45 protein-coding genes are annotated in these 57,671 nt (G+C 47.7%); 21 read left to right on the top strand and 24 right to left on the bottom strand.

Going from position 1 to position 57,671, the window contains the following annotated elements:
- The first annotated feature begins 153 nt into the window (after positions 1-153).
- Both FCL45_RS14095 and FCL45_RS14100 read left to right on the top strand, forming a co-directional pair.
- Complete coding sequence (locus FCL45_RS14095) at positions 154-555, top strand: YkgJ family cysteine cluster protein (protein ID WP_136795848.1); 402 nt, start codon at positions 154-156, stop codon at positions 553-555.
- A 54-nt stretch (positions 556-609) separates the two neighbouring features.
- Positions 610-1,068 (top strand): 23S rRNA (pseudouridine(1915)-N(3))-methyltransferase RlmH, encoded by a 459-nt coding sequence (locus FCL45_RS14100; protein ID WP_136795847.1) that lies wholly within the window; start codon positions 610-612, stop codon positions 1,066-1,068.
- 4 nt (positions 1,069-1,072) lie between these two features.
- On the opposite strand, the gene FCL45_RS14105 is transcribed toward FCL45_RS14100, so the two are convergent.
- Positions 1,073-1,891: a class I SAM-dependent methyltransferase gene (locus FCL45_RS14105; RefSeq protein WP_136795846.1), complete on the bottom strand. Its 819-nt coding sequence runs from the start codon at positions 1,889-1,891 to the stop codon at positions 1,073-1,075.
- A 108-nt stretch (positions 1,892-1,999) separates the two neighbouring features.
- On the opposite strand from FCL45_RS14105, the gene kdsB reads away from it, so the two are divergent.
- The 4 genes from kdsB (at position 2,000) to FCL45_RS14125 (ending at position 7,481) form a co-directional block, all read left to right on the top strand.
- Entirely contained in the window at positions 2,000-2,761 is a 762-nt protein-coding gene (kdsB, locus tag FCL45_RS14110) for a 3-deoxy-manno-octulosonate cytidylyltransferase (protein WP_136795845.1), read from the top strand.
- Positions 2,762-2,869: 108 nt separating this feature from the next.
- Positions 2,870-5,230 (top strand): gluconeogenesis factor YvcK family protein, encoded by a 2,361-nt coding sequence (locus FCL45_RS14115; RefSeq protein ID WP_136795844.1) that lies wholly within the window; start codon positions 2,870-2,872, stop codon positions 5,228-5,230.
- Between the two features lie 238 nt (positions 5,231-5,468).
- Positions 5,469-5,690, top strand: coding sequence for a response regulator (locus FCL45_RS14120; protein WP_136795843.1), 222 nt, complete (start codon positions 5,469-5,471; stop codon positions 5,688-5,690).
- Between the two features lie 45 nt (positions 5,691-5,735).
- Positions 5,736-7,481 (top strand): ATP-binding protein, encoded by a 1,746-nt coding sequence (locus FCL45_RS14125; protein ID WP_167495656.1) that lies wholly within the window; start codon positions 5,736-5,738, stop codon positions 7,479-7,481.
- A gap of 233 nt (positions 7,482-7,714) precedes the next feature.
- Here FCL45_RS14125 and hrpA read toward each other — a convergent pair whose 3' ends face one another.
- Positions 7,715-11,488, bottom strand: a complete 3,774-nt coding sequence (gene hrpA / locus FCL45_RS14130; RefSeq protein ID WP_136795841.1) for an ATP-dependent RNA helicase HrpA — start codon at positions 11,486-11,488, stop codon at positions 7,715-7,717.
- Between the two features lie 216 nt (positions 11,489-11,704).
- Here hrpA and priA point away from each other — a divergent pair, with 216 nt between their 5' ends.
- Positions 11,705-14,311: a replication restart helicase PriA gene (gene priA / locus FCL45_RS14135; RefSeq protein WP_136795840.1), complete on the top strand. Its 2,607-nt coding sequence runs from the start codon at positions 11,705-11,707 to the stop codon at positions 14,309-14,311.
- 4 nt (positions 14,312-14,315) lie between these two features.
- On the opposite strand, the gene FCL45_RS14140 is transcribed toward priA, so the two are convergent.
- Positions 14,316-15,365 carry a KamA family radical SAM protein gene (locus FCL45_RS14140; protein ID WP_136795839.1) on the bottom strand — a complete coding sequence of 350 codons (1,050 nt, stop codon included), beginning with the start codon at positions 15,363-15,365 and terminating at the stop codon, positions 14,316-14,318.
- A gap of 72 nt (positions 15,366-15,437) precedes the next feature.
- On the opposite strand from FCL45_RS14140, the gene maeA reads away from it, so the two are divergent.
- A complete protein-coding gene (gene maeA / locus FCL45_RS14145; RefSeq protein WP_136795838.1) occupies positions 15,438-17,177 on the top strand; it encodes an oxaloacetate-decarboxylating malate dehydrogenase in 1,740 nt (579 codons plus the stop codon).
- Positions 17,178-17,350: 173 nt separating this feature from the next.
- Here the strand turns inward: maeA and FCL45_RS14150 are convergent, their stop codons facing one another.
- Positions 17,351-17,551, bottom strand: a complete 201-nt coding sequence (locus FCL45_RS14150) for a cold-shock protein (protein ID WP_136795837.1) — start codon at positions 17,549-17,551, stop codon at positions 17,351-17,353.
- A 535-nt stretch (positions 17,552-18,086) separates the two neighbouring features.
- Between FCL45_RS14150 and FCL45_RS14155 the strand changes: the two genes are divergently transcribed.
- The 4 genes from FCL45_RS14155 to FCL45_RS14170 are packed head-to-tail and all read left to right on the top strand — an operon-like array spanning position 18,087 to position 23,009.
- Positions 18,087-18,959, top strand: coding sequence for an alpha/beta fold hydrolase (locus FCL45_RS14155; RefSeq protein ID WP_136795836.1), 873 nt, complete (start codon positions 18,087-18,089; stop codon positions 18,957-18,959).
- A 6-nt stretch (positions 18,960-18,965) separates the two neighbouring features.
- Positions 18,966-20,597 (top strand): fatty acid CoA ligase family protein, encoded by a 1,632-nt coding sequence (locus FCL45_RS14160; protein ID WP_136795835.1) that lies wholly within the window; start codon positions 18,966-18,968, stop codon positions 20,595-20,597.
- Positions 20,594-21,616, top strand: a complete 1,023-nt coding sequence (locus tag FCL45_RS14165) for an NAD-dependent epimerase/dehydratase family protein (protein WP_136795834.1) — start codon at positions 20,594-20,596, stop codon at positions 21,614-21,616. The genes FCL45_RS14160 and FCL45_RS14165 overlap by 4 nt, the downstream gene beginning before the upstream one ends.
- Positions 21,597-23,009 carry a beta-barrel assembly-enhancing protease gene (locus FCL45_RS14170; RefSeq protein ID WP_136795833.1) on the top strand — a complete coding sequence of 471 codons (1,413 nt, stop codon included), beginning with the start codon at positions 21,597-21,599 and terminating at the stop codon, positions 23,007-23,009. The genes FCL45_RS14165 and FCL45_RS14170 overlap by 20 nt, the downstream gene beginning before the upstream one ends.
- A gap of 97 nt (positions 23,010-23,106) precedes the next feature.
- On the opposite strand, the gene FCL45_RS14175 is transcribed toward FCL45_RS14170, so the two are convergent.
- The 12 genes from FCL45_RS14175 to FCL45_RS14230 form a co-directional block, all read right to left on the bottom strand.
- On the bottom strand, positions 23,107-23,844 hold the full coding sequence (locus FCL45_RS14175) for a TlyA family RNA methyltransferase (protein ID WP_136795832.1): 738 nt from the start codon (positions 23,842-23,844) through the stop codon (positions 23,107-23,109).
- A gap of 164 nt (positions 23,845-24,008) precedes the next feature.
- Positions 24,009-25,052 carry a tetratricopeptide repeat protein gene (locus FCL45_RS14180; protein ID WP_176360050.1) on the bottom strand — a complete coding sequence of 348 codons (1,044 nt, stop codon included), beginning with the start codon at positions 25,050-25,052 and terminating at the stop codon, positions 24,009-24,011.
- Between the two features lie 34 nt (positions 25,053-25,086).
- Positions 25,087-26,388 (bottom strand): Tol-Pal system beta propeller repeat protein TolB, encoded by a 1,302-nt coding sequence (tolB, locus tag FCL45_RS14185; RefSeq protein ID WP_136795830.1) that lies wholly within the window; start codon positions 26,386-26,388, stop codon positions 25,087-25,089.
- 30 nt (positions 26,389-26,418) lie between these two features.
- Positions 26,419-27,240: an energy transducer TonB gene (locus tag FCL45_RS14190; RefSeq protein ID WP_136795829.1), complete on the bottom strand. Its 822-nt coding sequence runs from the start codon at positions 27,238-27,240 to the stop codon at positions 26,419-26,421.
- Between the two features lie 94 nt (positions 27,241-27,334).
- Entirely contained in the window at positions 27,335-27,754 is a 420-nt protein-coding gene (gene tolR / locus FCL45_RS14195; RefSeq protein WP_136795828.1) for a protein TolR, read from the bottom strand.
- Between the two features lie 17 nt (positions 27,755-27,771).
- Entirely contained in the window at positions 27,772-28,479 is a 708-nt protein-coding gene (gene tolQ / locus FCL45_RS14200; RefSeq protein WP_136795827.1) for a protein TolQ, read from the bottom strand.
- A 219-nt stretch (positions 28,480-28,698) separates the two neighbouring features.
- A complete protein-coding gene (locus FCL45_RS14205) occupies positions 28,699-29,148 on the bottom strand; it encodes a 3-hydroxyacyl-ACP dehydratase FabZ family protein (protein ID WP_136795826.1) in 450 nt (149 codons plus the stop codon).
- On the bottom strand, positions 29,148-29,888 hold the full coding sequence (locus tag FCL45_RS14210; protein ID WP_136795825.1) for an SDR family oxidoreductase: 741 nt from the start codon (positions 29,886-29,888) through the stop codon (positions 29,148-29,150). Before FCL45_RS14210 ends, FCL45_RS14205 begins: the two co-directional genes overlap by 1 nt.
- A gap of 29 nt (positions 29,889-29,917) precedes the next feature.
- The gene (locus FCL45_RS14215; RefSeq protein WP_136795824.1) at positions 29,918-31,324 is read right to left on the bottom strand and encodes a phytoene desaturase family protein; all 1,407 of its coding nucleotides are present in this window, start codon (positions 31,322-31,324) and stop codon (positions 29,918-29,920) included.
- 50 nt (positions 31,325-31,374) lie between these two features.
- Positions 31,375-32,760, bottom strand: coding sequence for a phytoene desaturase family protein (locus FCL45_RS14220; protein WP_136795823.1), 1,386 nt, complete (start codon positions 32,758-32,760; stop codon positions 31,375-31,377).
- Between the two features lie 3 nt (positions 32,761-32,763).
- Complete coding sequence (locus tag FCL45_RS14225) at positions 32,764-33,015, bottom strand: acyl carrier protein (RefSeq protein ID WP_136795822.1); 252 nt, start codon at positions 33,013-33,015, stop codon at positions 32,764-32,766.
- Positions 33,016-33,172: 157 nt separating this feature from the next.
- Positions 33,173-34,417, bottom strand: coding sequence for a beta-ketoacyl-[acyl-carrier-protein] synthase family protein (locus tag FCL45_RS14230; protein WP_136796010.1), 1,245 nt, complete (start codon positions 34,415-34,417; stop codon positions 33,173-33,175).
- A 625-nt stretch (positions 34,418-35,042) separates the two neighbouring features.
- Here FCL45_RS14230 and FCL45_RS14235 point away from each other — a divergent pair.
- From FCL45_RS14235 to FCL45_RS14245, 3 genes are read left to right on the top strand one after another with little or no spacing between them, the layout of a single operon-like run.
- Positions 35,043-37,385: a cyclic nucleotide-binding domain-containing protein gene (locus tag FCL45_RS14235; protein ID WP_136795821.1), complete on the top strand. Its 2,343-nt coding sequence runs from the start codon at positions 35,043-35,045 to the stop codon at positions 37,383-37,385.
- Between the two features lie 17 nt (positions 37,386-37,402).
- A complete protein-coding gene (locus FCL45_RS14240; protein WP_136795820.1) occupies positions 37,403-38,410 on the top strand; it encodes a tRNA dihydrouridine synthase in 1,008 nt (335 codons plus the stop codon).
- Between the two features lie 10 nt (positions 38,411-38,420).
- A complete protein-coding gene (locus tag FCL45_RS14245; protein ID WP_136795819.1) occupies positions 38,421-38,750 on the top strand; it encodes a phasin family protein in 330 nt (109 codons plus the stop codon).
- Positions 38,751-38,770: 20 nt separating this feature from the next.
- Here FCL45_RS14245 and murJ read toward each other — a convergent pair whose 3' ends face one another.
- Positions 38,771-40,372 carry a murein biosynthesis integral membrane protein MurJ gene (gene murJ, locus FCL45_RS14250; RefSeq protein ID WP_228721339.1) on the bottom strand — a complete coding sequence of 534 codons (1,602 nt, stop codon included), beginning with the start codon at positions 40,370-40,372 and terminating at the stop codon, positions 38,771-38,773.
- A gap of 289 nt (positions 40,373-40,661) precedes the next feature.
- On the opposite strand from murJ, the gene fusA reads away from it, so the two are divergent.
- Positions 40,662-42,719 (top strand): elongation factor G, encoded by a 2,058-nt coding sequence (fusA, locus tag FCL45_RS14255; protein WP_136795817.1) that lies wholly within the window; start codon positions 40,662-40,664, stop codon positions 42,717-42,719.
- 13 nt (positions 42,720-42,732) lie between these two features.
- Positions 42,733-43,251 carry a MogA/MoaB family molybdenum cofactor biosynthesis protein gene (locus FCL45_RS14260; RefSeq protein WP_136795816.1) on the top strand — a complete coding sequence of 173 codons (519 nt, stop codon included), beginning with the start codon at positions 42,733-42,735 and terminating at the stop codon, positions 43,249-43,251.
- A 132-nt stretch (positions 43,252-43,383) separates the two neighbouring features.
- Here FCL45_RS14260 and purM read toward each other — a convergent pair whose 3' ends face one another.
- Positions 43,384-44,436, bottom strand: a complete 1,053-nt coding sequence (purM, locus tag FCL45_RS14265) for a phosphoribosylformylglycinamidine cyclo-ligase (RefSeq protein WP_136795815.1) — start codon at positions 44,434-44,436, stop codon at positions 43,384-43,386.
- Positions 44,437-44,631: 195 nt separating this feature from the next.
- Here purM and FCL45_RS14270 point away from each other — a divergent pair, with 195 nt between their 5' ends.
- Positions 44,632-44,832, top strand: coding sequence for a DUF2065 domain-containing protein (locus tag FCL45_RS14270; protein ID WP_167495653.1), 201 nt, complete (start codon positions 44,632-44,634; stop codon positions 44,830-44,832).
- Positions 44,833-44,878: 46 nt separating this feature from the next.
- Here the strand turns inward: FCL45_RS14270 and FCL45_RS14275 are convergent, their stop codons facing one another.
- Positions 44,879-46,099 (bottom strand): tetratricopeptide repeat protein, encoded by a 1,221-nt coding sequence (locus FCL45_RS14275; RefSeq protein ID WP_136795813.1) that lies wholly within the window; start codon positions 46,097-46,099, stop codon positions 44,879-44,881.
- A gap of 170 nt (positions 46,100-46,269) precedes the next feature.
- Between FCL45_RS14275 and mgtE the strand changes: the two genes are divergently transcribed.
- Entirely contained in the window at positions 46,270-47,652 is a 1,383-nt protein-coding gene (gene mgtE, locus FCL45_RS14280) for a magnesium transporter (protein ID WP_136795812.1), read from the top strand.
- Positions 47,653-47,704: 52 nt separating this feature from the next.
- On the top strand, positions 47,705-48,817 hold the full coding sequence (locus FCL45_RS14285; RefSeq protein WP_136795811.1) for a S1C family serine protease: 1,113 nt from the start codon (positions 47,705-47,707) through the stop codon (positions 48,815-48,817).
- 148 nt (positions 48,818-48,965) lie between these two features.
- Here the strand turns inward: FCL45_RS14285 and FCL45_RS14290 are convergent, their stop codons facing one another.
- A complete protein-coding gene (locus tag FCL45_RS14290; RefSeq protein ID WP_136795810.1) occupies positions 48,966-50,021 on the bottom strand; it encodes a hemolysin family protein in 1,056 nt (351 codons plus the stop codon).
- 184 nt (positions 50,022-50,205) lie between these two features.
- On the opposite strand from FCL45_RS14290, the gene FCL45_RS14295 reads away from it, so the two are divergent.
- Positions 50,206-51,729: a leucyl aminopeptidase gene (locus FCL45_RS14295; protein ID WP_136795809.1), complete on the top strand. Its 1,524-nt coding sequence runs from the start codon at positions 50,206-50,208 to the stop codon at positions 51,727-51,729.
- 130 nt (positions 51,730-51,859) lie between these two features.
- On the opposite strand, the gene dusB is transcribed toward FCL45_RS14295, so the two are convergent.
- The 4 genes from dusB to dnaB all read right to left on the bottom strand — a co-directional run bounded on the left by dusB (position 51,860) and on the right by dnaB (position 57,549).
- On the bottom strand, positions 51,860-52,795 hold the full coding sequence (gene dusB, locus FCL45_RS14300; protein ID WP_136795808.1) for a tRNA dihydrouridine synthase DusB: 936 nt from the start codon (positions 52,793-52,795) through the stop codon (positions 51,860-51,862).
- 152 nt (positions 52,796-52,947) lie between these two features.
- Positions 52,948-53,481, bottom strand: a complete 534-nt coding sequence (gene lptE, locus FCL45_RS14305) for an LPS assembly lipoprotein LptE (RefSeq protein WP_228721509.1) — start codon at positions 53,479-53,481, stop codon at positions 52,948-52,950.
- Between the two features lie 113 nt (positions 53,482-53,594).
- The gene (gene leuS, locus FCL45_RS14310) at positions 53,595-56,087 is read right to left on the bottom strand and encodes a leucine--tRNA ligase (protein ID WP_136795806.1); all 2,493 of its coding nucleotides are present in this window, start codon (positions 56,085-56,087) and stop codon (positions 53,595-53,597) included.
- Positions 56,088-56,166: 79 nt separating this feature from the next.
- On the bottom strand, positions 56,167-57,549 hold the full coding sequence (dnaB, locus tag FCL45_RS14315; RefSeq protein WP_136796009.1) for a replicative DNA helicase: 1,383 nt from the start codon (positions 57,547-57,549) through the stop codon (positions 56,167-56,169).
- Positions 57,550-57,671 lie beyond the last annotated feature (122 nt).

The following is a 57,671-nucleotide window of genomic DNA, read 5'->3' on the forward strand; positions in this document are numbered from 1 at the left end:
GGGAGCGCCTCTTTTTTTGAGGCTGGTATCATCTGGAATTGTTATATATGCAACTCTCAGAAATATGATTTTACGGTGTAAAATTTCATTTTCGATCATATTGTGATCATTTATACATTTTATAATTAAGGTGTTGCAGGATTTGGAGTAGATATGTCTGATATCGAACAACTGTTCTCGTGTGCTCGCTGTGGTTATTGCTGTCAGGGAGAGACAACTGTATCCCTTGATGAGGACGATCAGCGGATAATGTGCGAAGCGCTTGGCATGGAAAGAGACGAAGTAGCAGAAAAGTATTGGAGAATTACCGCTAATGTTGTGCAGATGAAAATCGTTGATGGCCACTGTATTTTTTACGATGAGGGATGCTCTGTACATGCAGGGAGGCCCTGGCGGTGTCGGGAGTGGCCTCTGCATCCATCTATTCTTAGCGATGTTAACAATTTCAGCACCATATCAGATTCCTGTCCTGGAATCAGGAAAGACACAAGCTATGAAGAGTTTTGCGGCGCATTGAAAAAGTTGATGGCTACCAGAAAAAAGATAAGCTGTTAACTGGCTTACAAGCCATGAGCTATATACAGGCACACTTTCGCAAGGAAGAATGTGATGAAACATGAAGTAATTTTTCTGGGCAAGACCAAAGACTCTTTTATTTCAGAGGGAATAAAAGAGTATACTTCCCGCCTCAAGCATTACACCCAGTTTGTCACCAGGGTTATTAAAGAAAAAAAAGCAGGCGGCAAGGCGGATATCACCCAGGAGGGAAGGAAACTGCTGGAGGCAATTCCTGCCGGGTGGCTTGTTGTCGCTCTTGACTCACGGGGCAAACAATACACATCAGAGCAGTTTGCGGGAACCATCAGCGGTTGGGAACAACGTGGGGTCAAGGGTGCTTGCTATCTGATCGGCGGGCCTACCGGGATTTCCGGGGAGGTGATCAGCAGGGCTGATCTCTGTCTTTCACTGTCTGAGATGACCTTTACCCACGATATGGTGAGAATGCTGTTGGTTGAGCAGATTTACCGTGCTTACACCATAAAAGCAGGCGAAAAGTATCATAAATAGTGGTTCATGTCCTTTTGAGATGCGCGGTAAGGTAGACATCGAACCTGCTATTCTTCATTTGTATTTCATGACTTGGCTCTAGTGGGTTTTCGCAGGAACCATCAAGGCGGGGGGCGCCTTTAGGACGTTTGACGACAACCCTGTTGCCTGCAACCTCTAAGGCCACTTTGAGTAGTTCAGGGCCGTCTTCGTCATCGCCCACTAGATCACGGATGACCCGCATCTCTTTTTTGTTCAGAGCAGATTTGGCGGAATGCGGGTACATAGGATCAAGGTAGACAGTGTGTATCTGGTTATCCATTTTTTTCAAATTATTAATGGAATTGCCGGAAAGCAGGGTGATTCTCCGGGTAACAATTTCATGAGTTCGTTCATTGTTTGCCGCGCGTTCCAGGCCATCTTCCAGCAGGGCATGCAGAATAGGTGATCGTTCACTCAGTATTACCTTGCAACCCAGCGAAGCAAGCACGAAGCCATCAATGCCCAAGCCTGCTGTGGCATCAAAGACATCTGGTCTGAATCCTGATTTTACCCCGACAGCACGTGCCAGGGGTTGTTTAATCGTAGTGTTTCTCTGGTGTCGGTAGCCTGTGCTGCCTTGGACAAAGTCGACGAATATGGGGGCGAATGTTTCGGATTTTTTGTTAGCCGGATTGGCCCTGAGTTCCAAGCGCTGATCTGTAAATGTCAGGATATATTGAGTTTCACAACGATCGGGCTTAATGTACGGTATGTTGAACTTTTTTGCGGCATCCAGAGCTTTTTGTAGTATTGTCTCAGAAAGTGCGGTAGATGAAATTGAAAGATGTGAAGAGGTTGTCATGCTGTAGCAAAAATGTGGTTGTGGTTCCGGTATGATGTGACGTCGTTCAAAGTCGAAAGAGTCAGTACTACCCGTTTAAAATAATAGCAAACATTACCGAGTTCAAAAATGCAAAAAGAAAAGATAGAAGTTGTTGCGATCATACCTGCCAGGTATGAGTCGAATAGATTTAGAGGCAAGCCGCTGGCAAAGATTGATGGCAAGCCAATGATTCAGCATGTGGTTGAGCGGGCCAAACAGGTTAGCCTGCTGTCGAGAGTCGTTGTGGCAACGGACGATCAGCGTATCGGTGATTGTGTAGAATCTTTTGGTGGCGAATATGTACTCACCAGAAATGATCATGTTTCAGGCTCTGATCGTCTGGCTGAAGCGGCGGAGCTTGTAGGTATCTCGGAGCATGACGTCGTAGTAAATATTCAGGGAGATCAGCCTTTGTTTCCACCAGAAGTCGTGGAACAGGTAGCAATGCCCCTGCTGGAAGACCCGGCACTGCCCATGTCCACCTTGATATACAAGATCATCAGGGAAGAGGAAATTAACGACCCTAACCATGTGAAAACGGTTTTTGATAGAGATAGCTACGCGCTCTACTTTTCACGATCTCCAATCCCGTTTCAGCGTAACCCAGAAGATAACATCTCTCCGACATATTACAAACATTTAGGCTTTTATGCCTACCGTAAAGGTTTCCTGCTCACATTTGTGGCCTTGCCGGAGGGAGAGTGGGAGCGTTTTGAAAAACTGGAGCAGCTTCGGGCTCTTGAATATGGGTACAAGATCAAGGTTGTACTCACCGAACACGACTCAATAGAAGTCGATACCCCGGAAGATCTTATTCGAGTTGAGGAATTTTTGAAACAGCAGCGTTGATTGGCTTTTTCAAAGGGCATACTGACTCAGAGCCGGCAGTAATCGGATGTGTGCTCAAGACCTGATGATGTTGATTGGTGCCTGGTGAATATTTGGAGTGGTTGGGGAATGACAGTGAGAAAAGACGACAAGGTAGCAGATAGCCTGGAAAAAATATTGGCTAAGAAAGTCTCGCCGCTTGATCTACTTTCACACAAGAACCTGCGTGAGAAGTTCATCGATCTGGTCCTGAATGGTGAACCGATACATCAGGATCCTGAAATCACACGACTATACAGCGGTCTTGTCGAGGCATTGAATTCTCATCGAATCGATGGGGCGAAGGTGGTCGTTTTTGGTGGCGGTACCGGTCTTTCAAATATTATTGGGGGTGACAGTCGCCTGGAGGGCTGGGCAAGGTCACCTTTCAACGGTCTGAAAGAGATTTTTCCAAGAACACGTTCTGTGGTGTGTGTAACCGACGATGGTGGTTCCACGGGTGAGATAATGAAGGATCTCCCCCTCATAGCAATCGGCGATATCCGTCATGTATTGCTCTCATCCATTCAGCTTTCCGCTTTGCAACGAACGTATCAGGTCTCAGTGCCAAACGCTTTGCTGATAATTGAAGAGCTTACCAAACTCTTCAATTATCGTTTTTCCACGAAACCGGATAGTGCTGAGCAACTTTTCAGCTGGACGGGTGCTGACCTCGAACGGATGCCAGGAAGATTGTCTGAAGTCTTGCTTGACCTTATAAGTCAGGTATTTACAGACGATCAATTGGAGCCGGTATTAAACCGGCCAAATTGCCTTGGCAACCTGATTGTGGTGTCGGCTATATATCGCCATCTGCCCGATGGTGTCGACAAAGAGCTACTTATTTCAGACCCTGGGTTGTTTCATGAACCGATCTATAAAGGGTTGGAATATCTGGCACTCAGCCTGGGTGTGGGCATAAAAGCTGTTCTTCCCTGTACAACCACCCCATGCCAGCTGCGTCTTGTCTACACCAATGGTGTGCAGACTACAGGTGAGTCCAAGGCGGGAGGTTCGCGCCGGGGAGTTCCTGTAGAATCGGCCCATGTGGATTTCTGTACAGAGCCCAGGGTTTATCAGGAGATAATTGATTATATCGATGATGCAGATATCATTGTCATGGCACCAGGAAGTCTTTACAGTTCCATTATTCCTGTTTTTAAAGTGCCGGGGCTTGCTGATGCCGTTCGTCGGAACGGCAAGGCCTTAAAAATTCTGGTATCAAATCTCTGGGTGCAGGCTGGTGAAACCGATTTGAGTATGAGTGACCCTGAGCGAAAGTTCAGGGTATCCGATATGATCAAGGCCTATGAGCGGAATATCCCCGGCGGAATTCAGGGCTTGTTTCATGAAGTACTTTGTCTTTCCTTGAAAGATGTGCCCGCTTCAGTAATCCAAAGTTATGCGGTGGAAGGTAAGATTCCAATTTACCTTGACCGTGAGGTGGTACGTAACCAGGGGTTCGTACCGGTCGAATGTGGTATATATTCCCGTCAGGCACTTGTTGAAAGAGGAGTGTTGCAACACGACCCTGCGATGCTGGCAACAGCTGTACGGGTGCTTTACGCCGGCAAGGAATGTTTTGCTGAAAGTAAGCATAGTGATTTCAGTGAGAAAGGCAGTGGCGTTGAGAACCCTGTTGGCGATACCTTCTTGCAGGCAGGGCGAGCCGTCGACTACCCGTGTCGAAATTTCCAGATTCCAAGTGTTCGTTATCAGAAGGTGATTGAACGCATACACCAGCTCGAAATAGGGTGTAATGCCGGATGTACATCTGACTGCTGTAGGGGAGTATCGTATATTCGGGATGTTTTTGAAGATTTGATCTGGAGGCACCATGACATACCTCTTGATCATCTTCAATACATCAATGGAGTAGCCTGTATTGGGCTGGAACTCTGGCCAAGAAACCAGCAATGGGATAATATCTTTGCTTTTTATGACCCTGTTGACCGGATGATCAAGATCCGCAAAGACCAGTTGTGCCATAAGGCTAAACTGGAAACAGGTATATTGATCGCCATTGGTGAATCTTTATTAGGAGATTATGCCCTTAAAAAACAGGTTGAGGAGGTTGCCTTAAATGAGCGGATAGTGGGGAAGGTATATAACCTTGAGTTGCGCGACGAGCAAGAGCGAAATTGTTATTTAAATACTCGCGAACTTGATGATTATCTTCATCTGGCCCGGATGTTCAGAGGTGGCTCCTATCTTGAATATACTCGTTTGCTCAATGGCAATGAGGGTTTTACTCCGCCTGGTTTGCTTATGGGGCTTTCATATGTCTGGTATCTGGAAAACCGGCTGTCCCCACAGATTGAGTACAAGATGACGGTCATGAAGATCCCCCAGACCGACTTGATTCCAGAACAAAAGAAAGTTGCCCGGAGGAGGTATAAGCTCATCAAATTCTTCCGTGATGTAGTCTTTAAGCAGGTTGGGGATCTCTAAGCTTCCTCTGCTATCCTTTATTCAATTCCTCCTCCCAAACCCCATACTCCTCACGCCTCGTGTCGTGCAGCTGAGCTTGAGGGGTGATCAGATCTGTCATTTCATTCCGCTAAATTCAATTACCACTGAAAAAAGACATGAAATTTTTATAAGCATTTGTATGGTATAGCGTAAATTCCTCGCAGAATTGCGTGCAGTTCTGCTCCTCTTTCTGACTAATGCTTAAGACGGTTTCAGTATGTCCTTATCCGTATTGGTAGTTGAGAATAACCCTGTTATTCAACGTGCCGTTTCAGCAATTCTGGAGCAGGAAGGTTGTCTGGTTCAGACAGCAGAAAATGGCCTTGATGCCTTGAATAAGCTCAAGGAAGATACTCCCGATCTACTTTTTACTGACCTGGTAATGCCCTATGTGAGTGGGGAACAACTGTGCAGGATTGTCAAAACCAATCCCAGTTAATCAGATATTTACATTGTCATTGTCACCGCTATGGTTGCCGGAGACATGCATACCATACTGGATTTTGATTATTACGATCTGTGCATTGAAAAAGGGCATCTCGGTGAGATTCGAACGCACATTCGCTCGGCTCTTTTGGTGTATAGGAATGATGGTCACGTCAGTCGGAAAGAAAATACATTGATTTCGGGTGTTGGAGATATTGAGGGCCTTACTGCTGAGGTTGCCGGCGAACTGTTTTCGGAGAGGCGACACTTGAACAGTATACTTGAAAACCTCAGTGAAGGTGTCATTGGGATGAACCGGGAAGGTGTGGTCGTCTCCATGAACAATGCTGCCCAGAAGATTCTTGATCATAGTGCTGAGGAGATGATTGGATCACCCCTCGTTGCAACCGGCTGGGGATCCCATCAGGCTGAGGTTGAGTACTGGCTGCAGGAGCGGACCGATAGCGCTGAACAAGAGCAGCTTGATATTTTAGGAGAAGCCCCTCTTTTTTTCAGTGAGAAAATTGTTACTGCCTCTTTTGTTGCAGTCTATGAGCAGGGCGGGAGGTTTAATCTATGTATTTTGCGAGACATTACCCGGCAGTTCAGGGCTGAAGAGGAGAACAGAACCCGCGATACTGCGATAAAGCTCATCACTAAAATGGATGCAATGAGTTGTATGGCAGGCGGTATCGCACATGATTTCAATAACCTGCTGACGGTTATATGCGGCAATCTCGATATGCTCACCCAGGCAGGCAAACGGTCTGACGGGGAGCAGTTAAGCCGGGCGATGCTGGAGCATGCCAGGACAGCAGCATATATGGCGGTTGAACTTACCCGTAAGATTTCCAGCTCTTCTCCATTTGGAATAGTCTCAAGAGATAGCGTCGACCTCGATGATATCGTCTCTAGCGTTTTGGAGGACTTTGCCAAAGAGCATAAAGTACCTTATAAGCGTACGCCTGGCACTGAAACATCGATGGTTCAGATAGATTCGAGCCAGGTCAAAACAGCACTTGCCAATATTCTTCAAAACGCGATGGAGGCAGACCCTGCCGGTGAGATCGAAGTTCACACTAAGTTGGCTGAGTATGAGGAGCCACTTCTAATGGCTGGCCAATATGTTCCTGCCGGGTGCTACTGCTGTGTCACAGTTCAGGATAGAGGGGAAGGGATAGATCAGGACCAGCTGTTGAATATTTTTGATCCATATTATTCGACGAAAGCACGTGGGGCTTCCAGAGGCGTTGGCCTGGGCCTTACTGTGGTATATGCCACATTCCGGAACCATGGAGGCTATGTTGTGGTAGATTCTGAACCTGGCAAGGGAACAGCCGTATCATGCTTTCTGCCGTGTTACCAAACGGGGACGACTGAAAAAAAGAATACAAATGAAAGCGCTGACCAACAGCGTAAAACAGCATCACCCCCAAAAGTTCTGCTCATAGAAAAAGACAATCAGTTGCAGCAGATTGGTAAAGCCATGCTCGATTATCTCAATCATGATGTTGAGATAGTCGATGGTTTGAGTGAAGGCCTTGCCTACCTGAGAGCGGAAAGGGAACAGGGAGGTGAAACTACCCAGTTTGTTATTCTTGACCCAGCCAGTGAACTCCTTGAGCATCAGGAAATATGCTCAGCTTTAAAAGAGCAGAACAGCGAGCTGAAAATCATCGTTACCGGCAGATCTATTTTTGATTCGGTGGTCGAGGATTGCCGTCAATACGGATACTCCAATGCCTTACCCAAACCGTTTACTGTGGACAGTCTCAGACATGTTCTGGTCACGGCAGGGAAGTAAGGCAAATGAGCGAAGAGGAACTGAATAAAGTATCTTGGTTCAATGGCGCCATCTCATACGGGAAAATCCCGGCAGGAAGAGCATTATGCCTATTGCCAGCTGATTCCTGCTTAGCATATCAACTCGACCATACACAGCACAACACCTAAGAGTACTTTTTTTATCTCCCGGATATACGTTCGGTCCAGGTGGCTTTTAAAAAGAGTTTTACGCTATCCAGCCATGGTGCTTTTCTAACATTTCGACAGTACAGCCTGCTGGAGTTGCTTCAGCTTCTTGGCTGATACCGGTGTCCTGCTTTTTATTTCAGGTGAAAACAGAGTTATCCGGTATTCTTCGATCATCTGGCGGTATTGATTGAGGAGTTCTCTTGCCTCTTCGCTGAGTTCTTCTTCTCGTTTGTTCAGTTGTCTGAGGCTTTCCAGATGGGGTTTGAGCTGTTTTTCCTTCTCTGCATCCTTGGTCGGGTTGTTGTAGAATCGTTCCACCCGAATTGCATAACTCTGCAGTTGCCTTTGGGTAAGATCCAGCCCGGCGAGGGAGGATGTGAGGAAGAAATCGCCGGGGACTATATCATTAAGCAAATCTATAAACTTTTGCTGCGCATTCTTGGTAAACAAAAGTTTACGACTATCAAGGCGAACATAGTGGGCGAGTTTTTCGCTTACTTCTCTTCGCAACCTCAACACCGCTACCGCTGATTCGGCAATAGCTTGTCCCTGCCGATACAGACCTAGTTTTTTCTGCTCGGCCACCTGCTGCTCAAAGAGAGCCTTATCTGGAATCGTTCCGTTAATAGCCGGGAAAAGTGCTCTGAAGATAAAGCGTAAGAGTTGGTCAACAGCGGTCTTCTTATCAAGCCCTGTCGCTATCAGAAATTTACCGGTGGGGCCGGAAAGCATGGAATTGCAATATTTTTTAAGAGACTTGAAACCGTCGGAAAACTGAAGCTTGAACAGGAACTCCACACCTTCCAGGTTTTTGCTGTACGCTGTAGCACGGTCTTTCTCAAAAGTGACGCCAACACCGCCTTTATCGATATACGGAACAAGCGCAGGAAAAATAAAGCCGGCAATAACTCCATCCGGTGTTTTGAGAGGAATGGACTCCGGCAGACCGTCAAAGTCCCACTCACGGGTGAGGCGGTCTCGCCAGGTATCCATGAGCTGCTGTTGGGCAGGAACAAGTTTTTCAGATGCACTGGTGGAATTAGAGGTGCTCTCCACCTCTTTGAGCAGTTTCCCGAGATCCCTGCCCGAGCATATATCCCTGCCGTCCAGATCAAAAAGCGTAAACCTGGCACGAAGATGGCCTGGAAGTTCAGTTGGCCAGTCCGATCGTTTTATGGATATGCGGTACATTTTGAAAATAGAGGACTCGAGTGCGTGGTAGAGTGAGCCTTGCGAGCTGTTAATATCGTCAAGGATTCTGTCGACAGCTACGTTTACAGGCACAAGATGTTTGCGTAAGCTTTTGGGAAGACCTTTGAGCAGCAGCTGCACCTTCTCTTTGAGCATCCCGGGCACCAACCATTCAAAAATAGCAGGGGAGACGTTGGCGCCGAGTGAAAGGGGAATGCGGACAGTCATGCCGTCATCGTCCCTGCCGGGAGAAAAATTATATTCTACCTGTAATTCAAGCGAGCCGACATTGATGGCAGTGGGATAATTGGCGAGCTGGTTGTCATCAGGCCTGCTATTGACGATGTCTTCGTCAGACATCTGCAGTAATTTTTGCCCCTTCCTCTTGAGGAATTTGTTCAGCGTCGCCCGGTCACAGACGAAGTCAGGCAGGCGCTCGTCATAAAAAGAGAAAAGAGCGGTGTCGTCAAGCAGGATGGCTGTTGTCCTCAGCCTGTCCTCAGCCTCTTTCCATTTGGTGATGAGTTGCTGGTTATGGTTCAGGAATGGGTAGTTGCCTTTGATCTCTCCTTCTATGAGCGCAGCCTGGATAAATATCTGACGTGCTTCGGGAATGTTCTTAGCGGCTCTTTTAGGGAAATTGACTGTGCGGCCGGCAACTATAATCAGCCCGAAGAGCGACACTCTTTCATCTGCGATTACCTGCCCGCTCTTTTTATTCCACCGTGGTGAAGACCAGGAATATTTGACCAGATGAGAACCAAGAGATTCAAGCCATTCAGGCTCAATAGTAGCAACTGTGAGACCGTAGAGTCTGTTTGTCTCAAGGAAGGAAGCAGCGATAATCCATTGACCGGCAGTGAGGAACTGGTGGGATCCGGGAAAAATCATTAACTCCCTGTTGCCTGCGCCCTGATATATTTTACCCTGTTTTTTCACCGCGATATTTCGTAAAAAACCAGAAGATAAAGCCCGGTGGATCTGCTGGTAACTTGCATCAATGGAATTGTCGCTGAACTCCTTTTGTCGATCAAGAATTCTGCCTAACTGCTCCTGGAGGTCCAGCCATTCACGCATGCGTTGAAATGACAGGTAGTTTGCCTTGCAATATTTTTTGAGTTTCGACCATGAACGTGTGTCTCCCTGATCATCATGGAAGTCGTTCCAGATATTCAAAAGAGTCATGAAATCAGAGTGCTTGTGGGCAAATCGCTGGTGTGCTGCGTCGGCTTCTTTTTCTTTTTCGGCCGGTCGCATTCTCGGGTCCTGAATAGCCAGGGCTGAGGCTATAACTTTTACTTCTGAAAGACAATTTTCACTGTTTGCTTCAAGGAGAATGCGGGAAATACATGGATCTATTGGCAGGTGGGCCATAATCTTGCCGGATTCGGTAAGTGCTCCTGCATTGGAAATTGCTCCAAGTTCCTGCAAAAGCTTATAACCGTCGCGGATGGTGTTGCGATGGGGCGGTTCGATAAAAGGGAAATCTTCAGGTTTTCCCAGTTTCAGCGACACCATCTGCAGGATTACCTCAGCAAGGTTGGCCCGCTTGATCTCTGGCAAAGTGAACTCTTCCCGCCCAAGGTAGTCCTCCTCTGTGTAAAGGCGGATACACAATCCGGGGCCAACCCGGCCGCAACGTCCTTTCCTTTGATCGCAACTGGCTCGGGATATCCTGTGTATAGGCAGGCTGGTGGTTTTTGCCCGGGCATTGTAGTAGGACATCCTGGCAAGACCGGAATCGACAACATATTTGATACCGGGGACGGTAATTGAGGTCTCGGCGACATTGGTTGCGATTACTATCTTGGGCGCTGAATGATGTTGAAATATGCGTCGCTGATCAGAAGACTGCAATCTACCGAACATTGGCAGAATTACTGCGCCAGTGGCTTGTTTCGCAACCAGATTGCAACAGGCCCGGATATCCTTTTCAGTCGGCAGAAATGCCAGGATATCACCAGGAGGTTCATTCTTGTAGAGCTGGATAATGGCTTCAGCGCAATGCTCAACGTAGCTGGCATCAATGTTACCCTCATCCGCTGCCTCGTCGTCGACACTGCCGGCAGGCTGATACCGGACCTCCACCGGGTAGGTGCGTCCGCTGACGTTGACCACCGGGGCATTTCCAAAATGTTTACTGAAGGCCTCAGTGTCTATGGTGGCCGAGGTGATAATCAGCTTGAGGTCAGGCCGCTTAGGCAGAATTCGTTTCAGGTAGCCGAGCAGAAAATCGATATTCAGGCTTCGCTCATGTGCTTCATCAAGAACAATTACCCCGTATTGCTTGAGCAACGGATCATTTCTGGATTCAGCCAGCAACACGCCATCTGTCATGAACTTGATTCTGGTATTTTTGTCGGTGTGATCATGAAAACGGATCTTATAGCCGACAATATTACCAAGTCCGGCCAATTCTTCAGTGACTCTTTCTGAAACCGAAGATGCGGCAATTCTGCGAGGCTGGGTGCAGCCGATGAGCGAATTAGAATCTGGGTAGAGCTCAAGGCAGATTTTTGGAATCTGCGTGGTTTTGCCTGAGCCAGTATCACCTGCGACGATGACGATCTGGTTGTCGGCAATGGCCTGACGTATTTCATTCCTCTTACCTGAAACAGGCAAGTCGTGTGGGTAATTGATGTTCATTAATAGCTGGATGCTGAAAAAGAATTATGGTATTGCTCCCCTTGACCGGGCTCATGATTCATAACATACGTTAGACATTTTCGTTAGCGAAAAAAGCGGGGAATTGTCAGTCTTTTGCCAGGGGAGGAAGAGCCCTTATACAGGTATCCTGTCTACAGTTAATGTCACCACCTGCCTGTCTGCAGGTATCTCGTCTTTACCGTTTATAAAATCACTATGGACCTTCTGGAAATCGCCGTCGCGGCACCGCTTGAAAATACCCTTACATACAGGCTGCCGCCAAACCTGCTGAATACTGAACTCTGCCAGGAACCTCTGGTTGGCAGGAGGGTGTTGGTTCCTCTTGGCAGGCGAAAGGTGACCGGATATGTGCTGGCAACCGGCATGGAAGACTCCAAAGAATTCAAGATCAAGAATATTTCTGAAATTCTTGATACGGCCCCACTTTTTCCGGAAAATCTGATCCCGCTTTTTCGCTGGATATCCGAATATTACCATTATCCGATCGGTGAAGTTATCAAGTCTGCGCTGCCAGGGGGGCTGACACCAAAATCTGCCCGCCAGCTTCAGGCCGGTTCGGCCAGCGGGGAAAAACTACAGGATATTCTGCGTGGTATCGCCCTTGGAACAGGCGAGGGTAAGGATCACAGAGATGTGGAATCCTATCTGTTGAAATTGAGTCAGAACGGCAAACTGACATCAGCAGAGACCAAAGAAATTTTTAAGTCGAAGAAGGTAAAGAAATACATAGACTCACTTGTTGCTGATGGCGTTTTGGAGATGCATGAGTCCGTGAGTGGGGGCACGTCAAAGGAAAAGCACGAGATTTGCTATTCCCTGTCGGCAGAACCAGCCGGCCTGGAAGGCTTGCCTGGTTCCGGAAAAGATGCAATTTCAATTTATCGGGCCAGACTTAACAGGCAAAACAATTTGAGCCTGGGGGTCGCAGAAGCAAAAACAATGTATTACCTGGAACTGTTACGGGGGAATTCTGAAAAGGGAGCGGTGCCAAGAAAAGAATTGCTGGCATCCTACTCCGGTGCAGGTAAGCAGCTTCAATCGTTGATAGCCTCAGGAATGGTGGTCGAGGAGCGGCGCCGTGTTTTCAGAAGTCCGCTGGGGGAGCAGCTCGAATTTTTCCCAGCCCCTGAGGTATTGACAGAGGAACAGCAGGCAGCTCTTGCTGAGATCGTACCCGCAGTTGAAAAGGGTGGTTATTCGCCTTTTCTGCTGCATGGGGTAACCGGTTCCGGCAAGACCGAGGTCTATCTTCAGGCAACTGCCGTAACTCTCAGTCTGGGCAAAAGTGTACTGGTCATTGTTCCGGAGATTGCCCTTGCAACACAGCTTGAGACCCATTTTATCTCACGATTCGGAGAAAACGTCGTTCTGCTTCATTCAGGCCTCACAGCCGGAGAAAAGTTTGACCAATGGAGTCTTGTTGTCTCGGGTGAGGCCAGGATCGTTATCGGCGCAAGATCTGCCATCTTTGCGCCTTTCAAGGATCTCGGTTTGATTGTGGTAGATGAGGAGCATGACGGCGGCCTCAAGCAGGATGATAAGTTACGTTACAATGGCCGTGATCTGGCGGTGGTCCGGGCAAGGCAGCAGCAGTGTACCGTACTGCTTGCCTCCGCCACCCCGTCCGTGGTCAGTTATTATAACGCTCAAATTGGCAAATATAATCTCCTGACCATGAAAAACAGGGTCGGAAACCGCCCCCTTCCCAAAGTGAATATCATTGACTTGAGACAGAAGGCCAGGGGGGGCAAGAAAAGTATTTTCAGGCCGCCTTTGCAGAAAGCCCTGGTCGACAATCTTGAAAGGGGTAAGCAGAGCGTAATTTTTATCAACCGGCGTGGCTTTTCGGTAAATGTTATCTGTCAGGAGTGCGGTACTCCTGTTGAATGCGTTGATTGCCATGTTTCACTGACTCTGCACCGGTCCAAGCAGCAACTCCTCTGTCATTATTGTGGTTACTCAGTGCATGAGCGAACAGTTTGCGGAAATTGTTCCTCAACGTCCATGGTTCCCGTGGGGTTTGGTACAGAACGGGTGGAAGAGGAATTGCGTGCTTTAGTGCCGGAGGCGCGGATAGCACGGTTGGATGCAGATACCGCATTCGACAGAAAAGTTTTTCTGGAGACACTGAAAAAGACCCGTGCCGGGGAGATTGATATCCTGGTTGGTACCCAGATGGTTGCCAAAGGGCACCATTTTCCGGGGGTAACATTAGTTGGCGTGGTCTGGGCCGATGCAGGGTTAAGTATCCCTGACTATCGCGCGGCCGAGAGAACATTTCAACTTGTGACGCAGGTTACAGGGCGAGCGGGTAGGGGAGATGACCCGGGAGAAGTCTATATCCAGACTATGCGACCTGACCACTATGCTTTGCTTTATGCCAGGGGACACAGGTATGAAGAATTGGTTGAACGTGAGTTGGAGCTACGCAGAAACCCCAAATTTCCGCCATATGTCAGAATGGTAGCTATCCACATTCACGGTGAGTCCGAGGACAGGGTGGTGGATAGCGCCATGAAAGTAGCTCAAGTCTGCAAGGCCCTTCTGCAGCAGCCGTTACCCGGATCATCAACTCAGGGGTCCAGAGATGCCAACAACACCCTGGGTTCTGCAGAAGTGTTGGGACCTGCGCCATCGCCGATTGACCGGGTTAAAAAGAAGTATCGCTGGCAGGTAATGATTAAGACAGAGTCGCTGAATATTTTGCATGGTATATGCAATTATATTCATCAGCACCAAAATGAACTGGCGGCCAGAGATTGCCGGTTACTGCTTGACGTTGATCCGGAGAATATGATGTAGCCTGCTAGCCAGGTTCGATTGCTTCCGGATAGTTACAGCGCTCTCCCTGAAAGTTTTCAAAGACCAGCGAGGTTCCGTGCTCAAGTATGTATTGCGGTGTGAGCGGGATCTTACCTTTCCCGTCTGGTGCATCCAAAGCCAGGGTTGGCACCGCCATACCTGAGATATGTCCATAGAGCTGACGCATGAGTTTTATACCGACTGAACTATGTGTGCGAAGGTGGTCAGTACCGCGGGACAGGTCGGCCTGGAAGAGATAATAGGGTTTGATGCGTAGGCGTAAAAGACCTGTAAAGAGTTGTTTTAAGGTATCTGCAGAATCGTTTACTCCGCGTAGCAGTACGGTCTGGTTGCCGAGTGGAATGCCAGCATCGGCAAGCATTGTTGCTGCTTTTTCCGCTTCGGGTGTCAGTTCCCGGGGATGATTGAAATGGGTGTTGATATAGAGTGGGTGATAACGCTTGAGTATATTCACCAGCTCCGGGGTTACCCGCATTGGCAAAGTTGCAGGGACTCTGCTGCCGATGCGAATCACCTCGATTGAGTTAATTGCCCTGAGCTCTGACAAAATATCATCCAGAACTTCATCTGCAAGCAATAAGGGGTCTCCTCCTGATATAAGTACCTCCCGAACTTCAGGATGTTCCCTCAGGTATTGGTATGCGGCTTGTAACGAATCTTCTGAAATCACCATGCGGGAGGTGCCGACTTTCCTCTTACGCGTGCAGAACCTGCAATACATCGCGCACTGGCCGGTAACAAGCAGGAGTGCGCGGTCAGGATATTTGTGGACAAGATTCGGTGTGACACTCAGATTTTCCTCACCCAGTGGGTCTATATGACAAACGTTGTCATAAAATTCAGCTGGATCAGGTACAGCTTGTCGCCAGATTGGGTCACCAGGGGCCTGGATGAGCTTGAGATAGTACGGATTGATTCTGAGTGGATAACGCTCTATGACATCTTGAATTACGGAATTATCGCAACCAAGATGTTTCTTCAAATCGCCATAAGTGGTAATACTGTCTTTGAGTATGTGTTGCCATGTTTTCATGGTCGGCATTATGGAGAAAAGCAGGTTGATTGTCAATGAATCTAATTGATATCGAAGGAGCTTCCGGGGACAATGTCAAAAATTCAGTATAAGTTCAAGTACGATGAGTATGGTAATACGCGCGAAGTTATCGTCTATGGAAGCGGCACCGCTGTCAGTTCTATAAGTTTTGTAAACAAAGGAACAGCATTTAACGAGTCTGAGAGGCAGCAGCTTGGCCTTCAGGCTTCACTGCCTCCAGGTATTCGAGATTTGGAGGAGCAGGTTGAAAATACCAGGCGTATTGTCGAAAACAAGGTCGACGATATTGAGCGTTTTATTTTTATCCGTGCCCTTTTCGATAGAAACGTAACTCTGGCGCATGCGCTAATACGGAGCGATCTGAGAAAATATGTCGGCATTGTCTACACTCCGACGATAGGCCAGGCCGTACAGCGTTTTTCTGCACTGTACCGGCAGGCGAATGGTTTACATTTTTATCCCGGCAACATCGATATGGCGGAAGATATTCTGCGTCGATACCTGCACCGTGATATCAGGATTGCAGTTGTCACTGATAATCAGGGCATTCCCGGAATGGGTGATCAGGGCGCGGGCGGCATTGCAATATGTCTCGGTAAGTTGATGCTCTATACTCAGGGGGGTGGTATTGCTCCCTGGCATTGTCTGCCGATTTCCCTAGATGTGGGCACAGACAATGAGGATCTGCTTAATGACAAGCGGTATCTCGGCTGGCGGAACAAACGACTGAAGGGGGAAGAATACCTTTCTTTCATCGGCAGATTTGTTCGAGCCTTTCGCAATGTCTTTCCAGATGCACTCTGTCAGTGGGAAAATCTCTCCCGTCATAACGCCGTGAGTATTCGCGACGCATTTGCAGATGAGATAATCACCTTTAATGATAATATCCAGGGAACCGGTGCAATTGTGCTCGCTTCAATTTTTTCGGCCATGAAGGTTAAAAAAGAAAAGTTGAGCAAACAAAAATTTCTCGTTCTCGGAACTGATTGCGGTGGAATAGGTGTCTGCGAGCAACTGGAGATAGCCTTGCGTGAGGAAGGGCTCGATGAGCAGCAGGCAAGAGACGCTATTTTTCTGGCTGATTCGAAAGGAATTGTTACCACAGAGACCGCAAATGAATATTATATCAAGCGCTATGCCAAAGATCCCGCGCGGTTCAATTGGCTGGTAGGGTGCGATAATGTCAAGGACGTAGTGTTGGGAAGCGGAGCAACCGTGCTCATCAGTACCCAGACAAGTCAGGCTTGCAATGAAAGCGGTATTGTCAAAGCAATGTTAAAGAATACTGACAGGCCGGTTGTGTTGCCCTTACATATCAGTGCGGGCACATCCAATGAGTGCGTGAGGGAGCTTCTAGAGGTTACTGATGGAAAAGCGCTCATAGCTTCTGACGATCCAACCAATGGAACCGCCTCCAACACTGATGATGACTACCAAAGTAAGGTGAGCCAGAGCAATAATATCCTAGTGTTTCCGGGAGTGGGGCTTGGAGTGCTGGCATCAGGAGCTCGTGAAGTTCTACCGGAATTCTTCATAGCTGCAGCGCAAGCTGTATCACGCTGTGTCCGTCAGGATGAGCTGGACAGTGGCCGATTGCTCCCCTCACTCGCCGATCTTGAACTGGTGAGTAATACGGTGGCTTTGGCAGTGGCAAAGCGAGCTGTTGAACTCGGGGTGAGCAGACCCTGTGTTTTTTCCAGTTTTCGACATGATGGTGAGGAAGCAAGGTTGCGCGAGCTCATCAAAAAGATGCGCTGGGAGCCAAACTATTTGCCACTTATACCGATGTGAGTTTCAGATAACCGGATAGTGCGACAAAATTGCCCTGGCCGCTATGGCTTTCCGAAAAGATGTTGAGCCTAAGGGCATCGAGGCCCGTTCCAGGTTCTAAGAAAAGCAAGATCCACCTAAAAAGCCCTGCTCAATGAGCAGGGCTTCTTAGGTGGGTATCTCAGAAAAAGCTATCAAACTTTTTGAACGTTATCTGCAGCTGGTCCTTTTGGACCGTCAATGATATCGAAGCTTACACGAGAACCTTCTTCGAGGGATTTGAAGCCTTCTGTCTGGATAGCGGAATAATGTACAAATACATCTGGCCCACCGTCCTGCTCGATAAAACCAAAACCCTTAGCATCATTAAACCACTTCACTGTACCTTCTGCCATTGTAACTACTCCTTTTGAACTCAGGCCCCCCAGGGAACCTTATAATAATTTTCCAGCATAGCTTGCAGCTGGTGAACATTTTGCTACGCTGGTCAGCGGCAGCCACCGATTATGCAGTATTGGTTCGTGCGGTAAACCATTGCTAGGGCAGGTTTGCTGGAACTCCTTAAAGCGTAACAATAATAGCCGTTTAGCATATAAAAAATATAAAAGCAACTGATTTATGTTATTTAAATGGGATTTTCTAAAATGTTAGGTCATGAGAGTGTATATTGCATTTGTGGTGGAAATTACATAATGTTTTTCTAAAGTAGTGTGCGGCTGATGGAGTAACGCACTTTTGGTTGAAAGTTTGATGACGATTGCAGAGATACCACCAATTACCTGTTGGGACCCTAGCTGGGAAAAATTACTAATTTGTAAAAAAGTTGACACAAAACACCCCCTCCGTTAACCTTGGGTGCCTAAAAAATATACCAGCAATATGCCCCGGTTTTGTTAACAGGGTCTTGCTGATCCACTATTATTTCACTGAGTGAATTCCTTGTATCCCGAATATAACTTTACTTCACAGTTCGCCAATATTCTTGGCAACACACTCCACTACATAGATGAAGGCCAGGGCCCTGTTATAGTAATGGTCCACGGTAATCCCACCTGGTCCTACTATTACCGAAATCTCATATCACTGCTTTCCCGTAATTACAGGGTGATAGCGGTGGATAATATCGGCTGTGGATTATCTGATAAACCACAGGATTATGATTACAAACTCTCGCATCACATAGACAACTTGCACACTTTGCTCAACGACATTGATGTGTCGAGCTACTCTTTGATTGTTCATGACTGGGGTGGAGCTATTGGAATGGGTCTCGCGACTCGCTATCCGGAACGTTTGGAAAAAATCGTTGTTTTGAATACAGCGGCCTTTTTATCAACGAGGATACCTTTTCGCATCAGCCTGTGTAAACTGCCGGTAATTGGTCCAATCATAGTACGAGGGTTTAACGGGTTCGCCAGGCCTGCAACCTTCATGGCTGTATCAAAGCCTCTGGCTGCTGGTATTGCTGCTGCGTATCTTGCACCATACAATAACTGGAACAACAGGGTCGCAGTTTCTGCTTTTGTCCAGGATATTCCTCTCTCCGATAAGCATCCGAGTTACCTTACCTTGCAGGAGATAGATAATAATCTGTCAACAATAAGAGATGCTGGAATCCCCATGCTCATTCTTTGGGGCGGTAAGGACTTTTGCTTCGATAAAGTGTTTTATGAAGAGTGGCTGAAAAGGTTTCCCAATGCTGAGCGGCATTATTTTGAAGATGGTGGTCATTACATACTCGAGGATAAGCTCGACGAGATTAAGCCGATCCTGTCACGCTTTTTTACAAAACATGAGGAGTAGCTACCCATGGTTGTAAATATTGCTGAGACGCTCAATGAAGTCGCTGAGGAATTTGGGGACCGGACTGGCCTGATCGAGGCAAAATCCGGAAAAACCATGAGCTTTCGTGAGCTCAACAGCAGATCTGACAGTTACGCGACCTACCTGGCTGCAAAAGGTGTTACCTCTGCCGACAGGGTTATGCTCATGGTCACACCTTCGGCCGATTTCATCTGCCTTACTTTTGCGCTGTTTAAAATTGGCGTCACCATAATTCTGATTGATCCCGGCATGGGGTATAAAAACCTTCTTAAATGTATTGAAGGAGTAAAGCCCTCTGTTTTTATAGGTATTCCCAAGGCAAGGCTGTTTGCGGCCTTTTTTCCTGGTCCATTTGAAAGCGTCAAATACAGGTTTTGTTGTGGAAATTCTTTTGGTCTTTTTGGCAAGGATATACGAACTGCTATTCAGGCAGAAGTTGAGCCATATCCTGTTTACCGACCGTCGGCCGATGATCTTGCTGCGATAATTTTTACTACCGGTTCAACAGGTCCGCCCAAGGGCGTTCGTTATGAGCATTCTATTTTTGCAGCCCAGCTTGATAGGATTCGCAATTATTATGGCATTGATGAAAAGCACACAGATCAGCCAGCCTTTCCTCTTTTTGCCCTGTTTTCCACAGCTCTTGGCGCTTGTGCCGTGATCCCTGATATGGATCCTACCAAGCCGGCCCAGGTTGATCCTGAAAAATTCATATCTTCAATAAAAAAATATGGTGTGAGCTATTCATTTGGTTCACCTGCCATCTGGAACGTTGTGAGCCGCTATTGTATCGAAAACGGCATTCGGCTCGATTCCTTAAAGAAGGTGCTGATGGCAGGTGCTCCTGTGCCTGGGGAGTTGCTGGAGCGTGTTACCCGGATCTTGCCTGGTGATGCCAGGATTTTCACCCCTTATGGCGCAACAGAGAGTTTGCCTATCGTTTCCATGGAAGGGCGGGAGATCCTTGAGGAGACCTGGCCCCATAGCAGAGTAGGTAAGGGGACCTGTGTAGGAAGGCCGTTGCCGGGTATTGATATTCGGGTGATTATGATTGATGATTCTCCAATCGAGAACATTGACCGGGCAGAATTTTTGCCCGCCGGTGAAATTGGTGAAATTATCGTCAAGGGCGATGTGGTAACGCGGGCTTATGAGAACAATGAGAAAGAAACACAGCACGCCAAAGTAAAGGACGGGGATTCCTTCTGGCATCGTATGGGCGATACCGGGTACTTTGATGAATTGGGCAGATTATGGTTTTGCGGGCGAAAAGCGCATCGGGTCATCAGCGACGGAGTGACCTTCTTTACTATTCCCTGTGAAGCAATTGTCAATGAGCATAAAGATGTTTTTCGTTCTGCTCTGGTAGGTGCAAAATATTCTGGTGGCGAGAGAGTACAACCCGTACTGATTATTGAACCTCACAAAGATTTTTCCGGTTCAGAGGCTCAGCTACTGGCAGAGGTAAAAGAGTTAGCTGCTGCCAGTCATCTGACCAGCTCGATAACCGAATTTATGGTGCACAGAAAGTTTCCAGTGGATATACGGCACAATGCGAAAATCTTTCGTGAGCAACTTGCCCTTTGGGCTACCGAGAAATTACGGGCTGAAAGATGAAAAAAGTACTTGTGACCGGTGGCGGCGGTTTTGTAGGGAAAAATATAATACGAATGCTACTCGACCGTGGGGTAGAATGCACTGCGGTTGGCAGGAATGTTTATCCCGCAGTTGAAGAGTTGGGCGCGCGCAGTCTCGCTGTTGATATCCGGGACTCTGCAAAAGTAAATGAAGTAGTCCGGGATGTGGATACAGTATTTCATGTCGCCGCACTGGCAGGCATCTGGGGTGATTGGCAAGATTACTATTCCATAAATGTTCAGGGGACTGAGAATATCCTGGCGGCTTGCAGAAAAAACAATATCTCCAGACTGGTGTATACCTCAACCCCTTCCGTGGTATTTGATGCAGATGACATCGAAGGTGGCACAGAGAGTTTGCCCTACCCGGATAAATTTCTCTGTCACTATGCGCGAAGCAAGGTGATGGCAGAAAAACTGGTGCTGGCGGCCAACGATGATACTGCAGGTGGTTCAGGGTTTCGCACTTGTGCGATTCGGCCACATTTAATCTGGGGCCCGGGTGATCCGCATCTCATTCCGCGTTTATTGGAAAAAGGCAGAAGCAGGGAGTTGAAAATTGTCGGCGAAGGTAAAAATCTCGTTGATATCTCCTACGTGGAAAATGTCGCCCATGCCCATGTTCTTGCCGGATTCGATCTGGCGGCTGAGGGTGTTTCCGCCGGCAAACCTTATTTCATCGGTCAGCCGGAACCTGTAAATCTCTGGGATTGGATTAACCAGCTCTTTCTGAAGCTTGGTATAGCACCGGTAACAAAATCTGTACCGTTTCCTGTGGCCTATGGTGCAGGTGCTGTTCTTGAAGGGATGTATGGGGTGCTCGGCAAAAAACAGGAGCCAAGGATGACCAGGTTTCTGGCCTTGCAGCTTGCTAAATCGCATCATTTTTCACATGACGCCATAGAAAATGACCTTGGATACTCATCGGTTGTTTCAACTGAAGAAGGAATGGAAAAACTCATAACCTGGATTCAGCATAATGAGAAAACTCTTTTATAAATATATAGCCGCATTACTCGTTGCGATAATGATACAGGCTGCATGCCTGCAGTCTGCTTTTGCCCTGAGTGTCGGAGAGGAACGAAAGATTGGTGAGCAGTTGCTCTACCAGGTCCGGGCAGCTTTTCCGTTGGTGGATGATCCTGATCTGGTTATTTATCTGCGTTCTTTGGGCAAGGAAGTACTTGAGGTCGCTGGGCTGCAGTACTTTGATTATCACTTCTATATTGTTCAAAGTGGTGATTTCAATGCTTTTGCTGCTCCATCTGGCCTAATATTCTTCTATACCGGGCTGATCGGTGCCATGGAGAGCGAAGATGAACTGGTTTCAGTTCTGGCGCATGAAATTGGCCATGTTGCCAGAAGGCATCTCGCCGGTCGTATGGAAAAAGGGAAACTCGTCAGCGCGGCCTCACTTGCCGTTGCCCTGGCTGCGCTTGCTCTTGGTGGTGGGGCTGCAACCCAGGCTCTGCTGACAGGCTCTCTGGCAGCCGGTCAGAGCGCAACGCTTCATTACAGCCGTAAACATGAGGAAGAAGCGGATCTTATGGCGTATGGCTGGATGAAAGAGATGGGCCGTCATCCTGAGGGACAGGAGAAGATGCTTGAAACCATGAGAAGGGTAAGCCGATACAGAAGCGATAAACTTCCTCAGTATCTCCTGACACACCCGAATCCGGAATTTCGACTGAACTATGTGCAGTCATTAATGGTGGTGGATCAGGAGGATTTAGTTGACTTCGAATCAACCGACGACCTCGAATTTCTGCGTTTCAAATACCGGATAATGTCCAGCAGTGACGGAGCAGAAAGATTACGTGAGTATCTGGTCAGTCAAATGACCGATAGCAGGCTTGATGCTAAAGAGAAGCTGATGGCCAAGTATGGTCTGTCCCAGGTAGAACGGCGCCTGAATAATTATGCGCGGAGTGAGATATTGCTCGACCAGGTTATTGCTGCCATTCCGGATTGGTCTATCCTGAAAACCGATCGGGGAGTTTTGCTCTTTGAGGCTGGCAGAGTTGAAGAAGCCCGCGTTATTCTGGCCAAGGCATTTTCTGAAAATCCGAAAGATATGTATGCCGCTTATAACCTGGCACGTGTGAACATGGCATTGGGAAATCTGAACGAGGCGGAAAATCTTTTTAGGGTAGTGTCTTATGACTTGCCGCAGTATGCGAAGGTCTATTTTGAACTTGGCAAGATTGCCACAGCCAAGAAAGAAGAAGTTCCAGCGGCCATAGCTCTTGGCAAATACAACCTGTATGAAGGGAAATTAAAACTTGCTGAATTCAGCTTGAAGCAGGTTATGCAGCATGGACAGGCAACCGAGCAGGAAAAAAATGAGGCTGGCAGGTTACTTGAAACGATCAAGAATCTGCAGGAAAAATAGCACGCATCTGTGGCCGTAGCATGTAACTGAGAAGGTAGCCGGGGAGAATCCTCAGCTACCTTTTTTTATGAATTTCCGGGAAGGGCGGAAGGTGGTTTTAGTCGTCGTCGCGGCCAGTGAGGTGGATCAGGAATTCGGTGTTTCCTTTGGGGCCATGGATTGGAGAAGTGACAATACCTTCCACCTTGAGATCCAGCTCTTTGGCGAAAGTAACTATTTTATCTATGGCTTCCTGATGGAGTTCGGGTTCACGGACTACTCCACCTTTGCTGATTTTATGTTGTGGCAGTTCAAACTGGGGTTTGATCAGGGCGATTATTTGTGCCCGCTCCCTGAACAGGGGAATGAGCGTAGGGATAATTTTGGTAATTGAGATAAAGGATGCATCCATGACTGCCAGATCAATGGCTTCACCAAGATCAGATGGTTTCAGTTTTCTGGCATTGAATCGTTCGATGACCACCACCCTGTCGTCTGATCTCAGTTTCCAGTCAAGCTGGCCATAAGCAACGTCGACGGCGTAAACTCTGGCGGCACCATTCTGCAGCAGGCAGTCGGTGAATCCACCGGTAGATGCGCCGACATCAAGGCAGCACATTCCTGCGGGATCTATATCAAAGGAATCTATAGCTTGCTCAAGTTTTAAGCCGCCCCTGGATACATAACGACATTTCTGTTTGGTGCGAATGGCTATTCCGGCTGGATATGCTATCCCGGCTTTATCTGCGACCTGATCATTTACCAGCACTTCGCCTGCACCAATCATCGCTCTGGCGGCTGCGATATCATTAGCAAGATGTCTTTCAACCAGTAGTTCGTCTAAACGTAGCTTCAAGGGTAATAGATTCGTTCAAGTGGATAATTTAAGCAACCACAGGTTTATATGGCGTGAATGTACCAGGTGTAGACTTCATTGCGCTGTGCTCCCTGATCTGAATAAAAACTATTTCCATGATCAGGGAAAACACAATGGATAATGGAAGTCAGCCGAGAGTTGGCTTACTTGAGTTTATCTCTGGCGATTTTCGCTTCCGGTGAATTGCTGTAGTGTTTGACAATTTTGGCATAGATAAGTCGTGCCGTTTCATTGTCTGCCAGCAGTTCAAAAGCCATGGCCTGCTTAAGAGTTGCGGATGCAGCTTTCGGATGACTACCGCTCTGGGAAATAATCTTCTGGTACTGCAAAATAGCGCGATCGTATTCTTTCTGGGCAAAAAGACATTCACCCATCATATAGGCTGCAGTAATGCCTTCTTCACTCGCCGGATTGGCTCCGGTTATTCTGTTATAGGCGCTATACGCTTCCTGATATTTCTCCTGGTCAAAAAGTGCCTGTGCAGCACCGAGTGGTGAACTGGTAGTAGCGGCGGTCTGGGTTGCAGGCTGAGTGGCCGGAGTCGAAGGTTTGGCCGTGGGTGTTGCTGGTTTGACACTAGGTTTCGGCGCGGCAGGTCTTTGATCACCAACGACATGCTTGTTCAGTCCTGCAGAAATTTTTTGAATTCCTCTGGAATCAGTTCTACTGGCGGCAGTTGCCCTGGCCTTGGCAGCATCAGCTTTCATTTTTGCTTCCCGGGCACGCCGCTCTGCATCACGGACTCGTGCATCCTGGATAGCTTTGAGGTTTTCCTGCTGAATTTGCAGCTTATCATTGAGCTGGGCAATAAGAGCTTCTTTAGCTTTTTGCTCTTCATTAATGCGCTGTATCATCTGCTCACGATGGAGAGCATCTTCTCTGGCGACATCACTGATATTGCTTTGCAGTTCTTTGTTCTGCTCTTTGAGACTTCGGTTAAGGTGACTTGTTTCCTCAAGTTGGCTCTTTAGGCCAAGGATTTCCATCTCAAGTTGATCGATCTGGTTGGAATACGCTGCCTGACGTTTTTGCATGTCATCGACAGTATTCGTCCTCATGTCTTCAAACTTTTTGTTAACCGTGTGCAGCTGGTATTGAAGTCTTCTAACCTCATCCTGAGAGGCGCACTGTATCAGTAAAGGAGAAAGTGCACTTACAAAGAGTATGTTGCGAATAGTTTTTATCATCTGCATGAATGGTAATTTATTGAAAGTCAAAGTTTTAATATTTCGACCACTGTGGGTAGGTGTGACTCCCTGGAAACGAGAAAAGTCGTCTCTGGAACGAACCGTTTTTCATAATAGCGTATATCTGGTGGTTTTTCCCGTCTCTTTTTGAAAAGATTACCTGATTTCCATCAGGTGACCAGCTAGGTGTCTCATGATGGCTGAGATCGGTGGTCACTGCGGTGGCGGTTGCGGACGGGTCCGGTGCAATTGTGTAGAGTTGATATACACCATCACGCAGACTTGAATAGACAATCAGATCTTCAGTCGGCGACCAGGAAGGTTCAACGTTTTCAGCCCCTTGAAAGGTAATGCGCTGGGTACGACGGGTTCTGAGGTCCATCAGATACAGTTGCGGCCTGCCGCTCCTGTCTGAGACGAAGGCGATGTGTTGGCCGTCAGGTGACCAGGTTGGTGATACGTTTATTCCCGATCGATTGGTGAGTTGCTCAATTATATTCCCTTTATTGTCAAGCAGAAACAGGTCCGGGTTGCCGTTGACGGACAGGGTTAAGATCATTCGTTTGCCGTCTGGCGACCAGGCTGGCGCAAAGTTCATGCCTTTCCTGCGGGAAAGGGCCCTGGTGACCTTGTTCTGGTTTAACTCAGTAAGATAGAGGTTCGGGTTGCCGGAATGATATGAGGTGTAACTGAGAGCTTTGCCGTCGGGTGTGAAACGAGGAGAAACAATAAGGTTTCTATGCCGGGTTACCTGGCGAATGGTTCTTCCGAGAATATCGGTCAGATAGACTTCCTTGGCATTTTGCAACTGGGTCACGAAAGCGATCTGGGTTGTCGCGATACCGGGAGAGCCGGTCAGTTCCTTGATTACATAATCACAGAAGGAAAAGAGCATTTTATCCTGCTGCTGGGTGGTGCCTGAAAATGATTTACCCATGATCACTTCATTGCCGGCAACATCGAGCAATCGCATTTCAAAGGTTACGCCCTTGGCATCATTGACGTATTGGCCGAGTACAACATAATCGACACCGAGTGAACGCCAGTCGGCCTGCTGAGATCCGCTGTACTCCTGGGTCGGCAGAATGGAAATAATACCATGAAACTTGAGTGCCTTGGCCAAGACATCGGCAACGTCACGACCATAATTCTGGGGCTGGGTGGGCCTATCCTTATTGGTGAACCAGGGCACTGCAAACTGAATTTTTCTGGCTTCTGATGCGCTGATATCGAGGTAAACCCTCTCGGCAGATGCTGGAACTGGTGTCAGCAATGCAGCGCAGACAAATAACATCAGAAGGGTGAATAGCCTGTTTATAGATGTTCTTTTTACCATGTGTGGGCCTGTGGTTTTAAATCAAGAATATTAGCGGATGCCAGTCGGGCTGAATCTCAGGCCTATCTCCATGCGTTGCTTATTCAAGGCAGGAGGGATAGGAGGAAGTTTCCCGACGTCCTGAAGTGTCTTGGTTACAAAATTATCAAATATCCGGTCGCCGGATCTGACCTCGAAAAATGAGTGCATTATAGTGCCGTCGCTGTTTACGGTGACGACTACTGTGGCACTGAGCTCTTCAGACATATATTCCGGCACGCTCCAGTATGAGTGAAGCCTGCTGGTTATGGCAACAAAATATTGTTTTTCAAGAGCAGAGAGGTTGCTGGAGTCTCTCATGGCATTGCTGCTTTGAGCGCTCTGCTGCTGTTGGTTGTTCATCCTGGCCCTTTGCGCTTCAGCTTCCTGAAGTCGTCTCTGGGCATCTTCTGCCAGCTTTTTCTCAAGAGCGGCCTCTTCAGCCAGAAGCTGTGCCTGTTCTGCCGCTTCCTGCTCAGCGCGAATCATTTCCGCAAGTCGCTCACGTCTCTTGCGATCGAGCTCTGTTTCCCGGGGTTGAGGTTTGTCCTCGACGATCTTCTTTTTGACCTTTCTTTTTGAAGGCTTGATAGAAATCGCTTTTGGTGGCTCAGGTGGGGCAACAACCGGCTCAACCGGTTTTTCGGCTATGGAGACGGCTTTTTCAGAAACACTTTCATCTGCTTTGGGCTGGGCAGACGGCTCAGGTTCCGGCACACGTTCCCGGGGAGACTGAACGTCAGGGATATCGGCCAGATTGACCAGATTAACGGTGTATATGTCTTCAAAGCGAGGCTTTGAATCAAACATATTGGGGAGGTAGAAAACGGCCACTGCAAGAATCACATGAAATGCGATTGCAAGATTTATAGGCAGTTTCCATTCCTCGGAATAACTGTATGATGTTTTGAATTCCTGCAGCACAAGATCAGTTTGTCGATTCTACTGGTTTTGTGATCATGCCGAGTTTGTCGAAACCGGCAGCCTTGATGTCAGCCATGAGTTTGACAACCACCCCATAGGGTACGGTCTGGTCAGCACTAAGATAGATCGGCTGCTCACGCATTTCTTCAGGCAGTTTCCTGAGTTCCTGAATAAGGAGCGCATGGGGGAAGTTTGTGCCGTTCAGGCTGTACTCGTTATCTTTATTAATACCTATGGTTACAGGGTTTTCTTCCTGTCGAAGCGATTTAGCGGTTGTCTCGGGCAAATCAACGTCGAGTCCTTGTGTCATCATGGGAGCTGTGACCATAAAAATGATCAGCAGAACCAGCATGACATCCACCAGTGGTGTGACGTTGATTTCGGAAACGAGTCGTTTTTTGCCGTTACTGCGTAATGGGCCCATTGTATCTTTGACCTCTATTAGTTTCGTACACGGCTGATCAGATCGCGTTCAACCAAATTGAGAAAGTCAGTGGTGAAGTGCTCTACATCACTGTCTACGCCATCAAGTTTGTTTGAAAAGTGGTTATAGGCGATAACGGCCGGGATCGCGGCTGCGAGACCCGCTGCAGTGGCTACCAGTGCCTCAGAAATACCTGGCGCAACAACTGTAAGAGAAGCGGAACCACGAGCACCAATATCATGAAAAGAGACCATGATACCCCATACGGTGCCGAACAGACCTATAAAGGGAGTGGCACTACCGGTAGTCGCCAGAAATGGCAGAGAAGCCCCCAGGCGGTTGAGGTGCTGGTAGTGTGCTTTTCTCATTGCGCGTTTGAGATTATCCATTGTTGCCAGTTGCATATCCAGCGAATCATTGTTCTCCTGCCCTTCTTTATGGTTGCGAATTTTATTAATCTTTTGCAACTCATTGTATCCGGCGGTGAACACTGCTGCTTCCGGGCTGTATTGGAAGTTCCCTGCTGATTTATGTGCTTCGCTCAGGTTGCTCGATGACCAGAAGGTCTCAAGAAAGTCCTCACTGTCAAATCGTACGCGACGAAACAATTTCAGCTTCATGAAGACTATGGCCCATGAGCCAATGGAAAAGAGCAGGAGAGTCAGCATAACGAGCTGACCAATTGGTCCTGCATGCAAAATCATATCGGTGATAGACAGCTGCACTCTAAGTTACCCTTTGAAAAATATATACGATTTGCGCACATTACCGACAACCGATATTGATGCGTATTCATAAAAAGCATGGTCCAACAGGTTTGACATTGTACCTGTTTTCAGCAAAACTTCAACAGGGCAGTTTTCCTCTGCAGACCTGTTGAAATCAAGAACAAAACGGGTGAGGACCGGCTGTGGAAGGGCTTGTTATGGAAATAATTTGAATTATTAGATTTCCTGGCGAGTGGTAAGAGCGCAGGAAAAATCGACCTGGACAGCAACTTTTCCGTTAACTCTCAAAGATCCTTTCATAAAACTCACAGAGGAGAGGGTCTCCTTGTGTTTGACCGTGATCTCAATTACATCACCGGGACCAACAAGCCGCTTGAATTTCGCTCCTTCAATTCGTGTAAGGACGGGGACATCGCCTTCTGCTTTCAACTCTCCGGATTCAAGCATATAGGTCATAAGCAGGGCTCCGGACTGAAAAATAGCTTCACACAGCAGAACTCCGGGCATAATCGGGTTGCCCGGGTAGTGACCGGTGAATACATCCAGGTTTTCCGGGATTGTGGTACTGGTGACGATGCTGTCCTGGTTACGTTCCACAATGGAGTCGACCCAGAGAAAAGGTGGACGATGGGGTATCCGGTCGAGTATCTCCTGGGATGCGGCCATTAGAGTCCTCCGTTAATTTCGAGGACTGAACCGGTTATGTACGAGGCTTTTTTAGAAGCGAGAAAGAGTACAGCGTCTGCAACTTCTTCTGGAGTTCCAAACCGCTTCATGGGCACCATCTTTTTATATTCCGCGAGCTGTTCGGTGGGGAGGTCATCAATGAAGTCAGTGGCGATGAAGCCCGGAGAAACGCAATTTACGGTGATTTTCTTTTTCGCGGTTTCTTTGGCGAGTGAACGGGTCAGGCCGATCTGGCCTGCTTTTGAAGCTGCATAGTTTGTTTGGCCGGCAAAACCAAGATGCGATACCGGCGAAGTGATATTTATGATTCTGCCGAACTTGTTACGCATCATCAGCAAGACGGCGGGCTTGGACATCAGATAGGTACCGTTCAGGTTGATATCGATAACCTTGCTCCAGTCTTCAGTCTTCATCATTGCCATCACAGCGTCACGGCGGATACCGGCGTTGTTGATCAGCACATCCAGTGAGGAAATACGACTTTCGATCTGGGAGTAGAATCCATCTACCTGCTCCGGGCTGGAGATGTCGCACTGGAAGAGCTCGAGAGTACCTTTCAGCTGTTCGCATTCCCTGGCAAATGCATCTGCAGCCTGGGTGTTACCGCCATAAATACCGAAAACGTTCCCACCTCGCACCAGGAATGCCTCGGTGATAGCTTTGCCGATGCCCCGGGTCGCTCCGGTAACGATGACGTTCTGATCTGAAAAATCCTGCATATTTTATCCTTTTCGTATGAGTATACCGGTTAGAGGCTTCTTACATAGGCATCGACGTCGTTGGAAACGATGACACCGTAGTTGATTGCACCAAGCCATCCAGACATAATGATGCCCACCGAGCCGACATGGAAGAGTCCGGAAACTTCTTTGAATATGGATCGCGAGATATCAAGACCCTCAAATTTAGTTCCGAAGGATGTGCCCTGGGTATGCAAGGTATACTTGTTGAATGTAAGCGGGGTGGCCGCTTCAAGCCAGTCGATTTTGCCGCCGATTCCAGGCAGGTAGCGCTCGAGATCGTCGACCGCCCTGTTGATCATGAGCTCTTTTTCCTGTTCGTATTGCTCATCAGACATATTTTTCCAGTCTTCGTAGCGGCCATTCATGGAGGCGACGATGGTGTAGCGGTCATGGCCAGGTCTGGTCTTTGGGTAATACAGGGAAAATGTTTTTGAGCGGGTATTGACGTCGAGCAGCTCACTTGAGTCAAACTCCGGTGCTGTTGAGGTAAAGAGCAGATCACCGACGTCTTTGATCCTTTCGTCCTCACGTATCCCCATATATACTTGGCAGCTTGAGTTGTTTACTCGAATTGCATCTGCTTTCTGCAGGAATTCATCGGTAAAGCACGAGCGGTCAGTGAGGTTGTGGATGGTATTGGTTATACCGCTGTTGGAGACGACTGCACCTGCGGTGATAGTCCTGCCTTTCGCGGAGATACCCCGAACTTTGCCATTTTCAACTATGATATTGTCGACTTTGGTGTTTGTGCAGATGGTGACACCATTTTTTTCCAGCTCGTCAGACATCATCTGGATGAGTTTGTCTGTCCCGCCTTCAAAAGTGAAAACACCACGGTTCATGAAGTTAGAGAAAACGATACCATAAGTGATTGCAGGATCGTCCAGGGTTGAACCGTTGGCGTAGGTGATCGGCTCCATGAGTAGACGATGAACATCTGTACGACCAGGAAAGAACTGCTCAAAGAGCTCTCTGGTGGTCATGGACTGATCATCATAGAAGTTCATCCCGGCCACGGTTGAAAAGAAGTTGTTCACCGTAGAGAGAGGGATTTTGAAATGGTTATTTAAAAGGGAGGTGAAATCATCCTTGTCGAAAGTTGTGCGAAGGTTGAACTGAGGGTTATCAAAAACGATATTTTTCAGTTGCACAATGGACTTCATTATCTCCTTGTTCCAGTATTTTTTACAGGTCTTAATCATTCCGTAAGGAAAACCGTGGAGGGAGATGTCAAAGATGTGGCCTTTGCGCTTAAACCAGGTGGCCAGACCGCCGAGGCGATGATGATGCTCCAGCAGAAGAACAGAGTGACCGCAATAGGCAAGCCGATTGGCGGTAGTAAGACCGCCAAGGCCGGAGCCAATGACGATGACATCATAATGGTCTTTGGATTCTTTAAACGATACAGGCATAATTCTGATCTATGTATGGTTCCCGAGGTGAATCCGGTCTGTGACCGAGATTAGTATTTGGGGAGTATGTGCTGATTTACGATGGAGACACCGCTGAGCATTGAACCAACAATGCCGAGAAAACCCTGGTCAGTACCTGCCAGAAAAAGGTTCTCAAAACCGATATCTCCATCCTTGATTTTGGTGGGACAGCCGTAAATGGCGCCATGTTTTTTCGAGGTGTAGCGTTCTATGGTGATCGGTGTGAAGGTATCTTCGTAGATAATGTCATCAGCGAAGCTGCCTACATACTGTTCGATTACCGCAAGGGATTGCGCCCGCAGATCGCGTTTCAGCTCCTCATAGCGTTGCATATTCTGCCTTGCCTGTGACCATTTCTGCCATGAAGCGAGGTGGGTTGACCGCACTTCAATATGATTCCCTGTCTCCACATTGTGAAAATTATAGGGCATACAGATAACACCGCTACTAAAATCGACATGGGCTTTCGGTTGTTGGTAGCGAAAGTCCGCTTTGTCGGAAAAGAAAATTACGGTTTTATCCTGGGGCAGGGTCTCAATGGAGGTTGCAGGCATCTGGAAGATCGACTCAACGAAGCCGAGACGACAGGCCTGTTCATCACGGTCGTGTTTACCGAGAATCTCCATTGTTTCAGAGCTACCTATGGTAGACAGGATATGGCTGCACTCAAGGGTTTCTCCTGAAGCAAGTTCGACTCCGGAAACTTTGTTGCCCGAGTGAATTAGTCGCTTTACCCTGGCACCCTTTCTGACAGTACCGCCCAGTGAAGCAAGGTGGTCTGTGAGAATGGAGAGGAAATCTTTAATAGTTCCCCCGGGACGGAAAAAACCTTCCCGGAAAATTGCCTGGAACATAATGGCAAACTGGGAGAGATCCATGTCATTCTCGACACTCGATCCATAATACATCAATGGGCAGAGCAGCATGTCTACCAACAGTGGATCATGGATACGCTCATTGAGAAAGACTTTTGCAGACTGAAATGGAGCAGGCTGAAAAGGATCGAACTCATCTAAAAAAGTGATGAGGGAGGCAAAGCCGTCAATAGATTTCGGAAACGTTGCAGCTATCTCACTTTTCAGTATCTCAAAGTCGTTGGAAAACCGTAATGATGCCTGGTTTTTGAAGACGACTTCACTGCATTTCTGTTGTTGGAAATCGAAGGTGCCCCGACCGAGTTTAAGCTGTCGCAAAAGCCTGTTGAGTGGGGCTCTTTTATCACCTTTTTCTGCATAGTTGGTGATGGCGTGCAAACCAGTCTCAAAGAGGGTTTTGTTGCGATAGTAATAGGAATTCAATCCACCGAGACGGGTATGTTGCTCGAGCAGGAGTACATCGGGGATAAAACGGGCTAAACGAATAGCGGCGGCAAGCCCTGAGAGGCCGCCGCCGATAACAATACAGGAAGCTTTCACCGATTAGGCGTCTTTAAGAAGAGGTTCCAGGTATTTTACACAGCTGTTGAGGGTAGCAAGCTGTGGGTAGTCTTCCTCAGGGATCTGCAGCTGGTGACGCTTTCTGAGTTCCATGACGATGTCGAGGAAATCCATTGAATCGAGATCAAGCTGATCACGAAGCGGCTCGTCAGGGTTCAGACTGTCAAAGTCAGCTTCATCATCAATATCTTCTATGATTTCCAGGATAAGATCTTTAATTTCGTCACTGGTCATTGGTTTCTCCAAATTCTTCGTTATAGCGATATACGTAGTAACACCTTCGCCTGCAGGCTAAGGTTTTTCATTCTCTGGGCCAAAAAGTTTCATTTATACCACAGATGAAGGTTCTTTTTAAGAAAATTTTGGTTTCTTAAGAAATACCAGTGATTTTCTATGATTTTTCGAACTTTTTAACAATAACGGTGGAGTTGATACCTAGCATGCCAAAAGAGTTGTTGAGGATAACCTTAATCGAATCCGCCTTGACAGCTTCGTTTATAACCAGATTGTCAATGGCACACTCAGGGTCGAGTTCCTCAACATTAATGGTCGGATGAATCATGTTATCTTCAAAACTTGGCAGGTTGCCGGCCAACTCGAGAACACCAGCGGCACCCATGGCGTGCCCGATGATCGATTTGGTGTTGTTTACATAGGTTGTGCTGCTGTGCTCAAACACTTCCCGAACTGCTTTGCACTCTTCAATATCACCCTGCTTGGTACCGGTGGCATGGGTGTTGATCAGGTCGATCTCTTCTGGTTTGAGGCCTGCCCGCTCAAGTGCCAGCCGCATACATTCTGCCTGACGTTTACCATAAGGCAGAACAAAATCGCGAGCATCGGAGTTCATTGCGTAACCAACAACCTCTCCATAAATTTTAGCACCACGCTCAATAGCCTTTTCCAGATATTCCAAAACATAAATGCAGCCGCCTTCTGAAATAACAATGCCATTTCTGTTTTTATCAAAAGGTTTAGAGGCGCGTTTAGGGTCTTCATCCGCCCCCAAAGCGTTCTGGGCCGCAAAGCTGGCAAAAATTCCGAAAGAGCCGGTTGACTCGGAGATGCCACCTGCAAGTGCCATGTCAACCTCGCCAAGCCTCATCATCTGTACGGCCTGAATAATAGAAGCGTTTCCGGCAGCGCAGGCTGCACCGATGGAATAGTGAGGTCCGGTGATGCCAAGACTCAAGGTGATTTCACCGGCAGGGTTGTTCAGGACGGTACGTGGATTGTGATGATGAGTCCAGTATGCGGTGTCGTGGCCATACTGGCTGATATTATATACCTCATTTTCAGTTTCCACGGTGCCGTGTTCGGTGAGGCCGATATATACTCCTACCTTTGAAACATCATACTCGTTGATATCAAGGTTAGCGCTGGCGAGTGCTTCATGAGCACAGTAGACTCCAATACAACCTGCACGTGTACCCTTTTTGTTTTCTTTCTTTTTGCGGTATTTGGTTTCAGGGAATGAGCAGATACCAGCGGGCGCCTTACCGAAATATCGAAGATCAATTTCAGAAATTTCGCTCTCGCCTTTCAGTAGTTTTTCTCTGTATTCCTGTAAATTCGAGGCATTCGGTGCGGCAAGGCCTACACCTGTAATGACGATTCGACGGTTGTCTGTGTGCATAGTTATGAAGTTTGTGCGAAATTTGATATATGAAGAATCTATAACAGTATCAAGACCAGCCTGATTCTCAATTGGTTCAAACGTGCCGACTCTAGGATATATTGCTGCAAAGTTCAAGAAGAATAGCGAAATTTCTAATTTTGCAAACCCGCCAAAGCTTAACCTCAACTTCATGCCTTTTTCCTGCAAATGAGAATATAAACAGGAGATCAGCATCAGGCTTGCCGCATCTGCTCCGCAACAAGAAATGTGTATGCTGGCTTCCATACTCGAGGCCCGGCGGTATGGAAGGCCGAACGATACCTCTGATACATTTCAGACCCGCCAATTATGTTGGTCGACGAACCATTATCGATTGCTGTTTACAATTTGCTTAAATAATGATGAAATATAACTTGGACTTAACAAGCTATATAAAATATCTGAAAAGCAGCTGGTAATCAGACAATAGAAAAAACGAAAGTTTGAAGTGAGCACTGAGCTGTTAGAAATTTGTATGTATTATTCCTGGCAATTATCCGGGTGGGTGTCTGTCGTATTAAAGCTATTGCTGCTGAAACAAAGATAGGTCGGGTAATAGAGGCGTATACCGCTATCCAAATGAATACCTCGCATCAAGGTGGTTATGAGTAAAGGTCAACAGTCGGACGTTCAGCAAAAAATCCAGAACCTATTGAACGGTGCTGAAAAAGAACGAGCCCAGAAACGTGTTGCGCACGGGTTAGCTGAGTTGGGACGTGGCAAGATTGAGCATCTTGATAATAGCGAGTTGCTGGTCTTCCTGCCAGGCTACATACAAGGGCTTGGGGAGAGCGGATCTGGTACGGAAATGAATTCACTGCTGAATGTGTTTGAAGCAGCAGTCCTGTCTGGTGATGTGATTCTCCGAGAGCGGAGTATTGCACTCTTATCAATTGCAGCATCCACCATAGTTGAAAGGGGTTCAGTTGAACAGCTTACAAGAATCAGTGAGATATTTACTACCTGGCTGGAGACAGAGACGGAACTTTTGCCCGGAGCAGAGATAGTCGCACTCCAGATGGGGCAACTTCTTAGAAAACTTCTGAACTCAGAGAACTGGATTCAGGCAAAAGCGATGGTCGGGTGTGTAGCAGATATTTCAAGAGGCAAAACTGATAAATCTCACCTTATTGTTCGATTAGCAGCCAGAATACTGGAAAAAATAACCGACCGGGAAATGGTCCAGCGGCTGCTTAAAGTTTTTCTGGACTCTTGTGCCGAAGAGTCACCGGTTGCCGGGGATATGGCAAAGATACTTTTGGGAATGGGAAAGGGTTTGGTTTCTATCTCAATGGATATGTTGCCGGAACTGCAGGAACAGGAAAGAGAGTCGCTTATTGACCTGTTATCTAAGGGGGACGAATCATTTGTTGTGGAGATCGAGCGGCTTAATGAAACTGGACGGATGTCAGTTCAGCAGACATGCGATATGGTCAGAATTCTCAGCAGGATGAACAGGGCATCTGTATATCCGAGATTGGTTGCCTGTCTGGCGCACCCTGCAACAGAGGTACAGCATGAAGTGGTTCGCGGCATAATCAGGAACGGGTTGCACCTGGTGCCACGGTTGTTGGAGGCACTGGATGTTGTGGCAGACGAAATGAAAGTTTTGGTGATAAAAAAATTATCACAGCTAAGTGATAAAGAGATAAATGAACGGTTTTTAAAAATGCTGGCAGACTATACTGACGGCATGCGTATTACCTGTAAACCTGTTGTTCACTCCCTGGTTGTAGCCTTGGGGCAGGAAGTCCGGCTTGAGAATCTTTCAACTTTAAAAGCTCTCCGAAGCGGTTTGCAATTTGATACGGATAGCGTACTCATTGGATTGACGGAAGCATCGATTAGCAGGTTGGAACTTGGCATTCGGAGGGCTGAACATCGGGTTGTAGATGACCAGAACGTTGAGTTCTATGATGATCCGGTTCAACTTCGGCAGGCAAGGGAACTTACAGCAGAGGTTCGGTATGAGGTTGAGGAACTTGCTGCTCAGGGGAAGATTGATGAGGCACTGAATATACTCAAAAAGAAGATTAATGAGTATATACAATCAGGGAAACTGGCTGCTGCGGAGGTTTTGCGTGATCTGATTTTAAAGATAGATCCCGGTGCGATCGACACTTTACTCGAAGTAGAAGAGTTGCTGGTGAAGCAGCAGCAGACAGGCTTGTCTGATAATAACATGCTGCTTTGGAAAGATTTTCGATCTCTGGTTGGACCTCAGGTTTTTGAAAAGATATTTGGCCTGGCTGTTGTCGAGCGTTATGGGGATGGCGAAACCATCATTGCCCAGCGCGAGGAAAACGATAATCTCTACTTTTTGGTTTCTGGCACGGTTTTGCTGCATTGTGGTTCCGGGTCAGAAGAGACTTTCCTGAAAAAAATCAGAGAGGGCACAATATTAGGGGCTGAAACCATTTTTGATGTTTCGTTATCCACCGTCACGTTCAAGGCGCAGGGGAGTGTTCTGGTCTATTCCCTTGCCACGGATTTACTTACGGGTTTAGAAAATGAGTATCCGGGAACCTATCAGATACTTGAGAAATATTGTGATGGCCAGATTGACATTCCGGAATTGCTGAAAATGTCCGGAATTGATCGCCGAAACCAGGCCAGAAGAAAAGTGAACAAGAGCATTGAAACAAAAATATTGGACATGTATGGTGTCGTCGGACAGAGATCACTCAGGGGCTTGATGCATAATATTTCCTATGGCGGTGTCTGTTATGAAATAGGCATCGAAAACACCAAAAGCGTTCGCCGCCTGCTTGGCAGGCAAATGCAGATTATCTTCAAGTTACGGGATAAGCAGCGAGCCGAACTCAACGGAAAATTTGTCGCTTTTGAACGCAATGTGGAAGTCCCCGGCAAATATAGAGTTCATGTACGAATGCTTGAGCCTATTGATCCGAAAATTTATGAATTGATTGTCCAGGACACTGTCTGAACATCCCAGGTTTTTGCATGAACAGAGAAGTACAATCGGCACCATTGAAAATTCGCTCCATAACTGTCAACACACCCGTCGCTCTGGCGCCGATGGTGGGCCTGTCACACTCGGCCATTCGTTCATTACTGGTTGAGCAGGGTGGGGTAGGACTGCTGTTTACAGAAATGATGGCGGCAAAAAGATTGCCCCATGACAGTGTCAACCACTCACCAATGCTGGTTCGTTCAGCGATTGAATCCCCGCTGATTTACCAGATTTTTCTCGCCACTGAGGAGCCGGTGCAACTCGCAGTAGAAAAACTCGAGACAATCGGAGCCGATGGGATTGATGTGAACCTTGGCTGTCCGGCCCCTCAGCTGAGAAGACGGGGCGCAGGTGGATTTCTGGCTGAGGATGGAAAGACCGTCCAGAGAATTTTCGGTGCCTTGAGGAGATCTACAGAATTACCGGTGAGTGCCAAAATCCGTCTGGGAAGAGAGTTGGACAGGAATAAGCTCATCGATTTTTGTAAAATGCTTGAGGGCGAAGGAATAGATTTCATAACAGTGCATGGCAGGCTTCACGGGGAAAAATTCTGCCGTCCACCCCGCTGGGACTGGATTGGCTATGTAAAAAAAGAACTATCGATACCGGTAATTGCAAATGGTGGTATATTTACAGTCAGTGATGCCGGGAGGTGCCTTGAGCAGTCCGGTGCTGATGGACTGATGATAGGCCGGGGCGGTATGGAGCGGCCATGGCTTTTCGCGGATATTGCCCGGGAAATATATGGCAGAACTGATATTTCAGGTTTTGCCACGCGCCAGGAACTTTTCTTCCGTTTTATTGATCTGTTAAATGATCGATTTGCGGTTGAGAGAAGATTGGGGCGGATGAAGCAATTTACCCAGTATTACGCAAGGGCATTTACTTTTGGGCATCATCTGGCGAGTGCGGTACAGAATAGTAACAGTATGGATGAAGCTGTAGAGTCAGCTGAGCAGTTCTTTGCTCGCACTGATCCATCGGAGTTACAGAACTAAGGAGCCATATATGATTGATCTGATTAAAAAAGCAATGTTTACGGGTGTCGGATTTGCAGCTTTGACCAAGGAGAAGGTTGAGGATGTTGCGAAGGTTTTTGTCGAACAGGGAAAATTAAGCCGGCAGGAAGGTGAAAAGCTGGTGGATGAATTGCTGGAACGTTCGAAGGAATCGCAGCAACAACTCACCAAGCAGGTTGGTGAAATGGTTGAAAGTGCCATGGAGGGTATGAATCTGGTCAGCATGAAGGAGATTGAAAACCTTCAGGAAGAGATCGCTGAACTCAAGAAGCGTATCGATGAGCTGGAGTCTGACAAGACCGATAAGGAAGAATCATAACCGATGATTCCCTCCAATATTTAAGCCTTTGACTTTCGTCTGAACTTTTCGATAAATTTGGATACCACATTGGAAAGTTCAGAAAGTTTCATGGCATTGAGCAGTATTCCATAAAGCAACGCTGCTGAAACTATTATGCCGGAAAGGGAAAGCAGCTGCTGAATTGTACTGCCGTGCAGGTATGCCAGGAGCATATCTTTGCCATAGTAGACCACCGCGCACATTGCAACAGTCGAAGCGATAATCTTTAAGCTGCCGGTTACCAGATATTTCAACGGCAGCCCATCCATTTTTAAATAAAGCACCACCATCAGGAAGGTAAAGTTCAGCAGCATTGTCACTGAGGTAGAGAGTGCAATTGCCAGGTGCTGATATTTATCTATGGTCAGGTTGATAAAAATCAGATTCGTACCGATAGCGATAAAACTGGCTATAACCGGAAATTTCGGCTTATCGAGGGCATAAAAGGCCGGAACAAGCACTTTGTTGGAAGAGTAGGCAAAGAGTCCCACCGCATAGAGTGCAAGAGCCTGAGAGGTCGCCAGGGTATCAGCCGTCGAGAATGCGTAGCGTTCAAAGATGAGGCGGACAATTGGTTCTGAGAGTAGAATCAGACCAGCTGTGGCGGGAACGGTCAGGGCCAGTACCATCACCAGAGAAGAGACAAGAGTGGTTCGCATCTCCGGGATGTTCTTTTCAGCAGCATGCCTTGCAAGCACCGGCATCATGGCGATTGAGAAAGTGACGCCAAAAACACCAATGGGAAGTTGCACGAGCCTGAATGCATAACTCAGCCAGGATACCGAGCCTTCAATACAGGAAGAAGCAAACTTGGTGTTGATGAAGATATTTATCTGCACCGCAGAGAGACCTACGGTTGCCGGCACCATCAGTTTAAGAATACGCCTCAGGCCGGGATCGGAGATATTGAGCCGGGGCCTGAAGGAAAACCCAATCTTTTTCAGGGACGGAAGCTGGATGGCAAGTTGCAGGAAGCCGCCAATCAGAGTGCCGACTGCCATGCCGGTGATCGCAGGGTATCCGTATTCAGGCAGAATCAATGCCAGGCCGACACCGCCCACTATGGACCCGAGATTGAAGAAGGTTGATGCCATGGCCGGTATGAAGAAACGGCCCTTGGAATTTAATATTCCCATGGCCACGGCGGCAAGGGAGATAAATATCAGAAATGGCATCATTATCTGGGTAAGACCGGTGGTGAGGGCTATTTTGCCTTCCACGGCGGAATACTCATGTGCCATGAGTAAAACAATCGGTTCTGCCAGCCAGATACCAAGCAGGGAGATAATACTGAGGGCGATGGCAAAAAAAGTGAGTACGTTGGCAGCAAGCTGCCAGGTCTCTTCTTTGCTCCTGTTTGTATTGTAATCGGAAAAGACAGTTACAAACGCCGCAGATAAGGCACCTTCGGCAAAAAGATCTCGCAGGAGGTTAGGAATGCGAAAGGCAACGACGAAGGCATCGTAGGCGGTTCCTGCGCCGAACATGCCTGCAAAGACCTGTTCCCGGACGAGGCCAAGCAGCCTGCTGCACATAACTGCAATACCGATCACGCCTGCGGAGCGGGCTATGGTGCTGCTGTTGGCTGATGATTTTTTCAATGAAGATAACCTTAAGAAAATCGTGACAAAATTTTTCCCGCTAGGAAGATACCTCGTCTTCTGCATTTTTGCTACCTATTAGGTGTCTTGAAGAGATAAACGATTTCTAATGAAACTTAATTTCCTTTCAATCACCAATAGGGAGTCAAACACTCTTGACTTTGCTGGTATTAATTGAATATATGATTTGATGTTTTAGCGCTATCAGTGTCAAAAAAATGCTGCTAGCTTTAGCTATGTTTGTTTACGTGAGAGCATTGAATAACCTTCGATTTTTAAGGAGATAGATATGCAGGACACAAACAAGGTCAGGAATATCGCATTAATTGGTCATGGCAATTGTGGTAAGACTTCTCTTGCAGAAGCAATGTTGTTTACCGCAGGCAAGATCAATCGTTTGGGGAAGGTTGATGAGGGCTCTTCCGCACTTGATTACGAGGATGAGGAAATAAACAGAAATATTTCTATCAACTCAAGTTTTCACAACTATAGCTGGAATAAACACCAGGTCTATTTAACAGACACTCCTGGTGATGATAATTTTATAAACGAGACCCTTTTTGCCGCAAGCGTTTGCGATGGTGTTGTATTTACCATTGGCGCGGTACTAGGCGTTAAAGGGCAGACAATCAAGTTTGCCGATATAGTAAAAGATAAGAAGTTACCTGCAATTATCGCGGTCAACAAAATGGACCGGGAACGAGCAAATTTTACCAAGACCATCGATGAAATTCGCAAGTCCCTGCCGTTTACCCCGGCTGTGCTGCATATGCCGATAGGTGCGGAACAGGATTTTAAAGGTGTGGTTGATGTCATAGCCGGAAAGGCATATCTCTTTAATGGTGACAAAGGCACTATGACAGAGACTGAAGTACCCGCCGACCTTCAGGGGCAGCTTGAAGAGTATCGTGAATCGCTGATGGAGAGTGTGGCTGAGGTAGACGATGATCTACTGGAGAAGTTTCTGGAAGAGGGGGAGCTCACTGAAGAGGATATCTTAAATGGTCTTCGGATTGGTGTTGCCAGTTGTGAGATCGCACCTGTCTGTGTCTGTTCGGCCACGAAAAACTTCGGTACTTCTGCAGTACTTGATTTTGTTAACAATTATCTGCCATCTCCCGTCGATCGTCCTGCACTTGTCGGCGAAGATAAAGATGGTAACCCCATTGAGCGTAAAGCTTCCGTTGACGAACCGTTCTCTGCGCTGGTTTTCAAGACCATGGCGGATCCGTATGCGGGCAGGTTGACAATATTCAGGGTTTTCTCAGGTGTGTTGTCTGGCGATACGTTTTACAATTCCACTAAGGATGTGAGTGAACGCTTTGGCCAGTTGTACGTGCTGGAAGGCAAGGAGCAGAAACCGGTTGAAAGTGCAGAGCCCGGTATGATTATCGCCGTAGCGAAACTCAAGGAGACTGTTACCGGTGACACGCTTTGTGATTCCGCCTCGCCTATAATTCTAGAGGCCCAGGAAGCGCTGAAACCGGTTATCTCGTTTGCAGTCAGTGCCAAGAAAGGGGATGAAGAAAAGCTGTTCAGTTCCATCACCAAGATGCTGGATGAAGACCTCACCCTGCAGATGACCAGGCAGCAGCAGACGAAGCAGACTTTGATCTCGGGTATGGGGCAGACCCATCTTGAGGTGGTAGGTTCCAGGATCAAACGTAAATTTGGCGTGGAGATGGAACTTTCTACACCGACTGTTCCATACATGGAAACCATTCGTGGTTCTGCACGTGTCCAGGGTAAACACAAGAAGCAGTCTGGCGGTCGTGGTCAGTATGGTGACTGTTGGATCGAAATCTCACCAAATCCCGGCAAGCATTACGAATTTGAGGACAAAATTGTCGGTGGTGTAATCCCACAGCAGTATCGTCCTGCAGTTGATAAAGGTATCCAGGAGGCCATGGAGCGTGGTGTTCTTGCCGGCTACCCTGTTATCGACGTAAAAATCGTGCTGGTTGATGGCTCTTTCCATAACGTTGACTCTTCAGAGATGGCGTTTAAAATTGCCGGTTCCCTGGCGTTCAAGAAAGGTGCCCAGGAAGCAGGACTGGTATTGCTTGAGCCATACGTGAATATGGTTATCCGGGTGGGTAAGGATCACGTCGGTGATATCATGGGTGATCTTAACTCGAGACGAGGCAAGGTTATGGGTATGGATTCAGACGGTAAGGCTGAGATAATTAATGCCCAGGTACCACAGTCAGAGGTGTTGGCGTATGCCACTGATCTGGTTTCCATGACGGGTGGCCTTGGCTCGTTTACCATGGAATTTTCCCATTATGAAGAAGTTCCTGCACAGATTGCAGAAAAGATTGTCGCTAAGCGTTCGGTAGACGAATAAGAGGTACAGTACAATGGCAGGTGTTGATAAAGGTGAATTCACTTTCGCAGTGGTCACTATGAGTGATAAAGGTTCAAGGGGAGAACGGGTAGACACGAGCGGAAGCCACATCAAGGAGACTCTCCTGGAAGAGGGCTACACGTTCGAAGACTATGCAATGATCCCTGATTCGATACCTGTCATTGTAGATACCCTGAAGAAGATTGCAGATACGCAGCGTGTGGCTCTGCTGGTTACTACCGGTGGCACCGGGGTTGCGCCGACAGATGTAACCCCCGAAGCAATGTTGCAGGTTATTGAAAAAGAGGTGCCGGGAATAGCGGAATATATGCGGCTTGAGAGCTTGAAGAAAACCCCTCACGCCGCTCTTTCAAGGGGGAAGGTAGGCATAAGAGGCACGACTCTTATCGTCAATCTTCCCGGTAGTTTGAAAGCTGTTCGGGAAAATCTGGAGACTATTCTCCCCATTTTACCCCATGCCCTTGAAAAGATACGAGGTGATGAGGGGGATTGCGGAGTTACGCCGTCATAGCTTATCAGCCAGAATATCTCACGGGTATTTTGCCGAAAAAATGTAAGAGCTGAGGGAAAGAGAGAAAGCAGAAAAAAAGCCCTTTCGATGTAAAAATCGGAAGGGCTTTTTTGTTGGTCGGTGCAGGCAGGATTAAAAGATCAGTTCGACTTCCTGATCACCTTCGGCAAGAGTTGCCACCTCACCGATAATAAACGGTTTTTCACCGAGCGCGGAAAAGTGATGCACAATATCGTTGGCAAGTGAGTCGTCTACTATTGCCATAAGGCCGATACCCATGTTGAAGGTACGGTACATCTCTTCGGCCGGCACATTGCCTTTCTCCGCCAGGAATGGGAAGATAGGAGGCCTCTCCCAGCTGTTGGTGTCAATGATCGCCTTGTAACCCTTGGGCAGTACCCGGGGAATATTATCGATGAAGCCACCACCGGTGTTGTGGATCATGCCGTTGATTTTGTAATTCTTCAGCATGTTGAGGATAGATTGAACGTAAATCCTGGTAGGTCGCAGCAACTCATCTCCCAACTCACAACCGAGTTCATCTATGAACTGATCAACCTTCAATCCCTGTTCTTCAAAGCAGATTTTACGGACCAGCGAGTAACCATTTGAGTGGAGACCGCTGGAGGCAAGACCGATAATCTTGTTGCCAACCCTGATATCGGAACCATCGATTATCGCGTCGCGTTCAACGATACCGGTTACAAATCCAGCGAGATCATAGTCTTTGTTGGTGTAAAGTCCTGGCATTTCTGCAGTCTCACCACCGACCAGAGAACATTTGGCCTGTCGGCAACCTTCGGCAATCCCTTTAACAACTTCGGTTGCAATAGCAAGATCCAATTTGCCCACTGCGAAGTAATCGAGAAAACTGAGTGGGGTCGCCCCGCCGACGATGATGTCGTTGACGCACATAGCCACCAGATCAATGCCAATGGTGTCATGTTTGCCGCACATATGGGCAACAGCCAGTTTGGTGCCTACACCATCGGTGGAGTTGACCAGGACAGGCTTATCATACTTGTTGGTGTCTATGGCGATAAGTGAGGAAAAACCGCCGATGTCATTGAGTACACCTGGGCGATGGGTAGAGGCAACGATATCTTTAATTTCTTTGACAAAGGTATTCCCTTTCTCAATATCTACCCCTGCCTCACTGTATCTGGACGTGTTGGATTCAGTCATAATTGTTATAAGATTGTGAAAATGTGTTGAAATCGAATGGATATATGAATTTGTTTCGCGAGATCGCTAAATTGTATTCATTCGCTCTGGAAAAAGCAATTGAATAACACCCCTTGATGAGAGTATGCTTGTCGAACGAAATCAGATTTCGGCTCACTGTTGAACATTTTGTATTACTCTGATAGGTAGCTGGCTATGAAACTTTTTGTATTACTTATTGGCATGGTGTTGATTCTCGAAGGTTTGCCATATGTTGCGGCCCCTGAGGCGATGCGGGAGTGGCTGGAAAAGCTCAGCACCATAGAACCGTCTCAGTTGAGAATGTTTGGTATCATCGCCATGGGTATTGGCCTGTTGATCTGCTTCGTTGCCCAGAAAACACCAATTTTCAGCTAGCGCTGAGGATTTTGTTTTGAAAATAGAGCTGATAAAGATAACAGAATCATTCGATTACGTTCTTTTTTTTCAGTATCCAGATGTTCCCGTTTATCCATTTGCCTTTATCCATCCTCAGGTGAGTTTCTTTGGTAAGGCACAACTCCCAGCCTTGCCGCCCGCAAATGGTACGAACATATTCGACTGAGTGGGCAAATCTTCCTGTGGGCTGAAGAATAAAATTATCCGTTTGTGTGCTCTCGGTTGAAAAAAGGAAGTAGCAATTTGGGCCGGAACACGTACTGGCCAGTTCAAACAGTTCACTCAAGTCACCTACATAGGCGAAAACATCTGTTGCCAGCAGAAAATCATACTCGGCCGTGGCTGAGCGTAGCGCGTCACAGATGTTATTGGTAAAGAGATCGGAATATATTCCTTTTTGGGAGGCAATGTCTATCATCTTGGGAGAGAGATCGACACCGTCGATGGTCTGCACAAGTTCAGCAAATGGTTCGGCACCAAGGCCTGTTCCACAACCAAGATCAAATCCACGCAAAAACCTCATTGGAGCATCGTCAAGAGCAGAGAGTGCATCACGAAGTTTCTGTGGTACATTATATTTCAGCTCTTTGGTAAGGCTTTCTTCATACCGCTCTGAATAGTTGTCAAAGACGTCCCTCACGTAGCTCTCCGGTGAGTTGTCGGGAGTAGTTCCGGTAACAGCCGCGAGCATATGGCGGGCAGCTTCATGTTCAGGGTCAAGCTCCAGAAGGCGCTTGTAAAACGTAACGGCAGCCTCGATATTGCCGCTGAGTTGGTATACGTAAGCCAGGTTGTTTATGGTTGACTTATGGTTCGGGGTTATCTCAAGCACACGAAGATAGGCCTTTATTGCCAGGTCATACTGCTTCAGTTCCCGATGGGACGATGCCAGGTTGTAATATGCGTCACTATTTTCCGGTTCAAGCGAAACAACCTTATTGTAAATTATTACAGAATCCTCTAATCTGTCGCACTCTTTAAGGCAGAGAGCTAGATTAAACAGGCAATCGGGGTCTTCTGGCATCGCTTCGGCTGCTGTTTCAAAGCATTTCACAGCGATTTCGAAATCCTGCTCTGCGTGATGGACCAGGCCAAGATTGTAATAAAGTAATGGAGCCTGAATGTATTCAAGTAGTTCTGAATAGATGCTTTTGGCCTCATCCAGATCGCCTTGCTGATGGAGTTGGCAAGCTTCGGAGAAGCGAGTATGCAACTCTTCTTGTGAAGGTGTTTGAGTATTATGCATGACCAGAAAATTTGGATAAAACTGGATATGTTATAGAATAATGAAATCGCTAAAATGAATTGACCAAATGTGCAGGTTGGTTATAACATGCAGGGTTGATGAAATATACCTCGTATTCATCGAAAAACAAGGCAGGATTTGATTCCTTCCACTGAATGTCGGTAGCAGATATGGAAGATAAAAGCAGACGAGAACTTATTGGCAATGAGGGACAGGTTATCCTCGATATGGTTCGCAGATTGAGCCGTAGAGGAGCCACTGACAACCTGATGAGGCTCATTGCAAAAACCCATCCCGCAGATATGGCATGGGTTTTTCGCCATTTAAACGACGAGGAGCGAACTAAGGTATTTAACATAGTCGCCCAGACAGAGTCCGTGGGAGAGTTCCTCAGTGAGCTTGATACAGCCCTTGTTGTAGACCTGGTGCAGGAACTCACACCTCAGTTTATGGCTGATATTATTTCCAGTATGCCTTCTGATGACGCGGTGGATCTGCTGGAAATTGTGCCCGACGAAGTCGCGGAAGACATTCGTGAGCACATGGCCAAGAAGGACAGGGAAGAAGTTGAAGAGCTGCTGCAGTATCACCCTGAAACTGCCGGCGGACTCATGTCTACTGACTTCATGTGTCTTGATGAGGAGTTGAGCGCTGGTGAAGCAATTGCCTCGATTCAAAAGCGCAGCGAAGAAAAGGAGATGGTGTTTTACCTCTACATCACCCACGGAGAGGATAAGCTTGCCGGAGTTGTTTCCCTGCGTGAGCTGCTCATGCATCCACCGCACAGGCAGTTGAGAAACATCATGAATCCCAATGTGATATCGGTAACCACAGACACCGATCAGGGAGAGGTTGCCCACGTTGTTTCCCAATATAATATCTTGGCTGTACCGGTAGTTGATTCAAATTACAATCTGGTCGGTATTGTAACCGTAGACGATATCATTGACGTAATCCGCGAGGAAGCCACAGAAGAATTCCTGCAGATGGCCGGTGCCGGTAAGGATCGTGAGATTCTTCTCAAATCGACTAAAGATAACGCCATGCTTCGTGCACCCTGGCTCTTTGCCTCCTGGATCGGCGGGGTAATGGCGATGATCATCATCGGGGCATTCGAAGAAGAGCTGAGTAAAGTGTTGGCATTGGCATCGTTCATTCCCATAGTTATGGGTATGGGTGGAAATATCGCCACTCAATCGTCTACTATCGTAGTAAGAGGTATTGCCACCGGTCGTGTTAACCTGAATGACTTTCTCCACCTGGTGATGAAAGAAATGCGAGTTGGTATGATCCTCGGTGTTATTTATGGTCTTTTTATCGGGGTGGTCGCATTTCTCGGTTTTGCTGACTCACCGATGCTTGGTCTTGTTGTCTGCATTTCCATTTTCTCCTGTATGACCATGGCAGCGACCATAGGCACCTTGATTCCGCTGGTCCTGAAAAGGTTTGAAGTTGACGCAGCCATTGCCACCGGGCCTTTTGTGACAACCTCAATCGATATCGTCGGCGTTTTGATTTACTTCTATGTCGCAAAATTTCTCCTTGGTCTGTAACTCCGGATGGATGGTGCAGCATAGAGCAATCCACACTTGCCTTATTTAGAAAATGCAACCAAAGCCTACTCGTTGGAAAATATCCCCGATCGCGGTGATTTTGCTCATCGCGATCGGCTTGTGGTTGATATTTAATCCCCTTGAACGAAAACTCCGTGATCCTGATGCTATTCCCAGGGCAATAACAGCCCGGGGGGATCTGGCAGCGGATGAACTCAATACCATTGATATCTTTCGAGCAAATTCCGCATCTGTAGTTTATGTGACAAGTATTGCTCTGCGGCAGGGGCTGTTTTCCCTGAACGCGGTCGAGATCCCGAGGGGAACGGGGAGCGGGTTCATCTGGGATAGCCAGGGACGGATTGTTACCAACTATCATGTCATCAGTGATGCCAGCCGTATCCAGGTGACCATGGCTGACCAGTCTACCTGGAAAGCCGTCCTGGTTGGTGCTGCACCAGATAAAGATCTTGCCGTGTTGCAGATCACCGCTCCTGCGGATTCACTGCGACCCATCACTATCGGTACCTCCGACGATCTTCTTGTGGGGCAGAAAGTTTTTGCGATCGGCAACCCATTTGGGCTGGATCAGACAATTACTTCAGGTATCATTTCAGCCCTCGATCGTGAGATAAATGCCATTACCGGCAGAACCATACGGGGCGTGATTCAGACCGATGCTGCAATCAATCCCGGTAACTCCGGTGGTCCTCTATTGGACAGTGCCGGTCGGCTGATTGGAGTAAATACTGCAATCTATAGCCCATCCGGTGCGTATGCAGGAATAGGGTTCGCTGTTCCTGTGGATGAAGTAAACCGGGTCATCCCTGAGATCATTCGCCACGGGAGGCTTATCAAACCAGGATTGGGGGCGAGTCTTGCTGATGAGCGCGTGGCCAGGCGGCTTGGTATAGAAGGTATCCTGATACTCAATGTGGAAGAGGGGGGGGCGGCTCATAAAGCAGGACTCAGGCCAACCACACAGTACCGCGGTGATCTCGTGCTTGGCGATATCATCGTGGCAATAGCCGGTAACAGGGTACGAAGTTATAACGAAATTCGTAATGAGTTGGAGAACTTCAAGGTAGGGGATGAAGTTCTGGTCTCTGTTGTACGGGATGGTCGTACTGTGGACGTGCCGATCAGGCTCGGGGCGATAAATTAATTTTTTATAGCCGTTTATCGGGGGTAAGTATTTGGGGGGATCAGCACCTCTCGCTCTGCTGAAAGGTGCTGATAATCCTTCTACCGCCTTTTGAGCCAGGCCCAAAAGGCGGTGCTTTCTATCAGTTGCCTGCTTCTTTTGAGGCAGGCTATTTTTTTGTCCCGTTATTCATTTGCTTCAGCGAGAGCAGGTTGCGCCTTCTGGCAAGATCCCTCATGTTTTTTGCCTTATCAGACTCATCAATAATCTCTCTGCCCATAATCTCTTCAATTACATCCTCCATGGAGATGATGCCGGTCATTGAACCGTATTCATCAACGACCACAAACAGGTGTTGTTGCCGGTCGAAAAAATCGACCAGAATTTTGTTGAGCGGTGCGGTTTCGGGAACAAAATAGGCTGGTTGCAGAAAATGGGAGATAAGAAGTTCCTCCTTGCCTTCAGCCATGGCCTGCAAGATGTCCTTTCTCATGACAATTCCGGTTACATTATTCATTTCCCCTTCAAAGGCAGGAATGCGACTGTGGCTGCTCAACCGATTCAGCATAGTCATAGCTTCACCTACAGAAATATTCTGATCGAGTGCAAAGGTAACCGTTCGTGGGGTCATTGTGTAACGGACCATCCTGTATTTCAGTTGCAGGATATTGGCGATTACCTTTTCCTCATCCTCTTCGATTTCTCCTGATTCCCGAGACAGGGTCGCTATAGTTCGCAACTCTTCAGCGGAGATATGTTCCTCGCCTGAACGGCCAGGGATGAGCCTGGTGATGGAGCGGCATAGCCAAACAATTGGTTTCAGCACTATCACCATCCAACGGAGAGGATAAGCGATTACAGGAGCAAGTCGGTAGGCAAAGGTGACACCGATGGTCTTAGGTAAAATCTCTGAAAAAATGAGAATAGAAAGGGTGAATACACCGGAAAACCAGATAACATTGTGATCACCGAATAATTTCGCGGCGGCAGCGCCGGCAACTGCAGCGCCTACCGTATTGGCGATAGTGTTCAGGGTGAGTATGGCGGTGATGGGTTCATCAATATCGGCTCGCAGGTTTTGCAGGTGTTTAGCTGAATTGTGCCCTGATTTTTTGAGCATCTCCACTTGGCTGGCAGACAGTGAATAGAGAACTGCTTCGCAAATGGAACAAAGTGCCGAGATTACGATGGCAAGAGATACTGCAGTTATAAGAGTGTTGAGCACTGCTGGGACTCCTTAATGTATCCGTACAGGGAATATAGGAATAATTGTGATGGCAAATAGTTGCATGTGATTAGCTTCGTATTACTTTACAATATACTTTGCACTAAAACGATTCGTTTCACGAATTATCTCGTGAAATACCAGAAAGAAAATCGAAACTCAACTATTCATAACAGGAATTACCATGCATAAGACGAAGGTCGCTGTTTCTGAGAAAAACATTAACCTGATTAAAGGTGGCTTGCTGATATTTTTTGCAATTCAAGGTGAAGATGATGCAGTAGTGTGCTCTGATCTTGTTTTGCCATATCTCGATTCTTTACTTGAGTTGAAGGATTTCAAGGCTGGGGCAAATGAACGTGTCATTCTTTATCCCAGTCAGATCCAGGTGAAAGATAAAAAGAGATCTTTGTTGGCAGACAGGCTGATGGTAGTCGGTCTCGGCAAGTTGAGTGACCAGGAGGAGCATCTCAGAATAGAAGCAGTGCGAAGCGCCGGCGGCACCATCAGTAAAGCCTGTGAGACTCTCAAGGTAAAGGATGTGAAGCTTGTTTGCGATGATATTGTTGGCATGGAGCGGGCGGCAATGGCACATCATTTGGTTGAGGGAGTCGTGCTTGGCGACTATCGTTTCAAAAAATATAAAAAGGAAGACCCGGATACTCCAACCTTTGAGGGTATTTCTGAGATTACAGTATGCGTAGACACCCAGGCAGGCAAGGTTCGTAAAAGTGTGGCCAAGGCAATATCCATTGCGCATGCGGTGCATAGTGCCAGGAATATGGCCAATGAGCCGGGAAATAGCTGGACAGCCACAGATTTCGCTGATTACGCTTTGAAACTCGCGGAAGAAAAAGAACTGACTTGCAGGATTATTGACAAGCCAAAAATGAAAAAGCTCGGTTTGCGCGGAATTCTGGCTGTGAATCAGGGCTCGGCTGAACCGCCGAAGCTTGTCATACTTGAGTATTCCCCGGCAAAAAAGAAAAAGTCAGTGATGTTGGTCGGCAAGGGGCTTACCTTTGATTCAGGTGGCGTGAGTTTAAAACCTGCAGCAGGTATGCAGAACATGAAGATGGATATGTGTGGCGGTGCTGCAGTTCTTGCCACCATGCAGGCCATAGCAGATCTCAAACCGGATGTGCATGTGATAGCGCTTATCCCGGCAACAGACAATATGAGTGGCAGCTCGGCACTCAAGCCGGGTGATGTGATTCGCCATTACAACGATGTAACCGCTGAGATTGTCAACACAGATGCCGAGGGAAGGATAATTCTGGGCGACGCGCTTGCATACGGCATAGAGAAGTATGAGCCCGATTGCGTAATTGATGTGGCCACTCTCACCGGTGCGGTGATTATAGGTCTCGGCCATCATCATAGCGGTGTTCTGGGAAATGATGATCAACTGGTTGATGGGTTGATCGATGCTGGCCAGACCTGTTCCGAGCCACTGTGGCGTCTGCCGCTGACCAAGGAGTATGAAAAGCAGATAGAGTCTGACGTGGCCGATATTAAAAATACCGGAGGGCGTGATGCCGGAACTATTACCGCCGCTGCATATCTGAAAAACTTCGTAGGGGACACTCCCTGGGCTCACCTGGATATAGCCGGAACCGCATGGGACTTTACAGAAAAGAGTTATATTCCCAAAGGGCCATCTGGTATCGCAGTTCGGACTCTGACTGAGTTTATCTGTAAGAAGTAATAGAGGATTACGTGCCCCGCCTGAAAAAGAGTTGGGGCATCTTCTATCTGGTGATACTACGTCTCATTTTGAGAGCTGAGAAGTGTTTTTAACCTCTTACTTCTTACCCTTTTTGAAGTAAGAGGTTCAACTATCTCGATAAAGACGTGTCCATTAAAACCTTCAGATTTTCGAAGCTTGGGCAGTCGTATATTGCTTTTCTCATTTTAGAACTGCCAGGCAGACCTTTAAAATATCTGCCAAGATGGTTTTTAATGCAGCCGATCATTCGTTCAACCGGCAGGAACTGTTCCATAAGCTCCATGTGTCTTTGGGCTCCCTCTAGAATCGCACGTTCGTTGACTGGTCGGCCCTTCTCAGAAAACACCCAGGGGTTGCCGAGTGCTCCCCGACCGACCATAACACCATCGCAGCCGGTCTCGGCCATCATATCAATGCCGTCCTGATACGTTTCGATATCACCGTTACCAATGACCGGGATAGAGACAGCTGCCTTCACCCTGGTGATCATGGTCCTGTCAGCAAGGCCTGTAAAACCCTGGGCCCAGGTTCTGCCATGGATGATCAGTGCAGAAGCTCCGGACCCTTCAGCCATTCTGGCAAATTCGACAGCATTCTGGTTGCTGGCGGTGGGGCCGGATCGAAATTTAACAGTGACTGGCACCTTGCAGTTGGCCCTGACCTTCAGAATAATCTGTTCGGCAGTATCAACCGTGGTCATAAGGGCTGCACCGGCGCCGCGCTTGGTTACCTTCTTGACTGGGCATCCCATATTGATATCTATCATGTCGGGATTATACTCACTCATGATGCCGGCAGCCTCTCCCATAACATCGGGTTCAGCGCCAAAAAGCTGAAAGGCTACAGGCTGTTCGGCTTGAACGGATTGCATCATGGAGATCGTTTTTTCCTGCCTGAAGGCGAGTCCATGGCAACTGATCATTTCAGAAACGCAATAACCTGCGCCAAATTCTTTGCAGAGCAGGCGGAAAGGAAGATCGGTGTATCCGGCTAGTGGGGCCAGCACAAATGGGGTGGAAAAATGCAGATGGTCGATACTGAGCATTGTAAAAGCGGTATAAAATTCAGGTATCCTGCTCAAGGCAGGAAGTGAACTAACATAGAGTTAGTATAAGAAACAAAAAACCTGATGTCGCCATGCTGTTTAAAAAAATGGCTGGCATCAGGCCTCTGTTAAAACAAAAGAAGAGCAATGAACTACTGTTGCTGTGCGATCTCCAGTTTAGGTAATTGCACCAACGCTCTTTGATAAATCTTCTGAGCCAGGTCATCGACGATGATATCCAGAGCTTTCTCTCGGTTGGAACGATTGCTTTCAGCTGAGTCACCAATCAGGTAATCCTGAGTCCAGACCTCTCCGGGCTGCTCAAGGACAATAGTTTCCGAGCCGATATCTTTCATCACATATCTGGTCTTTAAACGAACCTTGACCTCCGTTGCGTCGTTGCCTGAACCGTAGGAAAGGGTGGGCAGATCAATGGAGACGATCTCACCGGCAAGAATGAGGTCTGCACCTTCCTGATTCTTAGAGATTTTTATTGAACCGGATTTTTGAAACCAGCGAACAAGCGCCTGGTAAATATCGTTGTCAAGGCCGAGCTCACTGGTACGATTTTCCCAGGTCTTGAGATAGATTACTTTTTGGGGACCATTGTAAACATATGGGTTACGATAACCGCATGCGACAATAAACAACGCGACAAACGCCAGAAGAGGAACGTATCGGCTCATTGTTTTCAACGAAGTTCTCCCTGTATTGGATTTAAATGTTCGAGTAAAAGAAGGATGATTAATCAGTGGATTGCAGTGCTTATTTTGTACCTGCAATCCACAAAATCTTAGTCTTAAACGACAATATTCACAAGCTTCTTCTTGACCACAATAGTCTTTTTCACCTGCTGACCATCGATGAATCGCTGAACATTGGCATCAGACAGGGCGAGTTCTTTGATTGCCTCATCATCAATATCCGCAGGTACCTGAAGGCGGGATCTCACTTTTCCTTTCACCTGGACGACGATGGTCAGCATATCCTCTTTGGCTGCTTCTGCATCATATGATGGCCAGGGTTGGTCATCAACCAGTGAGGTGTGGCCAATTTCCTGCCACATCTCGGCGCAAAAATGAGGAACCATTGGTGAGAGTAGAATCAACAATGATTCAACTGCCTGAAAAACAGTACCGGCTTCAGCCTGGGCATCTTTTTCGGGATCGGTGACACTCGTCATGGTGTTGAACAATTCCATACCACCACTAATCGCGGTGTTGAAGTGGAAGTTGTTCTCAATATTCTCACTCACCCTTTTAATGGTCTGATGGGTTTTGCGATGCAGGGTACGCCCGGTGTCACTTAACTCCGCGGGAAGTGCAGGCTGTTCCTTGAGTTCAGGGCGGGAAGTGATGAACCTGTAGACCCTGTTCAAAAAACGTGAGCAGCCTTCAACGCCCTGGGAGTTCCATTCCAGATCTTTCTCTGGCGGAGCGGCGAAGAGGCTGAAGAGACGAACTGTGTCGGCACCATACTCCTGAATGAGGTCATGTGGGTCGACCACATTACCTTTTGATTTAGACATTTTGGCGCCGTCTTTAATTACCATGCCCTGGGTAAGCAGGTTGGTAAACGGCTCGTCTACGTTCAGGTAACCGAGGTCTCTAAGCACTTTGGTGAAAAAACGGGAGTAGAGCAGGTGCAGGATGGCGTGTTCAACTCCGCCAATATACTGATCTACCGGCAGCCAGTGTGACGCTTTCTCCTTGTCGAGCGGGGCATCGGTAAAAGCCGGGCAGGTGTAGCGAGCGAAGTACCAGGAAGATTCCACGAAGGTATCCATGGTATCTGTCTCGCGCCGTGCCTTGGCCCCGCAAGTGGGGCAGCTGGTCTCGATGAAGGATGGACGCTGGTGCAGGGGTCTGCAGCTTGCACCGGTTTCATCTTTATCTTCAGGCAGCATTACCGGCAGTTCCTCGTCGGGGACCGGCACGATGCCGCAACTGTCACAGTGGATCATTGGGATCGGAGCACCCCAGTAACGTTGACGGGAGACACCCCAGTCACGCAGACGGTAGGTGATGTGCGGCGAACCGAAACCGTTTTGCACAGCATAATCTATAACTTTTTTCTTGGCCTCTTCAGACTCGACGCCATCGAACTGACCGGAATTCACCAGAGTACCGCCAACGGTGGAAGCGTTCTCCATGGTTGCGGGATCGAGGGTCTCACCTTCAGGAATAACGACCGGTTTGATGGGCAGATCATATTTACGGGCAAACTCAAAGTCACGCTCGTCATGGGCAGGAACAGCCATCACCGCACCCGTGCCGTACTCGATCAGGACGAAGTTGGCTATAAATACAGGGACTTTCTCTCCGTTGTACGGGTTGATGCAGTACTTGCCGGTGAAAATACCTTTTTTGACCTGCTCGTCTTCTGGAGTTTGCTGCTGTTTTTCTTCCAGGATTTCAACGATAAAATCACGGATTTCCTGTTCATTGTCAGCGCCTGAAATAAGTGTATCTACCAGCGGGTGTTCTGCCGCCACCGACATAAAGGTAACGCCGAAGATGGTGTCTGGTCTGGTGGTGAAGATTGATATCTTCTCATCCATACCATCAACCTGGAAGTCGCAGGCGAGACCGGTGGATTTGCCGATCCAGTTTCGTTGCATGGTCAGAACTTTTTCGGGCCAACCGGTCAGTTGGTCAAGGTCAGCCAGGAGTTCTTCTGCGTAGTCAGTGATCTTGAAGAACCAGCCATTCATCTTGCGAGGCTTAATCGCCTGGTCGCAGCGCCAGCAGAGACCGTCAATTACCTGCTCGTTGGCGAGGACGGTCTGGCAGTTGTCACACCAGTTGACGGTGGTGGTCTTCTGGTAGATAATCCCTCTCTTGTACATCTCAATGAAAAGGATCTGCTCCCATTTGTAGTATTTGGCGTTGCAGGTTGCGATTTCGCGACCCCAATCGTACGAGAGGCCGAGCTGCTGCAGCTGATTACGCATGTAATCGATGTTCGAATAGGTCCAGGCGGCAGGATGGCTGTTGTTTTTCTGGGCAGCGTTTTCTGCAGGTAAACCGAAGGCATCCCAACCCATCGGATGGAGCACATTGTAACCTTTCATGCGCTTGTATCTGGCGACAACATCACCTATCGAGTAATTGCGAACATGGCCCATGTGAATTCGGCCGGAAGGGTAGGGGAACATCTCAAGTACGTAATATTTTTCCTTGCTGTCGTCCTCTTCAGCCTTGTACTTCTCTGATTCCGCCCAACTCTGCTGCCATTTCTCCTCAATGGCTTTGAAGTCATATCTATTGCTTTTAGTCTGACTACTGATCATAATTCTTCCTCGATAGGGATATGGAATGTAAGGTGCTACCGTATTGCGTGTCATTATCAGTGACAGCCATCAGATTATATTAGCTCTGATAATCAGATTCCTCGTCATTTATCAAGTTTTCAAATCTGGTAATAGTATTATTGAAATGCAACTTGACTGTTCCTGTCGGACCGTTACGCTGCTTACCGATAATGATCTCGGCAATACCGCGATTTGGGTTGTCTTCCGCCTTGTTATACACTTCATCACGATAAATAAAGGTGATGATATCGGCGTCCTGTTCGATTGCACCGGACTCACGCAGATCACTCATCATCGGCCGTTTATCGGTACGACTCTCAAGAGATCTGTTCAGCTGGGAAAGGGCAATGACAGGAATGTTATGTTCTTTGGCGAGCGCTTTCAAAGATCGAGAAATCTCACTGATTTCCTGGGTTCGGTTTTCTGTGGAATCCCTGCCTCGCATCAGCTGAAGATAATCTACGACTATGAGGCCAATGTCATATTGCGCAGCAAGTCGGCGAACTTTAGCACGCATTTCAAGAACCGAAATAGCTGGTTGATCATCAATATACAGTGGTGCTTCCGAGAGCATACCCACTGCACGTGTGAGCTTTGGCCAATCTTCATCATGAAGTTTACCGGTTCGCATTCTCTGGGAATCAACTCGGCCTACGGAACTCAGCAAACGCATTACCAACTGTTCCTTGGACATCTCGAGACTGAATACAGCAACACCAATTTTTTCTTCAATCGCAGCGCTCTGAGCAATATTCATTGCAAAAGAAGTCTTACCCATAGAAGGGCGGGCCGCCAGGATAATGAGGTCGGAGGGTTGAAGGCCGGCGGTCATTTTGTCGAGCGTGGGGTAGCCAGTTGGAACACCGGTAATAAGCTCCTTGCGCTTGAAAAGTTGTTCGATTGCGGCAAAGGCATCGGGAACAATCTGCTTAACAGGAGTAAATTTCTGGCCGCTCTTGGAACCGGCAATTTCAAAAATCGCCTGCTCCGCCTGGTCAACAAGAAGATCTATCTCTCCCTGCTCCTCATAGCAGCGGGAGGCAATATCGGTGTTGACTTCAATCAAACGCCTGAGGATGGATTTCTGGCGAACGATTTTGGCGTAGGTGGCAATGTTGGCTGTGACGGGAACGATAGAGGTAAGCGTTGCCAGGTAGGCGGCACCTCCAACCTGTTCTAACTGATTGCGGTCATTGAGCAGGTTGCTGATGGTCAACAGATCCTGTGGCTCATTGGCCTCAAAAAGGTCAATCATCGCCTCGTAAATGATCCTGTGTGCTTCCCGATAAAAGTCATCGGATTTGAGAATTTCGAGGACGGTACCAAAGGATTTGTCCTTGAGCAGGATCGATCCAAGAACGGATTGCTCAGCCTCAAGATTCTGAGGCGGCACTCTCTTCGAAATAGAGGATTGTTGCGGTGGAGGCGCGAATTCATTCATAGTCATGTGGCCATTAAAAGATGTTAAATTTTAACAGCTTAAAAGAAAAACACACCATGCAGGCCAAGCCTGTATGGTGTGTTTCGTCATAGCTGTACACAGCCGGACACTCTATTGCATTG

Source organism: Desulfosediminicola ganghwensis (genome assembly GCF_005116675.2).
Lineage (GTDB): Bacteria > Desulfobacterota > Desulfobulbia > Desulfobulbales > Desulfocapsaceae > Desulfopila > Desulfopila ganghwensis.

What these genes read in the sequence shown, in the direction of transcription:
- tolR (WP_136795828.1), bottom strand. Translation starts at nt 27,754, where the DNA reads ATGGGCCCATTACGCAGTAACGGCAAAAAACGACTCGTTTCCGAAATC.
- dusB (WP_136795808.1), bottom strand. Translation starts at nt 52,795, where the DNA reads ATGCTCAGTATCGACCATCTGCATTTTTCCACCCCATTTGTGCTGGCC.
- FCL45_RS14165 (WP_136795834.1), top strand. Translation starts at nt 20,594, where the DNA reads ATGAAAAAAGTACTTGTGACCGGTGGCGGCGGTTTTGTAGGGAAAAAT.
- tolB (WP_136795830.1), bottom strand. Translation starts at nt 26,388, where the DNA reads ATGGTAAAAAGAACATCTATAAACAGGCTATTCACCCTTCTGATGTTA.
- FCL45_RS14120 (WP_136795843.1), top strand. Translation starts at nt 5,469, where the DNA reads ATGTCCTTATCCGTATTGGTAGTTGAGAATAACCCTGTTATTCAACGT.
- FCL45_RS14225 (WP_136795822.1), bottom strand. Translation starts at nt 33,015, where the DNA reads ATGACCAGTGACGAAATTAAAGATCTTATCCTGGAAATCATAGAAGAT.
- FCL45_RS14140 (WP_136795839.1), bottom strand. Translation starts at nt 15,365, where the DNA reads ATGAAAACATGGCAACACATACTCAAAGACAGTATTACCACTTATGGC.
- FCL45_RS14095 (WP_136795848.1), top strand. Translation starts at nt 154, where the DNA reads ATGTCTGATATCGAACAACTGTTCTCGTGTGCTCGCTGTGGTTATTGC.
- maeA (WP_136795838.1), top strand. Translation starts at nt 15,438, where the DNA reads ATGTCAAAAATTCAGTATAAGTTCAAGTACGATGAGTATGGTAATACG.
- FCL45_RS14215 (WP_136795824.1), bottom strand. Translation starts at nt 31,324, where the DNA reads ATGCCTGTATCGTTTAAAGAATCCAAAGACCATTATGATGTCATCGTC.
- mgtE (WP_136795812.1), top strand. Translation starts at nt 46,270, where the DNA reads ATGGAAGATAAAAGCAGACGAGAACTTATTGGCAATGAGGGACAGGTT.
- FCL45_RS14235 (WP_136795821.1), top strand. Translation starts at nt 35,043, where the DNA reads ATGAGTAAAGGTCAACAGTCGGACGTTCAGCAAAAAATCCAGAACCTA.
- FCL45_RS14270 (WP_167495653.1), top strand. Translation starts at nt 44,632, where the DNA reads ATGAAACTTTTTGTATTACTTATTGGCATGGTGTTGATTCTCGAAGGT.
- FCL45_RS14125 (WP_167495656.1), top strand. Translation starts at nt 5,736, where the DNA reads ATGCATACCATACTGGATTTTGATTATTACGATCTGTGCATTGAAAAA.
- FCL45_RS14100 (WP_136795847.1), top strand. Translation starts at nt 610, where the DNA reads ATGAAACATGAAGTAATTTTTCTGGGCAAGACCAAAGACTCTTTTATT.
- leuS (WP_136795806.1), bottom strand. Translation starts at nt 56,087, where the DNA reads ATGATCAGTAGTCAGACTAAAAGCAATAGATATGACTTCAAAGCCATT.
- FCL45_RS14245 (WP_136795819.1), top strand. Translation starts at nt 38,421, where the DNA reads ATGATTGATCTGATTAAAAAAGCAATGTTTACGGGTGTCGGATTTGCA.
- hrpA (WP_136795841.1), bottom strand. Translation starts at nt 11,488, where the DNA reads ATGAACATCAATTACCCACACGACTTGCCTGTTTCAGGTAAGAGGAAT.
- FCL45_RS14275 (WP_136795813.1), bottom strand. Translation starts at nt 46,099, where the DNA reads ATGCATAATACTCAAACACCTTCACAAGAAGAGTTGCATACTCGCTTC.
- FCL45_RS14170 (WP_136795833.1), top strand. Translation starts at nt 21,597, where the DNA reads ATGAGAAAACTCTTTTATAAATATATAGCCGCATTACTCGTTGCGATA.
- FCL45_RS14240 (WP_136795820.1), top strand. Translation starts at nt 37,403, where the DNA reads ATGAACAGAGAAGTACAATCGGCACCATTGAAAATTCGCTCCATAACT.
- FCL45_RS14150 (WP_136795837.1), bottom strand. Translation starts at nt 17,551, where the DNA reads ATGGCAGAAGGTACAGTGAAGTGGTTTAATGATGCTAAGGGTTTTGGT.
- FCL45_RS14105 (WP_136795846.1), bottom strand. Translation starts at nt 1,891, where the DNA reads ATGACAACCTCTTCACATCTTTCAATTTCATCTACCGCACTTTCTGAG.
- fusA (WP_136795817.1), top strand. Translation starts at nt 40,662, where the DNA reads ATGCAGGACACAAACAAGGTCAGGAATATCGCATTAATTGGTCATGGC.
- purM (WP_136795815.1), bottom strand. Translation starts at nt 44,436, where the DNA reads ATGACTGAATCCAACACGTCCAGATACAGTGAGGCAGGGGTAGATATT.
- FCL45_RS14295 (WP_136795809.1), top strand. Translation starts at nt 50,206, where the DNA reads ATGCATAAGACGAAGGTCGCTGTTTCTGAGAAAAACATTAACCTGATT.
- FCL45_RS14180 (WP_176360050.1), bottom strand. Translation starts at nt 25,052, where the DNA reads ATGATAAAAACTATTCGCAACATACTCTTTGTAAGTGCACTTTCTCCT.
- FCL45_RS14260 (WP_136795816.1), top strand. Translation starts at nt 42,733, where the DNA reads ATGGCAGGTGTTGATAAAGGTGAATTCACTTTCGCAGTGGTCACTATG.
- FCL45_RS14210 (WP_136795825.1), bottom strand. Translation starts at nt 29,888, where the DNA reads ATGCAGGATTTTTCAGATCAGAACGTCATCGTTACCGGAGCGACCCGG.
- dnaB (WP_136796009.1), bottom strand. Translation starts at nt 57,549, where the DNA reads ATGAATGAATTCGCGCCTCCACCGCAACAATCCTCTATTTCGAAGAGA.
- FCL45_RS14205 (WP_136795826.1), bottom strand. Translation starts at nt 29,148, where the DNA reads ATGGCCGCATCCCAGGAGATACTCGACCGGATACCCCATCGTCCACCT.
- priA (WP_136795840.1), top strand. Translation starts at nt 11,705, where the DNA reads ATGGACCTTCTGGAAATCGCCGTCGCGGCACCGCTTGAAAATACCCTT.
- kdsB (WP_136795845.1), top strand. Translation starts at nt 2,000, where the DNA reads ATGCAAAAAGAAAAGATAGAAGTTGTTGCGATCATACCTGCCAGGTAT.
- FCL45_RS14285 (WP_136795811.1), top strand. Translation starts at nt 47,705, where the DNA reads ATGCAACCAAAGCCTACTCGTTGGAAAATATCCCCGATCGCGGTGATT.
- FCL45_RS14230 (WP_136796010.1), bottom strand. Translation starts at nt 34,417, where the DNA reads ATGCACACAGACAACCGTCGAATCGTCATTACAGGTGTAGGCCTTGCC.
- FCL45_RS14160 (WP_136795835.1), top strand. Translation starts at nt 18,966, where the DNA reads ATGGTTGTAAATATTGCTGAGACGCTCAATGAAGTCGCTGAGGAATTT.
- lptE (WP_228721509.1), bottom strand. Translation starts at nt 53,481, where the DNA reads ATGAGCCGATACGTTCCTCTTCTGGCGTTTGTCGCGTTGTTTATTGTC.
- FCL45_RS14115 (WP_136795844.1), top strand. Translation starts at nt 2,870, where the DNA reads ATGACAGTGAGAAAAGACGACAAGGTAGCAGATAGCCTGGAAAAAATA.